General features: G+C 72.8%; 52 protein-coding genes and 1 pseudogene (1 of these 53 running past the window's edge). 31 read left to right on the top strand and 22 right to left on the bottom strand.

What is annotated here, in order from left to right:
- The 4 genes from rsmG to ACIGXM_RS04780 all read left to right on the top strand — a co-directional run.
- A protein-coding gene (rsmG, locus tag ACIGXM_RS04795; RefSeq protein WP_396556798.1) for a 16S rRNA (guanine(527)-N(7))-methyltransferase RsmG crosses the window boundary here: on the top strand, nt 1-84 show its 3' portion. It extends 687 nt beyond the left edge of the window; only the last 84 of its 771 coding nucleotides appear in the window; its start codon lies beyond the left edge, outside the window; its stop codon occupies nt 82-84.
- 241 nt (nt 85-325) lie between these two features.
- Nucleotides 326-1,309 (top strand): ParA family protein, encoded by a 984-nt coding sequence (locus ACIGXM_RS04790; protein ID WP_396557388.1) that lies wholly within the window; start codon nt 326-328, stop codon nt 1,307-1,309.
- A complete protein-coding gene (locus ACIGXM_RS04785) occupies nt 1,306-2,421 on the top strand; it encodes a ParB/RepB/Spo0J family partition protein (RefSeq protein ID WP_396556796.1) in 1,116 nt (371 codons plus the stop codon). The genes ACIGXM_RS04790 and ACIGXM_RS04785 overlap by 4 nt, the downstream gene beginning before the upstream one ends.
- A gap of 119 nt (nt 2,422-2,540) precedes the next feature.
- Complete coding sequence (locus ACIGXM_RS04780) at nt 2,541-3,158, top strand: GNAT family N-acetyltransferase (protein ID WP_396556794.1); 618 nt, start codon at nt 2,541-2,543, stop codon at nt 3,156-3,158.
- An 83-nt stretch (nt 3,159-3,241) separates the two neighbouring features.
- On the opposite strand, the gene trxA is transcribed toward ACIGXM_RS04780, so the two are convergent.
- From trxA to ACIGXM_RS04745, 7 genes are all read right to left on the bottom strand, one after another.
- A complete protein-coding gene (gene trxA / locus ACIGXM_RS04775; RefSeq protein WP_396556793.1) occupies nt 3,242-3,574 on the bottom strand; it encodes a thioredoxin in 333 nt (110 codons plus the stop codon).
- 121 nt (nt 3,575-3,695) lie between these two features.
- On the bottom strand, nt 3,696-4,664 hold the full coding sequence (gene trxB, locus ACIGXM_RS04770; RefSeq protein ID WP_396556791.1) for a thioredoxin-disulfide reductase: 969 nt from the start codon (nt 4,662-4,664) through the stop codon (nt 3,696-3,698).
- Nucleotides 4,665-4,814: 150 nt separating this feature from the next.
- Nucleotides 4,815-5,702: a hypothetical protein gene (locus tag ACIGXM_RS04765; RefSeq protein WP_396556789.1), complete on the bottom strand. Its 888-nt coding sequence runs from the start codon at nt 5,700-5,702 to the stop codon at nt 4,815-4,817.
- Nucleotides 5,699-6,418 (bottom strand): RNA polymerase sigma factor SigM, encoded by a 720-nt coding sequence (gene sigM, locus ACIGXM_RS04760; RefSeq protein ID WP_396556787.1) that lies wholly within the window; start codon nt 6,416-6,418, stop codon nt 5,699-5,701. The genes ACIGXM_RS04765 and sigM overlap by 4 nt, the downstream gene beginning before the upstream one ends.
- Before the next feature lie 23 nt (nt 6,419-6,441).
- Nucleotides 6,442-8,271, bottom strand: a complete 1,830-nt coding sequence (locus tag ACIGXM_RS04755; RefSeq protein ID WP_396556785.1) for a protein kinase family protein — start codon at nt 8,269-8,271, stop codon at nt 6,442-6,444.
- 206 nt (nt 8,272-8,477) lie between these two features.
- Entirely contained in the window at nt 8,478-10,808 is a 2,331-nt protein-coding gene (gene murJ, locus ACIGXM_RS04750) for a murein biosynthesis integral membrane protein MurJ (protein ID WP_396556783.1), read from the bottom strand.
- 88 nt (nt 10,809-10,896) lie between these two features.
- Nucleotides 10,897-13,212 carry a DUF6049 family protein gene (locus ACIGXM_RS04745; RefSeq protein ID WP_396556781.1) on the bottom strand — a complete coding sequence of 772 codons (2,316 nt, stop codon included), beginning with the start codon at nt 13,210-13,212 and terminating at the stop codon, nt 10,897-10,899.
- Nucleotides 13,213-13,500: 288 nt separating this feature from the next.
- Between ACIGXM_RS04745 and ACIGXM_RS04740 the strand changes: the two genes are divergently transcribed.
- On the top strand, nt 13,501-14,943 hold the full coding sequence (locus ACIGXM_RS04740) for a CCA tRNA nucleotidyltransferase (protein ID WP_396557386.1): 1,443 nt from the start codon (nt 13,501-13,503) through the stop codon (nt 14,941-14,943).
- Here the strand turns inward: ACIGXM_RS04740 and ACIGXM_RS04735 are convergent.
- From ACIGXM_RS04735 to ACIGXM_RS04720, 4 genes are all read right to left on the bottom strand, one after another.
- Nucleotides 14,940-15,824, bottom strand: coding sequence for a hypothetical protein (locus ACIGXM_RS04735; protein WP_396556779.1), 885 nt, complete (start codon nt 15,822-15,824; stop codon nt 14,940-14,942). The genes ACIGXM_RS04740 and ACIGXM_RS04735 overlap by 4 nt on opposite strands.
- Before the next feature lie 117 nt (nt 15,825-15,941).
- A complete protein-coding gene (locus ACIGXM_RS04730; RefSeq protein WP_396556777.1) occupies nt 15,942-17,276 on the bottom strand; it encodes an MFS transporter in 1,335 nt (444 codons plus the stop codon).
- 202 nt (nt 17,277-17,478) lie between these two features.
- Nucleotides 17,479-18,561, bottom strand: coding sequence for an inositol-3-phosphate synthase (locus tag ACIGXM_RS04725; RefSeq protein WP_396556775.1), 1,083 nt, complete (start codon nt 18,559-18,561; stop codon nt 17,479-17,481).
- Between the two features lie 133 nt (nt 18,562-18,694).
- Nucleotides 18,695-19,285, bottom strand: a complete 591-nt coding sequence (locus tag ACIGXM_RS04720) for a helix-turn-helix transcriptional regulator (protein WP_396556773.1) — start codon at nt 19,283-19,285, stop codon at nt 18,695-18,697.
- A 407-nt stretch (nt 19,286-19,692) separates the two neighbouring features.
- Between ACIGXM_RS04720 and ACIGXM_RS04715 the strand changes: the two genes are divergently transcribed.
- Nucleotides 19,693-22,338: a transglycosylase domain-containing protein gene (locus ACIGXM_RS04715; protein WP_396556771.1), complete on the top strand. Its 2,646-nt coding sequence runs from the start codon at nt 19,693-19,695 to the stop codon at nt 22,336-22,338.
- Nucleotides 22,339-22,431: 93 nt separating this feature from the next.
- The gene (locus ACIGXM_RS04710) at nt 22,432-23,937 is read left to right on the top strand and encodes a glycosyltransferase family 87 protein (RefSeq protein ID WP_396556769.1); all 1,506 of its coding nucleotides are present in this window, start codon (nt 22,432-22,434) and stop codon (nt 23,935-23,937) included.
- Here the strand turns inward: ACIGXM_RS04710 and ACIGXM_RS04705 are convergent.
- From ACIGXM_RS04705 to ACIGXM_RS04695, 3 genes are all read right to left on the bottom strand, one after another.
- Complete coding sequence (locus tag ACIGXM_RS04705; RefSeq protein ID WP_396556767.1) at nt 23,898-24,965, bottom strand: alanine racemase; 1,068 nt, start codon at nt 24,963-24,965, stop codon at nt 23,898-23,900. The genes ACIGXM_RS04710 and ACIGXM_RS04705 overlap by 40 nt on opposite strands.
- A gap of 35 nt (nt 24,966-25,000) precedes the next feature.
- A complete protein-coding gene (locus tag ACIGXM_RS04700; RefSeq protein WP_396556765.1) occupies nt 25,001-26,119 on the bottom strand; it encodes a lipid II:glycine glycyltransferase FemX in 1,119 nt (372 codons plus the stop codon).
- Nucleotides 26,120-26,284: 165 nt separating this feature from the next.
- On the bottom strand, nt 26,285-26,593 hold the full coding sequence (locus ACIGXM_RS04695; RefSeq protein ID WP_396556763.1) for a hypothetical protein: 309 nt from the start codon (nt 26,591-26,593) through the stop codon (nt 26,285-26,287).
- A 315-nt stretch (nt 26,594-26,908) separates the two neighbouring features.
- Here ACIGXM_RS04695 and rpsF point away from each other — a divergent pair, with 315 nt between their 5' ends.
- The 4 genes from rpsF (at nt 26,909) to rplI (ending at nt 28,664) form a co-directional block, all read left to right on the top strand.
- On the top strand, nt 26,909-27,199 hold the full coding sequence (rpsF, locus tag ACIGXM_RS04690; protein WP_396556761.1) for a 30S ribosomal protein S6: 291 nt from the start codon (nt 26,909-26,911) through the stop codon (nt 27,197-27,199).
- 98 nt (nt 27,200-27,297) lie between these two features.
- A complete protein-coding gene (locus ACIGXM_RS04685) occupies nt 27,298-27,888 on the top strand; it encodes a single-stranded DNA-binding protein (protein ID WP_396556759.1) in 591 nt (196 codons plus the stop codon).
- Nucleotides 27,889-27,963: 75 nt separating this feature from the next.
- Entirely contained in the window at nt 27,964-28,200 is a 237-nt protein-coding gene (rpsR, locus tag ACIGXM_RS04680) for a 30S ribosomal protein S18 (RefSeq protein WP_030304537.1), read from the top strand.
- Nucleotides 28,201-28,217: 17 nt separating this feature from the next.
- Nucleotides 28,218-28,664, top strand: coding sequence for a 50S ribosomal protein L9 (rplI, locus tag ACIGXM_RS04675; RefSeq protein WP_396556757.1), 447 nt, complete (start codon nt 28,218-28,220; stop codon nt 28,662-28,664).
- Between the two features lie 74 nt (nt 28,665-28,738).
- Here the strand turns inward: rplI and ACIGXM_RS04670 are convergent, their stop codons facing one another.
- Nucleotides 28,739-30,079: an MATE family efflux transporter gene (locus ACIGXM_RS04670; protein WP_396557384.1), complete on the bottom strand. Its 1,341-nt coding sequence runs from the start codon at nt 30,077-30,079 to the stop codon at nt 28,739-28,741.
- Nucleotides 30,080-30,617: 538 nt separating this feature from the next.
- Between ACIGXM_RS04670 and dnaB the strand changes: the two genes are divergently transcribed.
- On the top strand, nt 30,618-32,150 hold the full coding sequence (gene dnaB / locus ACIGXM_RS04665) for a replicative DNA helicase (protein ID WP_396557382.1): 1,533 nt from the start codon (nt 30,618-30,620) through the stop codon (nt 32,148-32,150).
- 231 nt (nt 32,151-32,381) lie between these two features.
- On the opposite strand, the gene ACIGXM_RS04660 is transcribed toward dnaB, so the two are convergent.
- Nucleotides 32,382-32,732, bottom strand: a complete 351-nt coding sequence (locus tag ACIGXM_RS04660; protein WP_396556755.1) for a winged helix-turn-helix transcriptional regulator — start codon at nt 32,730-32,732, stop codon at nt 32,382-32,384.
- Between the two features lie 88 nt (nt 32,733-32,820).
- On the opposite strand from ACIGXM_RS04660, the gene ACIGXM_RS04655 reads away from it, so the two are divergent.
- Together ACIGXM_RS04655 and ACIGXM_RS04650 are read left to right on the top strand one after the other, a co-directional pair.
- Complete coding sequence (locus tag ACIGXM_RS04655; RefSeq protein ID WP_396556753.1) at nt 32,821-33,645, top strand: polysaccharide deacetylase family protein; 825 nt, start codon at nt 32,821-32,823, stop codon at nt 33,643-33,645.
- Nucleotides 33,642-34,715 carry an NmrA family NAD(P)-binding protein gene (locus tag ACIGXM_RS04650; RefSeq protein ID WP_396556751.1) on the top strand — a complete coding sequence of 358 codons (1,074 nt, stop codon included), beginning with the start codon at nt 33,642-33,644 and terminating at the stop codon, nt 34,713-34,715. Before ACIGXM_RS04655 ends, ACIGXM_RS04650 begins: the two co-directional genes overlap by 4 nt.
- Here the strand turns inward: ACIGXM_RS04650 and ACIGXM_RS04645 are convergent.
- Nucleotides 34,682-35,575: an NADP-dependent oxidoreductase gene (locus tag ACIGXM_RS04645; RefSeq protein WP_396556749.1), complete on the bottom strand. Its 894-nt coding sequence runs from the start codon at nt 35,573-35,575 to the stop codon at nt 34,682-34,684. The two genes, ACIGXM_RS04650 and ACIGXM_RS04645, sit on opposite strands and share 34 nt — an antisense overlap.
- Nucleotides 35,576-35,645: 70 nt before the next feature.
- On the opposite strand from ACIGXM_RS04645, the gene ACIGXM_RS04640 reads away from it, so the two are divergent.
- Nucleotides 35,646-36,233, top strand: coding sequence for a TetR/AcrR family transcriptional regulator (locus ACIGXM_RS04640; protein WP_396556747.1), 588 nt, complete (start codon nt 35,646-35,648; stop codon nt 36,231-36,233).
- A 276-nt stretch (nt 36,234-36,509) separates the two neighbouring features.
- On the opposite strand, the gene ACIGXM_RS04635 is transcribed toward ACIGXM_RS04640, so the two are convergent.
- Together ACIGXM_RS04635 and ACIGXM_RS04630 are read right to left on the bottom strand one after the other, a co-directional pair.
- Entirely contained in the window at nt 36,510-36,701 is a 192-nt protein-coding gene (locus tag ACIGXM_RS04635) for a ferredoxin (protein ID WP_396556745.1), read from the bottom strand.
- A 3-nt stretch (nt 36,702-36,704) separates the two neighbouring features.
- Entirely contained in the window at nt 36,705-37,913 is a 1,209-nt protein-coding gene (locus tag ACIGXM_RS04630) for a cytochrome P450 (protein ID WP_396556743.1), read from the bottom strand.
- A 261-nt stretch (nt 37,914-38,174) separates the two neighbouring features.
- On the opposite strand from ACIGXM_RS04630, the gene ACIGXM_RS04625 reads away from it, so the two are divergent.
- Nucleotides 38,175-38,909 (top strand): helix-turn-helix domain-containing protein, encoded by a 735-nt coding sequence (locus tag ACIGXM_RS04625; RefSeq protein ID WP_396556741.1) that lies wholly within the window; start codon nt 38,175-38,177, stop codon nt 38,907-38,909.
- A 72-nt stretch (nt 38,910-38,981) separates the two neighbouring features.
- Here the strand turns inward: ACIGXM_RS04625 and ACIGXM_RS04620 are convergent, their stop codons facing one another.
- A complete protein-coding gene (locus ACIGXM_RS04620; RefSeq protein WP_396556739.1) occupies nt 38,982-39,398 on the bottom strand; it encodes a winged helix-turn-helix transcriptional regulator in 417 nt (138 codons plus the stop codon).
- Nucleotides 39,399-39,506: 108 nt separating this feature from the next.
- Between ACIGXM_RS04620 and ACIGXM_RS04615 the strand changes: the two genes are divergently transcribed.
- From ACIGXM_RS04615 to ACIGXM_RS04595, 5 genes and pseudogenes are all read left to right on the top strand, one after another.
- Nucleotides 39,507-40,139 (top strand): FMN-dependent NADH-azoreductase, encoded by a 633-nt coding sequence (locus ACIGXM_RS04615; RefSeq protein WP_396556737.1) that lies wholly within the window; start codon nt 39,507-39,509, stop codon nt 40,137-40,139.
- Nucleotides 40,140-40,260: 121 nt separating this feature from the next.
- Entirely contained in the window at nt 40,261-41,211 is a 951-nt protein-coding gene (locus ACIGXM_RS04610) for an MBL fold metallo-hydrolase (protein WP_396556736.1), read from the top strand.
- Nucleotides 41,212-41,240: 29 nt separating this feature from the next.
- Nucleotides 41,241-42,202, top strand: a pseudogene (locus ACIGXM_RS04605) (NTP transferase domain-containing protein).
- Nucleotides 42,199-43,497, top strand: coding sequence for a molybdopterin molybdotransferase MoeA (locus ACIGXM_RS04600; protein ID WP_396556734.1), 1,299 nt, complete (start codon nt 42,199-42,201; stop codon nt 43,495-43,497). The pseudogene ACIGXM_RS04605 and the gene ACIGXM_RS04600 overlap by 4 nt, the downstream one beginning before the upstream one ends.
- A 48-nt stretch (nt 43,498-43,545) precedes the next feature.
- Nucleotides 43,546-44,046 (top strand): hypothetical protein, encoded by a 501-nt coding sequence (locus ACIGXM_RS04595; protein ID WP_396556732.1) that lies wholly within the window; start codon nt 43,546-43,548, stop codon nt 44,044-44,046.
- A 10-nt stretch (nt 44,047-44,056) separates the two neighbouring features.
- On the opposite strand, the gene ACIGXM_RS04590 is transcribed toward ACIGXM_RS04595, so the two are convergent.
- Both ACIGXM_RS04590 and ACIGXM_RS04585 read right to left on the bottom strand, forming a co-directional pair.
- Nucleotides 44,057-44,914, bottom strand: coding sequence for a bifunctional 5,10-methylenetetrahydrofolate dehydrogenase/5,10-methenyltetrahydrofolate cyclohydrolase (locus tag ACIGXM_RS04590; RefSeq protein ID WP_396556730.1), 858 nt, complete (start codon nt 44,912-44,914; stop codon nt 44,057-44,059).
- Entirely contained in the window at nt 44,911-45,531 is a 621-nt protein-coding gene (locus ACIGXM_RS04585) for a cyclodeaminase/cyclohydrolase family protein (protein WP_396556728.1), read from the bottom strand. The genes ACIGXM_RS04590 and ACIGXM_RS04585 overlap by 4 nt, the downstream gene beginning before the upstream one ends.
- A 480-nt stretch (nt 45,532-46,011) precedes the next feature.
- Between ACIGXM_RS04585 and ACIGXM_RS04580 the strand changes: the two genes are divergently transcribed.
- The 10 genes from ACIGXM_RS04580 to ACIGXM_RS04535 all read left to right on the top strand — a co-directional run bounded on the left by ACIGXM_RS04580 (nt 46,012) and on the right by ACIGXM_RS04535 (nt 56,206).
- Nucleotides 46,012-46,989, top strand: a complete 978-nt coding sequence (locus ACIGXM_RS04580) for an NAD(P)H-quinone oxidoreductase (RefSeq protein ID WP_396556726.1) — start codon at nt 46,012-46,014, stop codon at nt 46,987-46,989.
- 289 nt (nt 46,990-47,278) lie between these two features.
- The gene (locus tag ACIGXM_RS04575; RefSeq protein ID WP_396556724.1) at nt 47,279-48,436 is read left to right on the top strand and encodes an NADase-type glycan-binding domain-containing protein; all 1,158 of its coding nucleotides are present in this window, start codon (nt 47,279-47,281) and stop codon (nt 48,434-48,436) included.
- 167 nt (nt 48,437-48,603) lie between these two features.
- Nucleotides 48,604-49,233: a LuxR C-terminal-related transcriptional regulator gene (locus ACIGXM_RS04570; RefSeq protein WP_396556722.1), complete on the top strand. Its 630-nt coding sequence runs from the start codon at nt 48,604-48,606 to the stop codon at nt 49,231-49,233.
- 55 nt (nt 49,234-49,288) lie between these two features.
- On the top strand, nt 49,289-49,999 hold the full coding sequence (locus ACIGXM_RS04565; RefSeq protein WP_396556720.1) for a DUF4255 domain-containing protein: 711 nt from the start codon (nt 49,289-49,291) through the stop codon (nt 49,997-49,999).
- Nucleotides 49,996-52,065, top strand: coding sequence for an ATP-binding protein (locus ACIGXM_RS04560; RefSeq protein WP_396556718.1), 2,070 nt, complete (start codon nt 49,996-49,998; stop codon nt 52,063-52,065). Before ACIGXM_RS04565 ends, ACIGXM_RS04560 begins: the two co-directional genes overlap by 4 nt.
- 73 nt (nt 52,066-52,138) lie before the next feature.
- Nucleotides 52,139-53,302, top strand: a complete 1,164-nt coding sequence (locus ACIGXM_RS04555) for a hypothetical protein (protein WP_396556716.1) — start codon at nt 52,139-52,141, stop codon at nt 53,300-53,302.
- Between the two features lie 139 nt (nt 53,303-53,441).
- Nucleotides 53,442-55,007, top strand: coding sequence for a phage tail sheath family protein (locus ACIGXM_RS04550; RefSeq protein ID WP_396556714.1), 1,566 nt, complete (start codon nt 53,442-53,444; stop codon nt 55,005-55,007).
- A gap of 85 nt (nt 55,008-55,092) precedes the next feature.
- Nucleotides 55,093-55,548 (top strand): phage tail protein, encoded by a 456-nt coding sequence (locus tag ACIGXM_RS04545; RefSeq protein WP_396556712.1) that lies wholly within the window; start codon nt 55,093-55,095, stop codon nt 55,546-55,548.
- Between the two features lie 89 nt (nt 55,549-55,637).
- Entirely contained in the window at nt 55,638-56,054 is a 417-nt protein-coding gene (locus tag ACIGXM_RS04540) for a hypothetical protein (RefSeq protein WP_396557380.1), read from the top strand.
- Nucleotides 56,051-56,206, top strand: coding sequence for a DUF6760 family protein (locus ACIGXM_RS04535; protein ID WP_396556710.1), 156 nt, complete (start codon nt 56,051-56,053; stop codon nt 56,204-56,206). The genes ACIGXM_RS04540 and ACIGXM_RS04535 overlap by 4 nt, the downstream gene beginning before the upstream one ends.
- The last annotated feature ends 179 nt before the right edge of the window (nt 56,207-56,385 follow it).

The following is a 56,385-nucleotide window of genomic DNA, read 5'->3' as shown; positions in this document are numbered from 1 at the left end:
ACCCGGCGGGCCAAGGTGGCCCGGGCCGGCCGGGCGGGGCGTCCGGGTGACGGCGGCCGGGGCACGGGGCGTCGTCGGCGCTGAGTGAGGTCGTTCGAGGCCCGGGGCGGCTGCCCCGGGCCTCTGTCGTTCCCTCGGAGTGTCGCACCGTCAGATTCGCGACATTACCGGCATGGTGTTTCACGTGAAACGTCGCTCTCTCCTCTCGTCCGGTTTTGACTTGCGGCTCCGCCGCGGGCTGGGTCTCAGCCGGGCGGCGACTGTTGCCGCTCCGGTTTCACGTGAAACACTGACCCCCATGCAGGACTCGGAGACCATCGACCAGATCGATGACACCCCCATCGGGCGGGCGGCCCAGGCCGCGGTCCAGGCGATGGGGCGGGCGGGTGAGGGGCTTCCCCGGCCGTCGGCGACCCGCGTGATCGTGGTGGCCAACCAGAAGGGCGGGGTGGGGAAGACCACCAGTACCGTCAACATGGCCGCCTCGCTGGCCATGCACGGACTGCGCGTCCTGGTGGTGGACCTCGACCCGCAGGGCAACGCCTCCACCGCGCTGGGGATCGACCACCACGCCGAGGTGCCCTCGATCTACGACGTCCTGGTGGAGGGCAAGCCGCTCGCCGACGTGGTGCAGCCGGTGGTGGACGTCGAGGGCCTGTTCTGCGTCCCCGCCACCATCGACCTGGCCGGCGCGGAGATCGAGCTGGTCTCGCTGGTGGCCCGGGAGAGCCGGCTGCAGCGCGCGATCGCCGCCTATGAGCAGCCGCTGGACTACGTCCTGATCGACTGTCCGCCCTCGCTGGGCCTGTTGACGGTCAACGCCCTGGTGGCCGGCCAGGAGGTGCTTATCCCGATCCAGTGCGAGTACTACGCGCTGGAGGGGCTGGGGCAGCTGCTGCGCAACGTGGATCTGGTGCGGGCGCACCTCAACCCGACGCTGCACGTCTCGACCATCCTGCTCACCATGTACGACGCCCGGACCCGGCTGGCCGCCCAGGTCGCCGAGGAGGTGCGCACCCACTTCACCGCGGAGGTGCTGCGGACCGCCATTCCGCGCTCGGTCCGGATCTCGGAGGCCCCGAGCTACGGGCAGACCGTGCTGACCTACGACCCGGGCTCGGCCGGTGCACTCTCCTACCTGGAGGCCGCCCGTGAGCTGGCGCTGCGCGCCCCCGGGCTGGCGGCGTCGCCCACCGCGGCCGAGCAGACGGCGGCGGACGCGCTCGGCGCGGTGGGGCAGCAGCGGACCACGATCGGCGCGCAGGCGACGCCGACGGCACAGCACAGCACGATGGAGGGCAATCGGTGAGCGGTCGCAGGGGTCTGGGACGAGGGCTCGGGGCGCTGATCCCGCCGACCACGGCGGATGGGGCCGGCGGTGGGGTGGCCACGGAGGCCCCGGAACGGCCCGCGTCGCCGGCCCCATCCGCGCCGTCGGGGGCTCTCGCCGCGGCGGGCAGCGGGGCGGTGTCGCCCAGCGCGGTGCCGCTGCTGCCCTCCGGCCGTGGCACGGTGGCGGCCCGGGCGGCCTCGGCCGTCCGGGAGGAGAGTGCGCGCGGTGCCGAGCTGAGCCCGGTGGACGGCGCCCGGTTCGCCGAGCTGCCGCTGGACGCGATCACGCCGAACCCGCGCCAGCCGCGTGAGGTCTTCGACGAGGACAAGCTGGAGGAGCTGGTCGACTCCATCAAGGCGGTGGGCCTGCTGCAGCCGGTGGTGGTGCGCCAGGTGGGGCCGGAGCGCTTTGAGCTGATCATGGGCGAGCGGCGCTGGCGGGCCTCCCGGGAGGCCGGGTTGGAGCAGATCCCGGCGATCGTCCGTGCCACCGAGGACGACAAGCTGCTGCTGGACGCGCTGCTGGAGAACCTGCACCGGGCCGAGCTCAACCCGTTGGAGGAGGCGAACGCCTACGAGCAGCTGCTGCACGACTTCTCCTGCACCCATGACGAGCTGGCCGACCGGATCGGCCGCTCGCGTTCGCACGTCTCCAACACCCTGCGGCTGCTGAAGCTCTCGCCGACCGTGCAGCGGCGGGTGGCCGCCGGAGTGCTGACCGCCGGTCACGCCAGGGCCCTGGTGGGCGTCCCGGAGCACGAGCGGCAGGAGCAGCTGGCCACCCGGATCGTCGCGGAGGGCCTCTCGGTGCGGACCACCGAGGAGATCGTGCGGCTGATGGACAGCGAGGAGAAGCCGCCGCGCCCGGCCGGCCCGAAGGCCGGCAAGCTGCTCTCCCCGGCCTTCAACGACCTGGCCGGGCGGCTCTCCGACCGCTTCGACACCCGGGTCAAGGTCGAGGTCTCGCAGCGCAACGGCAAGCTCGGCAAGGGCAAGGTGGTGCTGGAGTTCGCCTCGGTGGAGGACCTCAACCGGATCCTCGACAGCCTGGCTCCGGGGGAGGACGGACTGCGGCTCTCGCAGAGCTGATCGGGACCCGCTGATCGTGCGGTGCCACCCTGTGGGTGCATGTTTCACGTGAAACATGCACCCACAGGCGTCTGTGCCGTCCGCGTACCGCGGGTAGGAACCACGAGGAGGTGTGGTGGATGGGACGGAGGATCGCTCCCCTGACACTGGACAATCTGGCGGACCTGCCCGGGCCCTGCCGGTCCTGTGTCTTCTGGGAGCTCGACCCGGTGCGCGGCCGGGAGGCGGTGGAGTCCGGCAAGCCGGAGCTGGAGAAGGAGAGCTGGATCTCCGCGGTGCTGCTGGAGTGGGGGTCCTGCGGTCGGATCGTCTATGTGGACGAGGCTCCGGCCGGCTTCGTGCTCTACGCGCCGCCGGCCTATGTGCCGCGCTCGCAGTCCTTCCCGACCAGTCCGGTCTCGCCGGACGCCGTCCAGCTGATGATCAGCCGGGTGTTGCCGGAGTTCCAGGGGCAGGGGCTGGGGCGGGTGCTGGTGCAGACGGTGGCCAAGGACCTGTTGGGGCGGGGGTTCCGCGCGATCGAGGCGTTCGGCTCGGCCGGGGGCGAGCGGCCGAGCTGTCTGCTGCCGGCCGACCACCTGCTGGCGGTGGGCTTCAAGACGGTCCGCCCGCACCACCGCCATCCGCGGCTGCGCCTGGAGGCCCGCTCCACGCTCTCCTGGAAGGGTGATGTCGAGGGGGCGCTGGAGCGCCTGCTCGGCGGCGCGCGGAAGGAGCCCGTGCTGCGACCGTTCTGACCTCGGGTCGCGTTCTGACCCCGGGTCGGAGGACGGCGAAGGGGGCGTGGTCCGATCCGGGCCACGCCCCCTTCGCAGTTTGATCAGGCCTGGATGAAGTCGGCCAGCTCGCGCAGCAGCGCCGCCTTGGGACGGGCGCCGACGATGCTCTTCACGAGCTCGCCGTTCTGGTAGACGTTCAGGGTCGGGATCGAGATGACGCCGTACTGCGCGGCCACCGCGGAGTTCTTGTCCACGTCGACCTTGGCGACGGTGATCTGGTCACCGTGCTCCTTGGCGATCTCCTCCAGGACGGGGGCGACCTGCTTGCACGGGCCGCACCAGGTGGCCCAGAAGTCCACCAGGACGGGCTTGTCGCTCTTGAGGACCTCGGCGTCGAAGGTCGCGTCGGTCACGGTGATGGTGGCGCCGGCCACGGGATCTCCTAAGGTCTGTTACGGGGTTTCTACAGGCAGAACAACGGGGGAGCGGAATCTGTTTCTCCGCCCGCACTGTTTCACGTGAAACGCGGCGGGCGGAACCGGGGCCGGGGGTGACTCAGACCGCGACCGTGGCGGCGGCCTTGGCCTCCTGGTCGGCCAGGTGGGCCAGGAACCGCTCGGCGTCCAGCGCGGCGGAGCAGCCGGTGCCGGCGGCGGTGATGGCCTGGCGGTAGGTGTGGTCGACCACGTCGCCGGCGCCGAAGACGCCGGTGAGGTTGGTCCGGGTGGAGGGGGCCTCCACCTTGAGGTAGCCCTCGGCGTCCAGCTCCAGCTGGCCCTTGAAGAGTTCGGTGCGCGGGTCGTGGCCGATCGCGATGAACAGGCCGGTGACCGGCAGCTCGCGCAGCTCGCCGGTGGTGGTGTCGCGCAGGGTCACCCCGGTGAGCTTGGGGTCGCCGTGGATGGCCTCGACCGCGCTGTCCCAGGCGAAGGTGATCTTCGGGTCGGCGAAGGCGCGCTCCTGCATGGCCTTGGAGGCGCGCAGGGTGTCCCGGCGGTGGATGACCGTGACGCTCTTGGCGAAGCGGGAGAGGAAGGTCGCCTCCTCCAGGGCCGTGTCGCCGCCGCCGACCACCGCGATGTCCTGGTCGCGGAAGAAGAAGCCGTCGCAGGTCGCGCACCAGGAGACGCCGCGGCCGGACAGGTCGTCCTCCCGGGGCAGACCGAGCTTGCGGTGCTGCGAACCGGTGGTGACGATCACGGCGCGGGCCCGGTGCACGGTGCCCTCGGAGTCCGTGACGGTCTTGATCTCACCGGTGAGGTCGACCGCGACGATGTCGTCCGGCACCAGCTCGGCGCCGAAGCGCTCGGCCTGGGCCCGCATGTTGTCCATCAGCTCGGGGCCCATGATGCCGTCCCGGAAGCCGGGGAAGTTCTCGACCTCGGTGGTGTTCATCAGCGCGCCGCCGGCGGTGACCGCGCCCTCGAAGACGAGCGGCTCGAGGGAGGCCCGCGCGGTGTAGAGCGCGGCCGTGTAGCCGGCCGGGCCGGAGCCGATGATGATCACGTTACGGACGTCGCTCACTGCATCTCCTGGTTCGCATCGCGACCCGCCCAGGGCGGGGAGGGGTGGCGGTCCTGCTCCGCCGCCCGGGACAACGAGTCCCCAGTGTCCCGCATTCCCCCGGACGCCGGTACCAGCCGCCCACCGCGCGGACGAGTGAGCGGGACCGGCTCAGCCAGCCGGGACGACCTGGTGCAGCGCCACCGAGGCCGTCGTCCCCGGGTGTTGGGCGCAGTCCGGGCTGAGCAGGTAGACGTCCAGGTGGCTCGGGTCGCCCGCGATCCGGAACACGTAGAGGTCGACCGGCGAGCCGTCGTACGAGCCGTGCGTGCTCGCCAGCGGTTGCTCGGCCCGGTGGACGCCGACGGCCTGCTGGACGCAGGGCGCCAGGGCGGCGCTGCTGGCGCTCGGAACCTGTTCGGTGGCGAGGTGCGGAACGTTGCCGGGGGGCTGGGCGGCGGCCGACTCGCCGCCGGCGAGCAGGTGCTGGACCTCGGCCGGGAGCTGGGCCGCGGTGAAGGCCGGGCCGGCCGCGACGGCGGGGGTTGGTCGGGCGGGGGCACCGGCCGTGGTGCTCGGCTGCTGCTGCCCGAGCACACCGGAGAGCAGCAGGCCGGCGCCGAGGCCGAGCGCCGCGAAGGTGCCGGCGGCCGCTGCCAGCAGCCGGCGGCGGCGCGGGCTCCGGGCCGGGCCGGCGGACCGGTCGGCGCGACCGGGCGGGCGGGCGTGGCCGGCCGGTCCGGCGGGGGCGTGCGGGCGGGTGGGCGTGGCCGCCGACGGACGGGCGGGAGCGGTCGCGGCTTCGGCGGCCAGGGCGGCGTCGATCCGATCGGCCACCTCGGCCGGCAGCGCGGGCGCCGGCTCGGCGGCGAGCAGCTCGCTGACGCCGGCCAGCGCGGTCAGCGTCTCCGCGCACTCGGGGCAGCCGGCGACGTGGGCGCGGACCGACCGCTCCTCGGCGGCCGTCAGCAACTCCTCCTGGAGGTCCGCCAGCTGGTCGAGGGAGGGATGGGAGGCGGACCGGGCCGACTCGACCGGTTCGGGTGTCTGGTGTGTCATCGGGCCGTCGCATCTCCTTCCAGGCGCAACTCGGAGCGGACGCCAGGGGCCTCCGGTGGGACGGGGCCGGGGCCCTCCGGGTTCCCCCCGGGCCCGCCCGGCGGTGTTCCACGTGAAACGCCGGTCTCCCGCAGGTGTCGGACCAGCGGCAGCAGCCTGGCCCGGCCGCGGGCGCAGCGGCTCTTGACCGTGCCGACCGCGACCCCGAGCACCTCGGCGGCCTCGGCGACCGGGTAGCCCTGCATGTCCACCAGGACCAGGGCGGCCCGCTGCTCGGCGGGGAGGGCGGCGAGCGCGGTGGCCAACTCGCGGCGCAGCTCGTGCCGGACCACCTGGACGTCGGTGGGCTCGGCGCTGCCGACCAGGGCGTCCAGCTTCTGCGGATCGTCGTCCAGCGGCGTGGTCCGCCGCACCGCGGCCCGGCGGGCCCGGTCCAGACAGGCGTTGACCACGATCCGGTGCAGCCAGGTGGTCACGGCGGAGCGGCCCTGGAAGCCGCCGGCCGAGCGGAACGCCGAGACCAGGGCGTCCTGCAGGGCGTCGGCCGCCTCCTCGCGGTCGCCGAGGGTACGCACGGCGACCGCCCAGAGCCGCTCGCGGTGCCGCTCGACCAGCCGGCCGAAGGCCGTAGGGTCCCCGGCGACGTGCCGGGCGAGCAGCTCGGCGTCGCTGCACTCCTCGGCCGCCGTCGCGCGCGGCTCGGTCGGCTCCGCCATCCGCCCCCCATCGAGGCTCGTACTCAGCCGGTGACCGTGATCTCGGCGACCTGGCCCCGGTAACTTCCATCCACATCCTTGGGGAGGCTGGTCAGCCAGATCAAGAGGTAACGGCTGTTGACCGGCGAGGAGGGCTGGAAGTTCACGGTGGTGCCGCTGCCCTGGGCGACCGGGTTGCCGAAGTCGCCGAAGGCGGTGGGCATGGCGCCGCCGGTCGCGTTGGGCACCCGGAGCTCGGCGGTGGTGCTGCCGCCGGCGAACTGCACGGTGACCGAGCTGACCGGCTTGGCCGAGCCGAGGTCCACCAGCAGGCCGGTGCCGTGCCCGAGCCTGGGTAGGTCGTCGTAGTAGCCCTCGGTGGTCCAGACGGTGTTCGGGTTGCCGTCGTAGGTGTTGTGCAGCTGGTCGGCGTGCACGTTCGGGTCGCCGTACGGGTTGAACGAGGTGACGTTGGCGATCTGCAGCTGGACCGGGGCGGCGGTGCCGCTGCCGGCGGACGGCCGGCCGGGCGCGCTGGCGGCGCCCGAGGGGCCCAGCGCCTGGTGCTGGGTGCCGGGGCTGCCGGTGTCGCCGAGTCGGCCGACCAGCTCCCAGGAGCCGTAGCCGATCGCGGCCAGCAGGACGGCGGAGACCGTCCAGGTGAGCAGCCGCCTGCCCCGGCCCCGGTTGGCCCGGGCGGCGGAGCGGGGTCCGGCCGGCGGAGCGGGGTGCGCGGGTGCCGGCTGGACCGGGCGCGGTTCGCGGCCGACCCGGCCGGCCACCGGCTGCGGGGCCGAGTAGCGCGGCGCGGCCAGCCCGGGCTGCGCCGGATCGGGCTCGGGCTGGCGGATCCTGGGCAGCAGCGCGACGGCCTTGGCCAGCTCCTCCGGGGTGCGGATGGGTGCCAGGTGGTGCGGGGGCGGGTCGCAGAGCGCCCGGGCGGCCAGCTCGGCCAGACCGCGGTGCACCCCGGCCCGGACCTGGTCCGGCGGGAGGCAGCCGAGGCCCTTGGGCAGCCCCTGGAGGTCGTAGCGGTCCTCCGGGTAGGGCCAGCGGTGGGTGAGCGCGGCGTAGAGCAGGGTGCCGATCGCGCGGGTGTCGGTCAGCTCGGCGTCGTCCTCGGGCAGGCCGCGCAGCGCGGCGTCGACCGCCAGGCCGTTGATCCGGTACTGGCCGGTCTCGGTGCGCAGCACGCAGCGCGGGGTGAGCCGCAGGTGCGCCCGGCCACTGCGGTGGGCGGCCGCGATCGCGTCGCTGACCTGCTTGACCAGCTGGTAGGAGTCGTAGGGCTCCAGCGGGCCGGCCGCGAGCAGGGTGGCCAGGTCGGTGGCGCCGGGAAGCCACTCGCGGATCACGTAGACCAGCTCGCCGTCCCGCACCGCGTCGAGCACCTGGACGAAACGCGGATCGTTGAGCAGCGCGGCGGAGCGGGCGGCGGCCAGCACGGTGTCGGCCCGGCTGTGCCCGGCGGCCAGCAGGTGGACGCCGACCGCGCGGCGCAGCTTCTCGTCCACCGCGCGCCAGCTGCTGAAGTACTCCGCCTGGGAGATGCACTCCTCCAGCCGGTAGCGCTCGGCGATCATGTCACCGCTGTGCCGGACCGGCGCCGGCGGCTCGGCGACCGCCCCGGTGGGGGGCACGGTGCCGAGCGGCGTGCTGGCCGGGTCGGCCGAGGCCGGCAGGAGCGCGGTGGCGTCGTCGGGCAGGGCACGGAGCGGGACGGTCTCCCCGGACCCCGCCGGCGGTTCGCCGCTCGGGCCGGCCGGTGCGGCGGCGATCTCGGCCGCGATCTCCTCGGCCGAGAGCGGTGCGGTGACCTCGGCCCCCTCCTCGGCCGCTGACGTGTCGACGACTGCCTTGGTGCGATCAGTCACCGTCGTCCTGCCTCCCCTTGTATCGCCCGGTTGGGTGCCCTCGGCGGGGTGCCCCGGGAGGGGCGGGCGCGCGAGAACCCGGGTCCGCAGAGCCCGTCGTTCGAAGACAATTGTGCCTACTCTTCTCACCGGAGTACGACCGGTGAGGGGGCCAACTGGTTGCGGCCTGGTTACTCCATTCGGTTGGTGGACAAACTGAGCCGGGGTCAGCGGCCCAGTCGACTACGGACCATACCGATCATCGCGTTCAGCTCCTCGATCCGCATCCGGCGGGCGAGCGCCAGGAAGGCGGACAGCTGGACGGCGGCCGCGACGGCAACCGCGACCACGCTGCCGAACCAGCCGCCGAGCAGGTCGCCGAGGCCGAACGCGACCAGGAACCCGAGCAGGCCGGCCGGCAGGCAGGCGATGCTGAGCCGGGCGTACGTCCGGGCGATCCGCCCGGTGTCCAGGCCGCCGATCCGTGCCTTGAGCTTGGGCAGCGCCACCGCGACCCCGAGCGCGTAGGAGGCGCCGTAGCCGAGCGCCATCCCGGTGACCGCCCACCGGGCGGGGAGCACAAGGTAGCAGAGGACCGCGGCGCCGGCCTGGGCGGCGGCCACCCAGACGGTGTTGGAGAACGGGGTCCGGGTGTCCTCGTAGGCGTAGAAGCCGCGCAGCAGGACGTACTGCACGGAGTAGGGGATCAGGCCGAGGGCGAAGGCGGAGAGCATGTACCCGACCGCGGTGGTGGCGTGCGCGACGCCGCCGCCGTTGCCCAGCCCGTAGATCGCGGTGCCGATCTGCGGGCCGAGGGCCAGGAAGAGGAAGGCGGCCGGCACGATCGCCACCGCGGAGGTGCGCAGCCCGTACGAGAGGTCGTCGCGGACCGCGCCGGCGTCGCCGTCGGCGGCCGAGCGGGAGAGCCGGGGCAGCACCGCGCTCATCACCGAGACGGTGATCACGGCCATCGGCAGCTGCCAGATCAGCAGCGCGTTGGAGTAGGCCGCCAGGCCCACGCCGAGGACGCCGGTCTGCGCGGCCCGGGCGCCGGCCGCGGTGGCGAGCTGGGTGACCACCAGGTAGCCGGCCTGGTTGGCGAGCACGAAGAGGAAGGTCCACTTGGCCAGCCGGGCCGCCTTGCCCAGGCCGTGCCCGCGCCAGTCGAAGCGGGGCCGGAACCGGAAGCCGGCGGCGTGCAGGTACGGGATCATCGACAGCGCCTGGACCGCGAGCCCGAGCAGGGTGCCGATCCCCAGCAGTCGCAGGCCCTCGGGAGAGACGCTCTCCGGGGTGACCCGGCTGTGCTGGAAGGTGCCGAAGACCCAGAGGTACATCCCGAAGCTGAAGATCACCACGATGTTGTTGAGGACCGGGGTCCACATCATCGCGCCGAACCGGCCACGGGCGTTGAGGATCTGACCCATCACCACGTGAACGCCCATGAAGAAGATGGTCGGCAGGCAGTAACGGGCCAGGGTCACCGTGGTGTCGGCGCCGACCGGGTCGCGCATCAGCGAGTGCGAGATCAGCTGGACCAGCAGTGGGGCGGCCAGCACCGCCACGAAGGCGACCCCGGCCAGGCCGGTGATCACCACGGTGAGCAGCCGGTTGGCGTAGGCGGTGCCGCCGTCCTCGTCCTGCTTCATGCTGCGGACCAGCTGCGGGACGAAGACCGCGTTGAGCGCGCCGCCGCCGATCAGGATGTAGAGCAGGGTGGGCAGGGTGTTCGCGGCGGAGTAGGAGTCGCCCATGGTGCCGACGCCGATCGCGGCGGCGATCACCATGGTGCGCAGGAAGCCGGTGGCGCGGGAGACCAGGGTGCCGGCGGCCATCACGGCGCTGGAGTTGACCAGGTTGACCACCCGGCCGCCGACCGAGGGGGTCGTGGCGGCGGGGGACGGCTCGAGCGGCTCGGCGGGTTCGCCCGGCTCGTCCGGTTCGCCCGGGGTCTCCGGCGGTTCTCCGACGGTGCCCCCCGGGCCCCGGTCCGGTTCCCCGCGCTCGGCGGGCTCCTCGGGCCGGTGGCCGGGCGGGGCCGGCGGCGCGCTGGCGGCCCGCCCCCCGGTCTCCTCGGTGGTGAGCGGCGGGTCGAACTCGATCACCGGGACGAACGGCTTCTCCGCGGCGGCCGTCGCGGTGCCGAGCAGGTCGTCCACCCCGATGTACTCGTCGGGCTCGCCGTCCCCCGCGGTGCCGGCGGCCACCGGGACCTGCACCGGGGCCGGGCGGGCCCAGCGGGAGGCCGGGATCACCGCCTCCAGGCCGTCCGCCGTCGGGGTGGCCGCCTCGACGGGCTCCTCGACCGGCTCCTCGGCGGATTCCTCGACGGGCTCCGGGGCCGGTTCCGGGGCTGGCCCCGGGTCGTCCGTGGCGCGGTGGTACGGCCCGGGCTGGTCGGCGCCGGCGTACGGATCGGCGGCGTACGGGTCCCGAGCGTAGGTGTCGGCCAGGTACCAGTCCGGTTCCTCCGCCGTGGCCTCCGGTGCGGGCGCACTCCCGGTCCGGTTCCGGTCGCGCTCCTGGCCCTGCACTCGGTCGTCACGCGGCGCGTTCATGCCACCTCTTAGGCGTCCTGGTCCGGCTGGTCTCGGAGACCTACTGTCTCATCACGGCTCGGCCGAACCCGGCTTTCGACGCCGACCGCTACGCCTGCGCCGTGGCGGTCCCCTGATCGGTGACCCGGTCCGCCGCATCCGGCACCAGGGGCGCGTCCGGGTCCTCGGGCTCCCCGTCCTGCTTCTTGCGCTGGAGGTAGATCCGCGCCCCGGCCAGCAGCACCAGCACGCCGCCGGCGCCGACCACCCACCAGACCCCGCTGGGCACCTTGGTGACCTCGACGTTGAACTGCACCGCGGGCCCGTACGGCTGCGCGTCCGGCCCGACCGTCCACAGCTGGGCGGTCATCGGGACCAGCCCGTTCTGCTTGGCCTGCGCGGTGAAGCGCAGCGAGTTGCTGTGCGCGGCGCCCAGCACCACCGGCACCGGCACGCTGACCTTGAGCCGGTTCGGCTGCCCGGAGGTGAGCCGCAGCTGCAGGTTCTCCACGGTCTGGTTGAGGTCGTTCTTGACGCTGACCTGCAACAGGCCGGAGTCACCCGGAAGAGTGATGATCTTACTCTTGGCCGGGATGCTCACCGCGGAGGTCAGCTGGTCCAGGTACTTCCGCACGTTGAGGCGGTAGCCCGTGCCGGCCGACTGCTGGTCGCGCCAGCCGGTGGAGACCGAGCGGACCATGGCGGCACCGAACGGGCTGCTCACCCGCTGCGGCACGGTCAGGATCCGGAGCAGCTGGTCGACCCCCTGCTGCATGGTCGAGACGGCCGCGAAGTCCGAGCTGGTCAGCTCGGAGGAGCGCAGGTCGCCCGGGTAGGAGTCGGCGCCCGGCACGGTGGTGGTGGCGCCGGGGTCGGCCGGCGCGCTCGCCACCGCGTCCAGCGTGGCCGGCGTGGTCCACTTGCCGTTCTGCGCGTCCTTCAGCGAGTCGGCCAGCGCCTGCGCGGTGTTGGCGGTCAGCTCGCGCGGCGGCATCACCAGCAGGCTGCGCTGGTTGTTCGGCTGCTCCTGGGTGATGGCCAGGCTCTGGGCCAGGAAGCGTTGCTCGGCCAGGGTGCGCTCGGCCTGGGTGCTGAGGTCGGACTGGAACGGCGCGGACAGTCCGCTGTCGGCCACCACCGCGGTCAGGTTGTCGCCGATCGGCCGGGCCGCGTTCGGGGTGTGCGCCAGCGAGGGGGAGTCCGGCAGGCTGGTGCCGTTCACCAGCACCAGCGAGTCGCCCAGCTTCTGCGCGGTGCCGGCGATCTCCTGGTCCAGCTCGCCCTGGTACGGCCAGGCGACGTCGTTGCGGACGTCCACCGACAGCCGGCCCTCGACGGTGACCTTGCCCGCCGTGCTCGCCTTGCCCAGCGCGGTGTCCAGGCCGGCCAGGCCCTGGCCGTTGTGCGCGATCGAGGCGAGGTCCGGGTCGGCGTACGGCAGTGCGACCACCTCGTCGCCGTTCTTGGTCACCGCGGCGCGCAGCTCGTTCAGCCAGGCGGTGGCCACCGCCTGGCCCTTGCCCGGGGTGGTGTTGTCGTCCTTGGCCGGCTCGCCGCCGTGGCCGGGCTGCTGCACCCGGTACGCCTGGGTCATCGCGTACACGGTGTCCAGCAGGTCAGGGTCGATCACCCAGGTCAACGACGGGACGGTGGCCCCGATCCTGACCAGCTGGTCCAGCCGGCCGCCCGGCGCCAGCTCGGTGGCCAGCGAGTCGTCCCGCAGCACCGGGGTCTGGTCGGTGTCGTTACCGGCCACGGTCTGGGCCACCAGCTCGGGTGCGTGGGTGAGCGGCCAGAGCGTGCCGATCTGGGTGGGCTTGGTGTCCTTGGGGTCCGGGAAGTACGGCAGCAGGCTGCGGGCGATGCCCACCTGGTGGGTGCTGTCGTCGTCCTGGGTGCCGCCCTGGACGTCCACCGCGAGTTCGTAGACCCCCTGGTCCAGCTTCAGGTCGCCCATCGAGACCTGGAGCGTGAAGGGCGCCGAGGCGCCCGGCGCGAGGTCGTTCAGCTGCTGGGTCGGGTTGTCCAGCTCGCGGCCGTCGGCAGCGGTCGGGGTGGTCCTGGCCAGCATGGTGTCGATGTCGCTGCGGGTGCTCAGCGGGTCCTTGGTCCGGCCGCCGACCAGCAGGCCCGCGTGGGCGTTCCTGACCGGGGCGGTGCCGCCGTTGGTGACCTGGCCGCTGACGACCAGGGTGCCGTTCGCGCCGGGCGCGGTCGGCTCGACGCTGTTGATGCTGACCGCGACCGGGAAGTCCGGGGTCACGCCGGCCAGCGTCGGCGCGGCCAGCGCCTGCGGGGCCACCACCGCGCCCAGCAGCGCCAGCGCGCAGCCACCGGCCAGGGCGGCGAGTCCGGTCCGGCCCGCGCGTCGGGGCCCCCGGACCAGCCCGCGAGGACCTCCCGTGTGCCGTGCTGGCTCACTCACGCCGTTCGCCCTCACCGTTCTGGTCCGCTGCCGTCAACATCCTGCGGTGCCGCTCCGCGCCGACCGCTGTCGCGGCACTGCCCGGGACGACGCGCCGCGCCGGACCGGAGGTTCCCCACCGGCATGGTAACGACGCCGCCCGGTCGGCAGTGTTGCGGGCCGGGCGATGCGGACCGGCCGGAAAACCCACGGGCCACCGGTGGTCGGGGCCACGTACCCTTGTGTGCCGTGTCCACCACCAATGATTCCAGCTCCGCGCCGCTCGCCCCGCCCGCCGCCGGCTCCGTCCTGCCAGGCCTGAGCGAGGCGCAGACCCTCGGCCTGCAGGAGCTGCTCCGGGTCTCGCCGGTCGCGGACGAGATCGCCCGGCGTTTCCAGGACGCCGGCTTCCGGCTGGCGCTGGTCGGCGGTTCGGTGCGGGACGCGCTGCTCGGCCGGCTCGGCAACGACCTGGACTTCACCACCGACGCCCGCCCCCGGCAGGTGCTCAAGCTGGTCAAGGGCTGGGCGGACGCGGTCTGGGACGTGGGCATCGCCTTCGGCACGGTCGGTGCCCGCAAGGACACCGCGGACGGGTCCTACCTGATCGAGATCACCACCTACCGCTCCGAGGCGTACGACCGCACCTCCCGCAAGCCCGAGGTGACCTTCGGCGACACCATCGAGGAGGACCTGGTCCGCCGGGACTTCACGGTCAACTCGATGGCCGTCGACCTTCCCGGTCGCGGCTTCGTCGACCCGCACCACGGTCTGGAGGACCTGGAGGTCCGGGTGCTGCGCACCCCGGCCACGCCCGAGGAGTCGTTCTCCGACGACCCGCTGCGGATGATGCGGGCCGCCCGCTTCGCCGCCCAGCTCGACTTCGCCCCCGCACCCGAGGTGCTCGCGGCGATGACCGCGATGGCCGAGCGGATCACCATCGTGTCGGCCGAGCGGGTGCAGGCCGAGCTGAACAAGCTGCTGCTGGCGGACCACCCGATCAAGGGGCTGCGGCTGCTGGTCGACACCGGGCTGGCGGACCACGTGCTGCCCGAGCTGCCGGCGCTGCGCCTGGAGCGGGACGAGCACCACCGGCACAAGGACGTCTACGAGCACTCGCTGACCGTCCTGGAGCAGGCCATCGCGCTGGAGACGGACGGCCCGGACCTGACGCTGCGGCTGGCCGCGCTGCTGCACGACATCGGCAAGCCGCGCACCCGCCGCTTCGAGTCGGACGGCCGGGTCTCCTTCCACCACCACGAGATGGTCGGCGCGAAGATGACCCGCAAGCGGATGCGGGAGCTGAAGTACTCCAAGGAGCTGATCGACGACGTCGCCCGGCTGGTCGAGCTGCACCTGCGCTTCCACGGCTACGGCGCCGGCGAGTGGACCGACTCCGCCGTCCGCCGCTACGTCACGGACGCCGGTCCGCTGCTGGAGCGCCTGCACAAGCTGACCCGCTCCGACTGCACCACCCGCAACCGCAAGAAGGCGCTCACGCTCTCGCGCACCTACGACAGCCTGGAGGAGCGGATCGAGCAGCTCAAGGAGCAGGAGGAGCTGGACTCCATCCGCCCGGCGCTGGACGGCAACCAGATCATGGAGCTGCTCGGACTGCGGCCCGGCCCGTTGGTCGGCAAGGCCTACAAGCACCTGCTGGAGCTGCGGCTGGAGCACGGCCCGATGGACGAGGAGACCGCGGTGGCCGCGCTCAAGCAGTGGTGGGAGGCCGAGCAGTCGGCGGCCGACTAGCGGGTGGCGGTCAGGCAGAGCACGAGCCGCCGCGACCCCTGCTCGCGGCTGTACCAGCTGTCCGCGCCGGGCACCGCCCGGCAGGCGCCCGGCCCGTCGCTGCTGCCGGGAACCCGCTCGACCACCCGGTACTCGGCCCGGTGGTCGGTGCAGGAGAGCAGCTCGATGACCGGCGCGGGGTCGTCCGCGCCGGCGCCCGGGTGGTCGTCGCGCAGGCAGTCGCCGACCGCGGCGCCGGTCGGGTCGGCGGCCGGACCGGCCGGTGAAGCGGTGACGGCCCGGGGGCTCGGCGCGACACCCGCCTCGGAGGGACGGTCCGCGAGCGGCCGGTCACCCGGGCCGACGGTCAGCAGCACGGCCAGCGCCAGCACCGGCAGGGCCGGCACCACCAGCATCCCGATCGCCGGGCGCCTGGTCAGCGGCACCCCGGGGTCGAGCTGCGGTCCGTGGCTGCCGGCCGGCGGCGGGGGCAGCTCGCGCAGCCGTCGGTGCACCGCGCGGTTGCGCAACAGGGCGGCCGGCGCGAGGACCGGCGACAGGTAACCCCACCAACCGCGCAGCAGGGTCTGCTGGGAGAGGTCGCGGATCGTCGCGGTGCCGCAGACCACGCAGTACGGGCCCGGGCGACGGAGCGGCCGGGCCAGCAGGCCCCGGCCGCGGTGACCGCGCACAGTGGCCGCCAACGCCGGGCGCCCGCCGCAGAACCGGCAGGCCGGTCCGTCCGGTACGGACGTGGGACGACGCTCGGGGATCGCCGGCGGTGGGGCCGGGTGGCCCTGGCCGGGCAGCGGCGGGCCGCCGGTCGGCGGGGGAGGTGGCCCGTACGAGGCTGGCGGCGGGCCGAAGCCGGGGTACGGATGGGGGTTCGGTGGCGTGCTCACAGGCTCCCCCTGCGACGACGGACTGTCCTCACCCGGTGACGGAGTGAGGCGGGCGGCAGGTACCCTAGCGAGTCCGCGCCGGCCGGACGCCGTGCGCCGTGGCTCGGTTGACGCCGCTCAGTTGACGGGCGGCGGCGTCCGCCGGGCGGCGCGGACGTAGAGCGCCGCACTGCCCGCGTACACCAGCGCGACCCCCGCCACCACACCCACCGATCGTCCGTTCAGCGGCAGCACCAGCGCGGTCACCCCGGCAGCCGCCACGAAGGCCACGTTGAAGAGCACGTCGTAGAGCGCGAAGACCCGGCCGCGGTAGGCGTCCTCCACCGAGTTCTGCACGATCGTGTCGGCGCAGATCTTGCTGCCCTGGGTGACCACGCCGAGCAGCAGCGCGGCGGCCATCGCGGGCGCGACCCGGAACGGCAGACCGAGCGCCGGCACGAAGACGGCGGCCGAGCCGAGACAGCCGGCCATCCAACCGGCCAGCCCGAGCCGCCGGGTGAACCAGGGGCTGACCACCGCGGCGAGGAAGAAGCCCACCGCGGAGAAGCCCAGCGCGGTGCCCAGGGTGGCCAGGCCGGCCTGGCTGTCCTCGGGGTCGTTGAAGGTGTAGCGGGAGAGCATCAGGACGGTGACGATCAGCACGCCGTAGCAGAACCGGGCAGCGGTGACCGCGGCGAGCGCGTGCACGGCGGGTCGGCAGTCCCGGAGCAGGTGGCGCAGGCCGGCGGCGAACTCGTGCCCGGCCTGGCCGAGCGCCTGCCGCAGATCGGGCCGGTCCGGGTGGTGCTCGGGGCCGAGCAGCTCGGGGGCCATCCGGTGCGCGGCCAGCGCGGCGGCGAGGTAGAGCGCGGCGGCGACCGTGACCAGCGCCGCGTCCGCCTCCGGGCCGGGAGCCATCACCTGGTGGAAGAGGAAGCCGATCCCGCCGCCGCAGGCCGCCGCGACGGTGCCGAGAGTGGGGGAGAGGGCGTTGGCGGTGACCAGCTGGGCGGGGGCGACCACCCTGGGCAGCGCGGCGGAGAGGCCGGCCAGGATGAACCGGTTGAGCGCGGTGACCAGCAGGGCGGCGGCGAAGAACAGCCAGTCCGGGGCCTGTCCGAGCAACAGGGCGGCGGTCACCAGGCCGAGCCCGAAGCGGGCCAGGTTGCCCAGGTAGAGCACCTGCCGGCGGCGCCAGCGGTCCAGCAGGACCCCGGCGAACGGGCCGATCACCGAGAACGGCAGCAGCAACACGGCCAGCATCGAGGCGATGTCGGCCGGGCTGGACTGCCGCTCCGGCGAGAAGATCACGTACGAGGCCAGCGAGACCTGGAAGACCCCGTCGGAGAGCTGCGAGAGCAGCCGTGCGGTGAGCAGCCGGCGGAAGTCGCGGGTGCGTACCAGAGCGCCGAGCGTGGCGCGGCCGGTGGACGGGTTGTCGGGAGCCGGAGCCGGCCGTCGGGTGATCGCCACCCGCCCAGGGTGTCATGACGACGGCCGATGTTTCACGTGAAACATCGGCCGTCGTCATGGGCGCGGAGCCCCTACGGTCGCGGACCGCTCAGCGCGAGGCTCCTGCAGTCGCGAACTTCGCTGCGCTCAGCGCGAAGCTCCCACAGTCGCGAACTTCGCTGCGCTCAGCGCGAGGCTCCTGCAGTCGCGAACTTCGCTGCGCTCAGCGCTCGACCTCGCCGCGGATGAACTTCTCGACGTTCTCGCGGGCCTCGTCGTCGAAGTACTGGACCGGCGGGGACTTCATGAAGTACGAGGACGCGGAGAGGATCGGGCCACCGATGCCGCGGTCCTTGGCGATCTTCGCGGCGCGCACCGCGTCGATGATCACACCGGCCGAGTTCGGGGAGTCCCAGACCTCGAGCTTGTACTCCAGGTTCAGCGGAACGTCACCGAAGGCGCGGCCCTCGAGGCGGACGTAGGCCCACTTGCGGTCGTCGAGCCAGGCGACGTAGTCGGACGGACCGATGTGGACGTTCTTGGCGCCCAGCTCACGGTCGCGGATCTGCGAGGTGACGGCCTGGGTCTTGGAGATCTTCTTGGACTCCAGGCGCTCACGCTCGAGCATGTTCTTGAAGTCCATGTTGCCGCCGACGTTCAGCTGCATGGTGCGCTCCAGGATGACCCCGCGGTCCTCGAAGAGCTTCGCCATCACGCGGTGCGTGATGGTGGCACCGACCTGCGACTTGATGTCGTCACCGACGATCGGCACGCCGGCCTCGGTGAACTTGTCGGCCCACTCCTTGGTGCCGGCGATGAACACCGGAAGGGCGTTCACGAAGGCGACCTTGGCGTCGATGGCGCACTGCGCGTAGAACTTGGCGGCGTTCTCGGAGCCCACCGGCAGGTAGCAGACCAGAACGTCGACCTGCTTGTCCTTGAGGATCTGCACGACGTCGACCGGGGCCTCGTCGGACTCCTCGATGGTCTGCAGGTAGTACTTGCCGAGGCCGTCCAGGGTGTGGCCGCGCTGCACGGTCACGCCGGTCGGCGGCACGTCGCAGATCTTGATGGTGTTGTTCTCGCTGGCGCTGATGGCGTGCGCCAGGTCCTCGCCGACCTTCTTGGCGTCGACGTCGAACGCGGCGACGAACTCCACGTCACGGACGTGGTAGTCGCCGAACTGCACGTGCATCAGCCCGGGGACCTTGCCGGCCGGGTCGGCGTCCTTGTAGTACTCGACACCCTGCACCAGCGACGCGGCGCAGTTGCCCACGCCCACGATGGCTACGCGAACCGAACCCATTCCGGTTGCTCCCTGTGATCTCGTGAGACTCGCCGGAGATCGACGGGCCTCTTTGCTACTCATCTGACAATCTGAATGGCGCGCTGCGCCCACTCCCGCCACGTGGCACCGGGGCCGGTGGCGCGGGCTGCTCCTAGCCGGAGCGCCCGGGGCGGTCCCGGCCGGTTCGGTTGGCCCGCTCGGTCTCGATCAGCTCGTTGAGCCACCGGACCTCGCGTTCCACCGATTCCAGCCCGTGCCGCTGCAGTTCGAGCGTGTAGTCGTCGAACCGCTCGCGGGTGCGGGCGATCGAGCTGCGCATCCGCTCCAGCCGCTCTTCCAGGCGGCTACGGCGTCCCTCCAGGACCCGCATCCGCACCGCCCGGTCGGTCTGGCCGAAGAAGGCGAAGTGCACCCCGAAGTGCTCGTCCTCCCAGGCGTCCGGACCGGAGTCCGCGAGCAGCTCCTCGAAGCGCTGCTTGCCCTCGGCGGAGAGCCGGTAGACGATCTTCGATCGCTTGCCGTTGAGCGCGGTCGCCGGGACGTACTCGGTGTCGGGGTTGTCCTCCACCAGGAAGCCCTGCGCGACCAGGCCCTTCAAACACGGGTAGAGCGTCCCGTAGGAGAAGGCGCGGAACGAGCCCAGCAGCACGTTGAGGCGCTTGCGCAGTTCGTACCCGTGCATCGGGGCGTCGTGCAGCAGGCCGAGGACGGCGAACTCCAGCACTCCAGAGCGCCTGCTCACCCTCTCCGGCCTCCTCTCCTGCGGTGTCTCCGCGGACACATCGCACGCGGTATGCCGCTGCGATGTATCGACTCGATATATCGAGAACGATAGGCCGGGGTCACGATTCGGGCAAGGGGGGCACGGGTGAATGTGATCACAGGACTTCTGAGGGGGCTCGGGCACCCTCACGTCAAGGCCAACTCGGGGGTTATTGGCAACGGCCATGTAATGATCTGCTGGCGTTTCGTAACTCTTGTGGGGATATGCCCGATTAGCTCGTATTTCTGGATGCGTACGCTGTCGCGTGTGCACGAGGACCACCACCGGGGCAACGGGCCGCACGACCACAGGCCTAGGGCGGTTGCGGGCATCGGAAGTGGAATCCGTCTCCAGGCGCCTGTGCCTGGCCTAGGAGTTACTGGACTATGAGCGAACGACGGCGAAGGTCGCCGAATGGTGACGGCAATCAGCAACCGCCTGGTTATGGCGGCGGGCGTCCGTACGCCTACGGCACGCCGCCGGAGGGTGCGCCGTCCTACGGCGCCTCCGGCCGGGCCGGCGCGCGCGGTCCGCAGAACCTGCGGGAGACCGCCCAGCAGCCCCGGATGACCCGGGCCGAGATGCGCAAGGCCGCCCAGAAGGGGGGCCGCAACGCGGCGCCCGCGGGCGGTGGCGGCCGGGGTGGCCGCGGCGGCGGTGCCAAGCCGCCCGGCAAGAAGCGGTTCATCGACTACCCGCGCTGGGGCAAGAGCGGCATCCGCCGCTGGCTGCCCTCGTGGAAGCTGATCCTGTCGCTGTTCCTGATCTTCTTCGGCGGCACCACCGCGGCCGTCGGCGTGGCCTACGCCGAGACGACGGTTCCGGACCTCAACAGCATCGTCAGCGACCAGAACAACATCTACTACTGGGCCGACGGCTCGGAGATGGTCCGCACCGGCAGCACCAACCGGCAGATCGTCCCGCTGAGCAACATCAGCGTCAACGTGCAGAACGCGGTGATCGCCGCCGAGAACGAGACCTTCCGCACCGACAGCGGCATCGACCCCCAGGGCATGGCCCGAGCCATCGTCAACATGGCGGAGGGCCAGTCGACCCAGGGTGGTTCGACGATCACCCAGCAGTACGTGAAGAACGCCTACCTGAACCAGGATCAGACGGTCTCCCGCAAGCTCAAGGAGATCTTCATCACCCTGAAGATCAACCAGAAGATGTCCAAGGACGACATCCTCGACGGTTACCTGAACACCAGCTGGTTCGGCCGCAACGCCAACGGCATCCAGGCCGCCGCCCGCGCCTACTACGGCATCGACGCCAGCAACCTGAGCCCCTGCCAGTCCGCGATGCTGGCCGGCCTGCTCAAGGGCGCCGGCCTCTACGACCCCAGCCTGAGCGCGGGCAACCACGCCCGGATGTTCGGCACCCCGAGCGACCCGGCCAGCGGCCGCTGGGAGTGGATCCTGGGCAAGATGGTGAGCACCAAGGCCATCACCCAGGACCAGATGAACCAGTGCGTCTCCGCGGGGCTGCCGGAGCCGATCAAGCTCCAGCCGCAGGCCGGCCTGACCGGCGAGATCGGCTACCTGGTCGACACCGCCAACCAGTACATCGAGAGCAAGGATCCGACGATCACCGACGCCACCCTGACCAGGGGCGGCTACCGGATCTACACGACCTTCCAGAAGGACAAGGTCGACGAGCTGAAGCAGGCCGTCGACGACGCCGATGCGAAGCTGAGCCCCACCAAGCGCCCCGACACGGACACCAACGTCCAGGTCGGTGCCGCCTCGGTGGTGCCGGGTGACGGCGCTCTGGTCGCGATCTACGGCGGTCCGGGGTACGACCAGAAGTACTTCACCAACAACGCCAACGCCTCCGGTGTCCCGGTCGGCTCGACCTTCAAGCCGTTCGTGCTGGCCACCGCGATGCAGGTCGGCGTGCAGACGCCGAGCGGTACCAAGAAGATCAACCAGGACAGCCGGTACCTGGCCGACGACATGAGCGTCATCTACAAGCCGGACGGCACGCCGGTGCTGGACAGCAACAACCAGCCGTTCCGGCAGAAGAACGACGAGCCCGGCCCGCAGGGGTACGTCACGCTGGCCAAGGCGATGGCGCAGTCCTTCAACGTGCCGTACGTGCAGCTCGGCGAGAACGTCGGCGGCACCAACGTCGAGGCGCTGGCCCAGCAGATGGGGTTGAGCAAGGCGAGCTTCGCCGACCCCAACACGGCCTCCTTCGCCCTCGGCACCTCCACCCCGAACGCGATCCAGATGGCCTCCGCCTACTCGGTCTTCGCCGCCCGCGGCCAGCAGACCGACGTGTACTCGGTGACCAAGGTCGAGTTCAGCGGCCAGTCCCGGCCGGGCTTCGGCAAGCCGACCCCCAAGCCGGTGCTGGACCAGGCGGTCGCCGACAACATCACCCAGGTGCTGCAGGGCGTGGTGCAGAACGGCACCGGTACCAAGGCCCAGGCCGTGGGCCGGCCGGTGGCTGGCAAGACCGGTACCACCGACGACTACAAGTCCGCCTGGTTCGACGGGTACACCCCGCAGCTGGCCACCGCGGTCAGCATCTTCCGCGAGGACCCGAACAAGGGTGTGCTGATGTCGCTGAACGGCACCGGCGGCTCGACCGACGGTTTCTACGGCGGTGACGTCCCGACCGAGATCTGGGCCCAGTACATGAAGGCCGCGCTGGGCAACTCCCAGGTCCAGGACTTCCCGACGCCGCAGCCGGTCAACACCGAGGTCGACGAGTCGGGTGCGCCGAGCACCGCCTCGCCGTCCCCCTCGGCCTCCGCCTCGGTCTCCGCCTCGCCGACGGTCTCCGCGCCGGCCACCACGGCGGCACCGTCGCCGTCGCTGACCTCGGTGGCCCCGGCGCCGACCACCGAGGAGCCGACCACCGGGCCGACCTCGACCTCGACCGGCCCGCCGAACGGCGGCGGCTGCGGCTTCTTCGGCTGCCCGCCCACGTCGACGCCGACCAGGGGCCACGGTCACTCGCCGAGCCCGACGGACACCGCGACAGCCGGTCCCACCGACGGTGGGGGCGGACTCGTCGGAGGATGACCGCCCGCGGCGGCCCTGCACCTCGCAGGGCCGCCGCGGCCGTTTCCGGGGTGGTCCTCGTGGCGGCCCGGGAGGTACGGCAGTATGTCCGCCATGACCTCGATCGCGCGTGACGAATCCGCCGAGCCCGGGCCGACCATGGTCGAGGGCCCCCCGGCCAACACCGTGGTCGTTCCCGCGGACGAGGATCCGGTCGCGGCGGCCGGCAGCGAACTGCTCGGCGGGCCGCCCGGTCGCAGGGCCCTGCTGGGCGTCTCCTGGTGGATCCCGGCCCGGGTGCTGGCCCTGCTGACCATCGTGTCCTACCTGGCCGGCATGGTGCAGAAGCTGCCCTGCTACACCAGCGGCTGGTTCTTCGGCCTCACCGCGCAGTACACCCACGCCTGCTACAGCGACATCCCGCACCTCTACACGGCGCGCGGCTTCTCGGTCGGGCTGCACCCCTACCTCGACCAGATCCCCTCGGCCACCCCGGACATGAAGTTCCTGGAGTACCCGGTGCTGACCGGGTTCTTCATGCAGATCGCCAGCTGGCTCACCCCCACCGCCGGGGTCATCCAGGACCGCGAGCGCTGGTTCTGGATGGTCAACGCCGGGATGCTGCTGATCTGCGCGGTGGTCACCGTGATCGCGCTCTCCCGCACCCACCGCCGCCGGCCGTGGGACGCCCTGCTGTTCGCCCTGGCGCCCTGCCTGGCGCTGGACGCCACGATCAACTGGGACCTGCTGGCGATCGCGCTGACCGCGGTCGCGATGGCTTACTGGTCCGGCCGGCGCCCGGTCTGGGCCGGTGTCTTCATCGGCCTGGCCACCGCCGCCAAGCTCTACCCGGTGCTGCTGCTCTTCCCGCTGTTCGTGCTCTGCTGGCGGGCCGGCCGCTGGCGGGAGTTCTGGCGGGCCGCCGGCGCGGCGGTGGTGGCCTGGCTGGTGGTCAACCTGCCGATCATGCTGGCCAACTTCGACGGCTGGGCGACCTTCTACACCTTCAGCCAGACCCGCAAGGAGGACTACGGGTCCTTCTGGATGATCCTGATGCAGGACCGCAACCAGTCCCTGGACGGCCTGAACACCTGGATCGGCGTGCTGCTGGTGCTCTGCTTCCTGGCCATCGGCTGGCTGGCCCTGTCGGCCCCGCGCCGGCCGCGCTACGCCCAGCTGGTCTTCCTGGCGGTGGCCGCCTTCGTGGTGACCAACAAGGTCTACTCGCCGCAGTACGTGCTCTGGCTGATCCCGCTGGCCGCGCTGGCCCGGCCGCGCTGGCGCGACTTCCTGATCTGGCAGGCCTGCGAGGTGCTGTACTTCCTCGGCATCTGGTCCTACCTGGCCTACCTCGGGGACACCAAGCAGCACGGCATCGGCCAGGACTGGTACCACTTCGCGGTCCTGCTGCACCTGCTGGGCACGCTCTACCTGTGCGGCATGGTGATCCGCGACATCCTCCGCCCGGAGCTCGACCCGGTCCGCTGGGACGGCAGCGACGACCCGTCGGGCGGGGTGCTGGACCTCGCCACGGACGTCTTCGTGCTGGGCCAGGCCCGCCGGCTGCGCGCGGAGGAGTCCTACCGCGCGGAGGAGCCCGTCGTCGCCCCCGTCCCCTGACGATCGGCCACCCGGTCGAAGTGCGTGGTGGTGTGCCGGACGTTGACGCTCAGCTCGTCACCGATGGCCGGCGGCTTGCCGGGGCCGGGCAGGAACAGGATGCTCACCTGCATGTGCGGCGGCTCGGCGAACCAGAGCTGCCGCCCGTTCCACTGGTACGGCGACAGCACCCGGTTGAGCGTGGCCAGCCCGGCCCGGGCGATGCCCTTGAACCGCGGCAGCACGCCGTGCACGTACTTCGGCGACTCCAGGCCGACGCCGTGCGCGGTACCGCCGGAGACCACCAGCAGGTGGCCGTCCGAGGGCGCCCGGTGCTGGCGGTAGCCGTACCGCTCGCCGCGCGCCACCGGCGTCACGTCCAGCACGGTGGCGCGGGCCTCCAGCGCGCCGACGTCGCCCAGCCAGAGCCGGGTGCCGATCCGGGACCGGAACTCGGTGCCCGGGTGCCGCTCGGCCAACCGGGCGATCCCGGCCGAGCCGAGGTGGCTCAGGAACACCGTGCGGACCGGCAGTCCGACCGCCGCGATCGCCCGGATCCAGTCGGAGACCTCGAGCGCCGGGTCGGAGTCGTCCGGCCGGTCCAGCGGCAGGTGCAGCGCGAAGCCCTCGAAGCTCACCACGTCCAGCGATGCGGCCAGGTGCGGGAGTTCGGCGCGCGAGATGCCGTGCCGGCGCATGCTGGTCATGCACTCCACCACCACCCGCGCCCCCGGCAGCGCCCGCAGCGCCTCCACGCTCGCCACCGTCCGCACCACCCGGGACGGTAGCGGCCCGCCCTCCTCGCCGATCCGGTACGGGGTCAGCACCAGCAGCTCGCCCGGGTAGCCCGGCAGCGCCTCGGCGGCCTCCGCCGCGGTGCCCACCGCCAGTATCGGGCGGCCCAGTCGGCCGGCCTCGGTGGCCAGCCGCCGGTTGCCCAGGCCGTAGCCGTTGCCCTTGGCCACCGGGACCAGCCCCGGGAACTCCGCGAGCAGCGCGTGCTGATGGGCCCGCCAGCGTTCGGTGTCCACGTACAGCGAGAGGGTCATCGGACTCTCCGAGGTGGTGCCGGATGGTTCCTGTTTCAGCGGCGGGACATGTAGAGGTCCAGCGCCCGGTGCAGCAGCTTGTTGAGCGGGAAGTCCCACTCGCCGAGGTACTCGGCGGCCTGGCCGCCGGTGCCCACCTTGAACTGGATCAGCCCGAAGAGGTGGTCGTCCTCCTCCAGCGTGTCGCTGATCCCGCGCAGGTCGTAGACGCTCGCGCCGAGCGCGTAGGCGTCCCGCATCATCCGCCACTGGACCGCGTTGGACGGCTTGACCTCGCGGCGGTGGTTGGCGGAGGCGCCGTAGGAGTACCAGACGTGGTCGCCGACCGTCAGCATGGTGGTGGCGGCCAGCGGTTCGCCGTCCAGGTAGGCGAGGTAGAGGCGCATCCGGTTGGGGTCCTCGGAGGTGAGCGCCTGCCACATCCGCTGGAAGTACGCGAGCGGGCGCGGGGTGAACCGGTCCCGCTCGGCGGTCACCTGGTAGAGCTGGTGGAAGACCGCCAGGTCCTGGTAGCCGCCCTGGACCACCTCGACGCCGCTCTTCTCGGCCTTCTTGATGTTGCGCCGCCACAGCTGGTTGAAGCCGCGCTGGATGTCGTCCAGCGAGCGGTTGGCCAGCGGTACCTGGAAGACGTAGCGCGGCTGGACGTCGCCGAAGCCGGCCCCGCCGTCCTCGCCCTGCAGCCAGCCGGACCGGCGCAGCCGTTCGGCCAGGTCGAAGGCGCGCGGCTCGTACCAGTCCGGTTCCAGGTCGCGCAGCCGCTTGGCGTCCTTGTTGGCCATCGCCTCCTTGATGGTGGCGGCGTCCCAGCGCCTGATCACCACCGGCGGGCCCATCTTCACCGAGAACGCGCCCTGCGCCTTGAGGTGCGCCAGCAGCGGCTGCAGCCAGCGGTCGAGGTCCGGGTCGAACCAGTCGATCACCGGTCCCTCGGGCAGGTAGGCCAGGTAGCGCTTGACCTTCGGCAGTTGCCGGTAGAGCACCAGGCCGGCTCCGACGACCGCGTCGGAGGCGTCGGTCCAGCCGATCGACTCGGTGCGCCACTCCGCCTTCACATCACCCCAGGAGGGCACCTGCATGTGGCTCGCGGAGGGCCGGCTGCGCACGAAGGCCAGGTGCTCCTCGCGGGTGATCGTCCTCAGACGCAGGCTCATGCTCGGGGTGCTCCTTGGCTTCGGGAGGGCTAATTGCACCTTAATGCCCGAATAGTCCGATTCGGGTGGGTCCCACTGCGGCGCGTTGACGGAACCCTAGAACCTGTCCTGGACGGCGAACGGCGCTCCCCGTGCGGAGAGCGCCGTCCCGGGGTGCGCGGCCTGTTACCAGGCCCCGCCGAAGAGCCCGCCGTGGGCCAGGGCGATCCCGAAGCCCACCGCTGACGCGCCCAGTGCGATCACCACCACGAACCGCTCGGCCGTGGTCGCCGAGATGAACTGACCCCACAGGCCGGTGACGATCCCGGCCAGCCCGGTCCACGAGCCGAGGATGTGCAGATGGGCGAAGAAGGCCGAGACGATGGCCACCAGGCCGAAGGCCACGGTCAGCCCGACCAGGGTGTTCTCCTTGGGGTGGGGGTGGCCGTCGGTGTTGAGGGTGAGTACGGGGATTCGGCGGAGCGTCTGTGCCATGAAACCCACCTCCTGCGGGGGCGAGGACTGCGCGTGAACCCGTTCTGCCCAGATTGCTCCGGTTGACCCCCTGATCTCAACCCGTACGCGTTTTGTTCGGCCGGATGGGTGCGGGTAGGCTGTGCGGTCTGCACTGGTGTAGTTGTGCCGCCTTGTGCCCGTTCGCGGGTCACCCCTTCGTGGGAGGGCGGCCGACCGATGTCCGACCCGGCCGCTACGGTGAGCCGGTGTCGTCGCCGAACCGGTGCCGACGCTGTACAACCCTCCTGCCACGGAGAGACCGTGGCCGCTGAGTCCAAAGGAGGTGGGTTACCCATGCGTCACTACGAGGTGATGGTCATCCTCGACCCCTCGGTCGAGGAGCGCGCTGTCTCCCCCATGATCGAGAACTTCCTCAACGTCGTCCGCACCGGTGGCGGCAACGTGGAGAAGATCGACACCTGGGGCCGGCGTCGCCTGTCGTACGAGATCAACAAGCAGTCCGAGGGCATCTACACGGTCATCGACCTGAAGGCCACCCCCGAGGTCGTCAAGGAGCTCGACCGCCAGCTGTCGCTGAGCGAGTCGGTTCTGCGCACCAAGGTCCTGCGCCCGGACACCCACTGAGCCACCGCTGAGGCCCCCGGGCCTCCGGTAGCTCGCGTCCGATGTTTCACGTGAAACATCGCTGAACGGAACTCCTCCTCCCGAGAGGTCAGCACACCATGGCAGGCGAGACCGTCATCACACTCGTCGGCAATCTCGTCGACGACCCCGAGCTGCGTTTCACCCCCTCGGGTGCGGCGGTCGCGAAGTTCCGCATCGCGTCCACTCCCCGCACCTTCGACCGCCAGACCAACGAGTGGAAGGACGGCGAGAGCCTCTTCCTCACGTGCAACGTCTGGCGTCAGCCGGCGGAGAACGTGGCCGAGTCGCTGCAGCGCGGCATGCGCGTCATCGTGCAGGGCCGACTGCGCCAGCGGTCTTACGAGACCAAGGAAGGCGAGAAGCGGACCGTCTTCGAGGTCGAGGTCGACGAGGTCGGGCCGAGCCTGCGCTCGGCGACCGCCAAGGTGACCCGGGCCAACCGGTCCGGCGGTCCTGGCGGTGGCGGCTTCGGCGGCCAGCAGGGCGGCGGCGGTTACGGCGGTGGCGGCCAGCAGGGTGGCGGCGGCTGGGGTGGAAACTCCGGCGGCGGCCAGTCCGGCCCCTCCGACGACCCGTGGGCGTCCAGCGCTCCCTCTGGTGGCAACCAGGGTGGCGGCGGCTGGGGAGCCCCGGCCGGTGGTGGCTACTCGGAAGAGCCTCCGTTCTAGAGCTGACAGATTTCGTGCGACCCGGCCCGGTGCCCCGGCACCGGTCCGGATCGTGAACCCCTTTTGGAGCACATGATGGCGAAGCCGCCTGCTCGCAAGCCGAAGAAGAAGGTTTGCGTCTTCTGCAAGGACAAGGTCAACTACGTTGACTACAAGGACACGAACCTGCTGCGGAAGTTCATCTCCGACCGTGGCAAGATCCGTGCCCGCCGGGTCACCGGCAACTGCACCCAGCACCAGCGTGACGTCGCCACGGCCGTGAAGAACAGCCGTGAGATGGCGCTGCTGCCCTACACCAGCACCGCGCGCTAAGAGAGGGTGACCGAAGAATGAAGATCATCCTCACCCACGAGGTCTCCGGCCTCGGTGGCGCCGGCGACATCGTCGACGTCAAGGACGGCTACGCCCGTAACTTCCTGGTTCCGCGTGGCTTCGCCATCCGCTGGACCAAGGGCGGCCAGAAGGACGTGGACGCGATCCGTCGCGCCCGCAAGATCCACGAGATCCAGACCATCGAGGCGGCCAACGAGTTCAAGGCCAAGCTCGAGGGTCTGCAGGTCAAGCTGGCCGTTCGCTCCGGCGACGCCGGCCGCCTGTTCGGCTCGGTGACCCAGGCCGACGTCGTCGAGGCCGTCAAGGCCGCCGGCGGCCCGGCGGTGGACAAGCGCGCCGTCACGATCGCCTCGCCGATCAAGACCGTGGGCACCCACAAGGTCTCGGTCAAGCTGCACGCCGACGTCCAGGCCGACCTCGACGTCGCCGTCGTCTCCGCCTGAGCGCAGCACCCGCAGTGACCGGTCGAGGGCCGGGGCTCCTCGCGAGCCCCGGCCCTCAGCCGTGCTTCCGCGTTTCAGCCACGGACCGCACCGGCCACCAGCCAGCGGCCGGTGCGGGCCCGGGCGACCAGGAAGGCGCCACGGACCAGCATGAACAGGTTCATCGCCGACCAGAGGCCGACCAGCCCCCAGCCCCATGCCGGCACCGCCAGCGCGACCGGGGTGAAGGCGGCCAGCGTGCCGAGCATCGCCCAGGCCAGGTACCGGCCGTCGCCGGCGCCCATCAGCACCCCGTCCAGGACGAAGACCAGGCCGGCGGTCGGCTGGGTCAGCGCCACCAGCAGCAGCACGGTGGCGAGCTGGTGCCGGACCGCCGGATCCGGGGTGAAGAGCGGCACGTAGAGCGGCCCGCAGAGCACCACCAGCAGGCCGAGCAGGACGCCGGAGCCGACGCCCCACTCGACCATCCGCCGGGTGGCCGCGCGGGCGCCCGGCAGGTCGCCGGCGCCCAGCGAGCGGCCGATGATCGCCTGCCCGGCGATCGCGATCGCGTCCAGCGCGAAGGCCAGGAAGCTCCACAGGGTCATCGCGATCTGGTGGGCGGCCACCTCACGGTCGCCCAGCCGGGCGGCCACCGCGGTGGCCAGCACCAGCACCGCGCGCAGGCTGAGGGTGCGGACCAGCAGCGGGCCGCCGGCCCGGGCGCAGGCCCGGATGCCGGTCCGGTCGGGGCGCAGCCCGGCCCGTTCGCGGCGGGCGCCGCGGACCACCACGGTGAGGTAGCAGGCGGCCATCCCGGTCTGCGCCAGCACCGTTCCCCAGGCGGAGCCGGCCACGCCGAGGCCGGCGCCGTAGACCAGGCCGAGGTTCAGGCCCAGGTTGGCGGTGAAGCCGGCCAGCGCCACCAGCAGCGGGGTGCGGGTGTCCTGCAGCCCGCGCAGCACCCCGGTGGCGGCCAGCACCATCAGCATCGCCGGGATGCCCAGCGCGCTGATCCGCAGGTACTCGACCGCGTACGGGGCGGCGGTGGGCGAGGCCCCCAGGGCGGCGACCACCAGGGGCGCGCCGACCAGGGTGAGCAGCACCAGCGGGACGGCGAGCAGCAGGGCCAGCCAGACGCCGTCGACGCCCTGCTGGACGGCGGCCCGGCGGTCCCCGGCGCCGATCCGGCGGGCGACCGCGGCGGTGGTGGCGTAGGCGAGGAAGACGAAGACACCGGTCAGGGTGGAGAGCACGGTGCCCGCGACGCCGAGGCCCGCCAGTTCGGCGGTGCCGAGGTGGCCGACGATCGCCGAGTCGCCCATCAGGAAGAGCGGCTCGGCGACCAGTGCGCCGAAGGCCGGCACGGCGAGCGCGAGGATCTCCCGGTCCTGGCGGCGCCGCTCGGTCCGGTCGGGTCGGTCCGGCCTTGGCATTCGGAGCGGCAGGGCGCTCCGGACGGCGGGCGGAGGTGTCATGGGGACACCGTAACCATCCACAGGTAAGTGGCGCAATGGCTGATTGGTCGTTACTTCCTGCGGGGGGCGGTGAGGTCTATCGGTGCTCGGTCGGGCACTGTCCCCAACTGTGTGAAGTATTTCTCATGCACAGCCGGTGGATTAAGTCCCTGCAGGTCAGCGAGTTGACACCGAGTGGATGGTCTGGTTATCCACAGGGTCGTCCACATGCTTGTGCACAGCTTTCGGGCAGTTGTCCACAGTGATGGGACCATCATCCACACGCCCTGTGGATAACCGTCTTGGTCGAAAGCCCGCCGGCCCCTTAGCGTGGTCGCTCGTCCGACGCGCCACGCTCGTACCCGGCGTCCGTTTCGTCGGCCGAGTGGCGTAAGAAAGAGGTGGCCACGGCCATGACCGCACCCACCCGTCTCGGCCCCCAGGCTCCCGCACCACACTCGCACCGCTCGCTGATCGGGGAACACGCGTGACCGGCCCCCAGTACGACGCCCACGACGTGCCTCCGCCCCCGGAGGACGACTGGCAGCCGTCCGACGACGCCTTCGCCGGCCCTTACCAGCCCGACGGTCCGAGTGACCGGTTGCCGGTCTCCCGCAACCGCTCCGGCGCTCCCTCCGGCCAGCAGGGCGGCGAGTTCCGCAAGCGGGACCGTGACCGTGACCAGGACCGCGGCCGGGACGGCGACCGCTCCGGCGGTGTCGAGGGCTTCGAGCGGGTCCCCCCGCAGGACCTCGCGGCCGAGCAGTCCGTCCTCGGCGGCATGATGCTCTCCAAGGACGCCATCGCCGACGTGGTCGAGGTGCTCAAGCCGCTCGACTACTACCGGCCGGCCCACGAGCTGATCCACAGCGCGATCCTCGACCTCTACGCCCGCGGCGAGCCGGCCGACCCGATCACCGTGGCCAGCGAGCTCACCAAGCGCGGCGAGCTCAGCCGGGTCGGCGGCCCGGGCTACCTGCACACCCTGGTCAACTCCGTCCCGACCGCCGCCAACGCCGAGTACTACGCCGAGATCGTCCACGAGCGCGCGGTGCTGCGCCGGCTGGTCGAGGCGGGCACCCGGATCGCTGGCATGGGCTACGCCGCCGAGGGCGACGTGGACGAGATCGTCAACGCCGCGCAGGCCGAGATCTACGCCGTCACCGAGCAGCGCACCAGCGAGGACTACGCGCCGCTCTCCGAGATCATGGAGGGCGCGCTCGACGAGATCGAGGCGATCGGCTCCCGGGCCGGCCAGATGTCCGGCGTCCCGACCGGCTTCGCCGACCTGGACCAGCTCACCAACGGCCTGCACCCCGGTCAGATGATCGTCATCGCGGCCCGTCCGGCGATGGGTAAGTCCACCCTGGCGCTCGACTTCTCGCGGGCCTGCTCGATCACCAACGGCCTGCCCAGCGTGATCTTCTCGCTCGAGATGGGGCGCAACGAGATCGCCATGCGCCTGCTCTCCGCCGAGGCCCGGGTCGCCCTGCACCACATGCGCTCGGGCAACATGACGGACGACGACTGGACCCGGGTCGCCCGCCGGATGCCCGAGGTCACCGCGGCCCCGCTCTACATCGACGACTCGCCGAACCTGTCGATGATGGAGATCCGCGCCAAGTGCCGCCGGCTGAAGCAGCGCAACGACCTGAAGCTGGTGGTCATCGACTACCTCCAGCTGATGCAGTCCGGCGGCTCCCGGCGGGCCGAGAGCCGGCAGCAGGAGGTCTCCGACATGTCGCGAAACCTCAAGCTGCTGGCCAAGGAGCTGGAGGTGCCGGTGATCGCGCTCTCCCAGCTGAACCGTGGTCCCGAACAGCGCACCGACAAGAAGCCGATGGTCTCCGACCTGCGCGAGTCGGGCTCGATCGAGCAGGACGCCGACATGGTCATCCTGCTGCACCGCGAGGACGCCTACGAGAAGGAGTCACCCCGCGCCGGCGAGGCCGACCTGATCGTCGCCAAGCACCGAAACGGCCCCACCGCCACCATCACCGTGGCCTTCCAGGGCCACTACTCGCGCTTCGTCGACATGACCCGGGACTGATCCGGGCCGGTAGGGCCTCAGATCTCGTGGCACGGTGGCACACCGGTGGCACGTGTGCCGGCGTTGTGAGACTCCCTGGTCGGAGATTTCACCTTTCCGGGTGACGGTGATTCTGGTCCAGCCCCGCGCCGATCAGCCAGTCACTCGTCGCCGACCCTCGCCCGCATCCCAGGCCGGGCACCGTCCGAGCGCGAACGGCGGTGGCGGACGTGAGGGGGAGGCCGAGTGGACCTAGTCCGCTTTGGACTCCTGGAATTCCACCACGGCCGCGCCGTGCTCGTGAGCCCACTCGGTCAGCACCGCGATCGGCTTCACCAGCGTCCGGCCCAAGTCCGTCAGCACGTACTCGACCTTCCCGGCCTCGGCGTGGCGGTCGACCAGGCCGTACCCCTGCAACCGACGCAGCGTCTGGGTCAGCACTTTGCGCGAGATTCCGCCGATCAGGTCGACCAGCTCGCCGTGCCTGCACGGTTCCCGGCTCAACGCGAACAGCACTGCCACCGCCCACTTGTCGGCGATGATCTCGATCGCCAGCCGAGCCGGGCAGTCGGCGAGGAAGACGCTGCCGGAGTACTCACGCATGCCCCGACGGTAGCCCGCTGCCGGGAACCCGGAGGTACCTACCGCCTCACTAGCGTCCTCGACGGAAGCTACCGAGCGGGGGAACCGAATGAGGGCAGTAACCGACTGGCCGGGCGGGCGGAAGGTCGTCGCGCTGGTCACCGTCGCGTTGGAGCTGTGGTCACCGGGGCACTGGCCCGCCTACGCGCCGATGGCCGCGGCGTGGCCGCTGTCCGGCATCGACGACACGCACAGCACCTCCTGGGCGGACTACGGCGTCACCACCGGCATCTGGCGGCTGCTCGACGTCCTCGGCGACCTGCCCGCCACCGTCGGCGTCAACGGACTGGTGGCCGAGCGGCACCCCGAGACCGTCATGGCCGTGCACGAGGCGGGTCACGAGATCGCCGCCCACTCCTGGGCCCAGGACGTGGTGCCCGCGCTGCTCGACGTCGATGCCGAGCGGACCAACATCCGTCGCTGCACCGACATCCTTCGCCGCGTCACCGGCGTTCGCCCGACGGGGTGGATGAGCCCACGCGCCACCGGTTCGAGGCACACTGCCGACCTGCTCGCCGAGGCCGGCTACCGCTGGACCGGCGACCACGGAGACCACGACCTCCCGCAGGTCCTGTCCACCGCTCACGGTCCTCTGGTCTCCCTCATGCACAGCGACCACTCCGACGTCCGCGACGCCGCGGCCGGCCCGCACGCCTACCGCGATCTGCACCGTGAGCTGCTGAACCAGCTGCTCGCCGCCCCCGGCCCGGGCGTCTTCCACCTGACCGTCCACGCCCACGTCGGAGGCCGACCGCTCCTCGCGGGCATGGTCGGCCAGATCCTCGACCACCTCCGTGAGTCCGGCGACGTCTGGGTCGCCACCCACGCCCAGGTGGCCGAACACGTCCTGACACACCAGGGAAGAACGCCATGACCCACGTCCTCGTCGTCGGCGGCACCGGAGCCATGGGCAGCCACGTGATCCACCGGCTGCTGGCCACCACCGACGCCACCATCACCGTCCCCACCCGCCACCCGGAGTCCGCCCACGCCACCGGACTCGCCGCCACCGCGCCCGAGCGCGTGCGACTGGTCCGCTCCGACTCGGCGGCCCTCGAGGTCCTGCTCGGGCAGGCCGACCGGGTGTTCGCCAACACCGACTTCTTCGCGACGGGCAGCGCCGTGGGTGAGTACCGGCAAGGGCTGCACCTGCTGGCCGCCGCGGAGCGGGCCGGCGTGGAGCGTCTCATCTGGTCCTCGTTGGACAGCGCGGTGTCCCTGACCGGCCACCCCGTCCCGCACTTCGACGGCAAAGCCGCCGTCGCCGCCCACATCGACCTGATGCGGTCGGAGGAGATGCTCCGCAAGGAGACCGACGGCTGGTACACGGACCACGTCTCGGTACTGACCACGGCGCCGTACTTCGAGAACCTGCGGGACCGACTCACGCCCCGACCGGACGGCCGGGGCGGCCTGACCTTCAGGCTCCCCCTCGGCGCCGCCCGCTATCCGCTCGTCGCCCTCGACGACATCGCCTGGTTCGCCTGCCACATGTTCGACAACTGGCAGTCCTGGGGCGCCCGCGACCTCGCGGTGATCGGCGACAGCCTCACCGGCGACGAGATCGCCGCCACCTTCGCTCGGGTCACGGGCACCCCCAGCACCTACCTCCCGATGCCGCATGACGAACTGCGCGCCGCCGTCCCCGACTTCGGCCACGACTACGCGGCGATGTTCCAGTTCTTCGCCGACCGTGATCTGCACGCCCGAGACCGGGACGTCAACCTCCTGCGCCGCCTGCACCCCGACCTGATGACCTTCGAGGACTGGCTGCACCACACCGGATGGACGGAACGACCACCCACCACGTCAGGTCCGAACGCGGGCACGCACGACAGGGCTCGTCGCTCCGGGCGGGACCTCCGGGAGGGGATCGGCGCGCCGGGCCGTACGACCGCGCGGGAAACGGCTCAGACGACCAGGACCCGGCGCCCGCGCGTGTGACCGGCCTGGCTGTCGATGTGGGCCGCCGCGGCCTCGGCGAGCGGGTACGACTTCTCGACCGGGATGTGGAGCCTTCCCCGCGAGATGAGGCCGACGGCCTCGGCGAGCGCTTCCGGCACGCTCCCGGCCACGCCGGAGAACCGGACACCGAACCGCGGCGCGGCGAGGTCGGCGATGGAGACCACCCTCCGCGGATCCCCGGTCAGTTCGACGAGCTCGCGGATCACGCCCGAGCCGGCCAGGTCGAGAGCCGCGTCGACACGGCCGAGCCGCCGCACCCGCTCGACCCAGCCCTCGCCGTACGTCGTGGCGAGGGCACCCAGGCCGCGCAGGTAGTCCTGGTTCGCGGCCCCGGCCGTGCCGATCACCGTGATGCCGCGGTCGCGGGCGATCTGCAGCACCGCCGATCCGACTCCTCCGGACGCACCGCTGACCAGCAGCGTCTGCCCGGCCCGCACACCGACCTCGCGGATGATCCGCAGCGCGGTCTCCACCACGGAGGGGTACCCGGCCGCCTCTTCGAAGGTCAGTCCCTCGGGCATCCGGGCCCAGGCCGACAGCACGGCGAACTCGGCATAGGTGCTCGAGCCTTCGCCGAACACGTGGTCGCCGACCTCGACCCCTTCGACGCCCCGGCCGACCTCGTCCACCACCCCGGCGGCGTCCAGCCCGACCCCGGAGGGCAACTCGAGCGGATGGGCCTCCAGGGTCTGGCCTTCGCGGATCCTCCAGTCGACGGGGTTCACGCCCGCCGCCCGCACGGCGATGCGTACCTGGCCGGGGCCCGCGTGGGGCTCCTCGGCGTCGACGAGTCGCAGGACGTCCGGACCGCCGAACTCGGCGAAGCTCACTCTCTTCATGCCGCCGACCATAACCCTAACGGTTAGTGTTTAACAACGGTTGTGTCTTTGGATCTGGTAGTGTCAGGGCATGACCGTGCCGTCCGGGCGACGCGAGCGCAAGAAGGCCGCGACCCGCCAGAAGATCGCCGACACCGCCCTGCGACTCTTCCTGGAGCGCGGGTACGACACGGTGGGCATCCGCGACGTGGCCGCCGAGGCCGATGTCGCCGTCACCACGGTCTTCTCCCACTTCGCCTCGAAAGAGGCCCTGGTGTTCGAGCAGGACCAAGACTTCGAGCAACGCCTCACGCGGGCGGTCACCAGCCGGGCACCGCACGAGCCGCTCATCCCCGCGCTGCGCCGGGAGATCCAGGCCCTGGTGCGACACTGCACCGCGGACAGCGCCGCCCCGATCTGGCGCATGATCGACGAATCACCCGCCCTGCGGGAGTACGAGGAGTCGATGAGGCTGCGCCACGCGGAGTCGCTGGCGAGGGCCGTCGCCGCCGATCCCGACCTGTCACGGACCACGACGGTCTGCCGGACGATCGCGAGGTTCGTGATCGACGCCTACTCGCTGGCCCGTGAGGCGGCCGATCCGCAGGCCGCGGTGGACGAGATCTTCCGGATGATCGAGGCGGCCTGGGAGGTCACCGGCCCTTCTCGGGGCGCCTGAGGAGCCGTTCCTCCCGGTCGGACCGGGGCGGTCGCTGACACGGCGTGAGACCGGGCGGGATCGCCCTGGTCACGGCGGTGTCGGAGGGCACGGGAGCCGGGACCGCACACCTGTGTGGGGTCCCGACCCCGGTGTCGTCACCTCACGGCCGACGTCGTACGGCTGTCGCCCACGGCACGGCCGCACGGCCGTCCGGAGATCGACTCCACGTTCGCCGCCCGCCTCACCGGTCGGTGGGCCCCGGCTCGCGACGGCCGGGGCGGGAAGAGGTCGACGTCACTGGTGGCTGATCGCGCCGGCCGGGCAGAGTTCGGCGGCCTGGCGGGCCCGGTCGGCGAGTTCGGGCGGGGGCTCGGGAGCCAGCAGGATCACCGTGCCGTCCTCGGGGGCCTGGTCGAACAGCTCGGGGGCGGTCAGTGCGCACATGCCGGCGCCGCAGCAGAGGCTCCGGTCCACGCTGATCCGCATCGGCTACGCCCCCTCCCAGGTGACCGGGAGCCGGTCGACGCCGGCGATGTCCGCGTTGCCGCGCAGTGGGACGTCCTCGGGCGGGACGGCCAACCGCAGGGTGGGGAAGCGGGTGACCAGGGCGGGGTAGGCGACCCGCATCTCCACCCGGGCCAGCTGTTGGCCCAGGCACTGGTGGATGCCGTGGCCGAGTGCCAGGTGCCCGGTGGCCTGCCGGCGCAGGTCGAGGGTGTCGGGGTCGGCGAACCTGCCCGGGTCCCGGTTGGCGGCCTGGAACGAGAGGGTGACGGTCTCGCCGGCCCGGATCAGCTGGTCGTCCAGCTTGACGTCCTCCAGTGCGGTCCGGGTCCTGGTGTGCGTGATGCTCAGGTAGCGCAGCAGCTCCTCGACGGCCTGGTCGGTGATGGTCGGGTCGGTGCGCAGGGCGGTGAGCTGGTCGGGGTGGCGGAGTAGGGCGAAGGCGCCCAGGCCGAGCATGTCGGCGGTGCTGCCGAGGCCGGCGACCAGCAGCAGCATGGCGATGTTGGTGAGTTCCTCGTCGCTGAGGTCACTGGTGGTCAGGTCGCTGAGCAGGTCGTCGGTGGGCTCGGCGCGCTTGGCCAGGACCAGCTCGTGGAGGAAACCGCCGATCGCGCCGATCGCGGCGCCCTGCTCCTCCTTGGTGGCGGCCTGGTTGATCACCGTCGCCGAGTGCTGCCGGAAGAACTCGCGGTCGGCGTAGGGCACGCCGAGCAGTTCACAGATCATCAACGCGGGGATGGGCTGGGCGTACGCCTGCACCAGGTCCACCGGCGGGCCCTGCCGTTCCATGGCGTCCAGCTGTTCGGCGGTGATCTCCTCGACCCGGGCGGTGAGTTGGCGCATCCGGCGGACGGTGAACCGGCCGGCGAGCAGGCGGCGGTAGCGAGTGTGCTCGGGCGGGTCGACCGCGATGAACATGCCCGGCGGGGCCACCGGGGGGCGTTCCATGGCGGCGGCGCCGGGCGCCGGGGAGTGCATCAGCTCGGATCTGGAGCTGAACCGGGGGTCGGCCAGCACGGCGCGGACCAGCTCGTGGCTGGTCACCAGCCAGCCCAGGTGCCCGTCGGGATAGCTCATCCGGGTCAGTGGCCGCTGCTCGCGCAGCCGGGCCAGCTCCGTGGGGGGATCGAAGGGACAGCCGGTGGGACGGGTCGTCGGCAGGCCGGCCAGGGCGGGGAGGGAGTCGGTCATTTCGGGTTCCGTTCCGGAGCGCGGGAACGGTGCTCGGCGCCGCCCCCGTCGTCCTTGTCGCAAACCTTCAGGACTTGATAAACGCTACGTTGCATTCAATGGACCGTCAATGATGCTGTGGCTATTGGCATTTGGGCAGCTAGGCTGGGCTCTGATCGTTGCAATGAGGAGCGGGCGAAGGTCGGATCGGCTCCGCGTTGCAATGAGATGTCGTTGAACGCACGCCGGACGGAACGGCCGAGCAGCAGGAGGCGAACCCGGATGCCGGGAGGCAGGCTGACCCACCAGGACCGCGGGCGGATCGCCACGGGACTGGCCGACGGACTCACCTACGCCGAGATCGCCAGGAGCCTGGCGCGGCCGACCTCGACGGTCAGCCGGGAGGTCACCCGCAACGGCGGCCCCGAGGGCTACCGGGCGGACGAGGCGCAGCGCGCCACCGAGCAGCGCGCGCACCGGCGCAAGCCCACCCCGCTCCCGCCGGCCCCGGGCGCCGCCGACGTGTACGGGCGGGACCCCGAAGCGGTGCACGGCTTCGAGGAACGGTTCGCGGCGCTGCTGGTCCAGACCGGGTTCCCGCGGATGATGGCCAGGGTGCTGGCCTGCCTCTACACCACCGACACTGGCGGCCTCACCGCCGCCGAGCTGGTCCAGCGCCTGCGGGTCAGCCCGGCCTCGATCTCGCTCGCCATCGGCTTCCTGGAGGAGCGGGAGCTGGTCAGGCGCGAGCGCGGCTCCCGCGGCCGCCGCGAGCGGTACGTCATCGACGACGACGTCTGGTACCGGGCGCTGTTGGCGAGCGCCCGGACCAACGCCGGCCTCGCCGACGCCGCCCGCCACGGCGCCGAGGTCCTCGGCGCCGTCACCCCCGCCGGCGCCCGCCTGGAGGACATGGGCCAGTTCCTCGCCCACGTCTGTCACGACCTGGTCGAGCGGGCCGAGTACTGGCGGCAGGTCTTCGCGGCCCACCGGACGGCGGACCGCCGGCCGGGCTGACCCGCGACGTCCGGGGGCGCGCGGCGCCGCCGGCCCGGGCCGCCGGGGGACCGGAACGGTCGCGGCGGTGGGTCAGCAGGTCCGCGGCGCGTCCGTGAGGTGCCGCGCGGCCCAGTGGCGGAGTTCGTCGAGCGCCGGCCCGAGCGCTTCGCCGGCCTCGGTGAGCCGGTAGCAGACCCGCAGCGGTGGTCCCTCGTCCACCCGGCGGACCACCAGGCCGGCGTCGGCCAGCTCGGTCAGCCGGTCGGAGAGCATCCGCTCGCTGATGCCCGGGATGCCGCGGCGCAGCTCCGAGTAGTGGGCCGGCTGCTGGCTGAGCACCGCGATGATCAGGCCGGACCAGCGCTTGCCCAACAGCTCGAAGACCCTGGTCAGCCCGATGTCCACCCCGGTGCACGGCCCGGCGGCGGCGAGCGCCGCCGGAGGTGCGCCGGTACACGCCGTCGCGTCCGGTTCCACCGCTGTCGTCCGTGCCGCTGGCTCGCCCATGCCCCAAGCCTACTGCCCGTCCGCTAGTGACTGCAGAAAAGTAAGCTGCTACGTTAATAGCAGCTGCCGAGGAAATGGCAGCTCGATGCCGACTACGGAGGACCTGCCATGCCCACGCTGCTGCACATCGACTCGTCCGCCCTGTTCGAGGGCTCCGTCTCCCGCGAGGTCACCGCGACCTTCCGCGCCGAGTGGGAGGCCGCCGGTGGCACCGTGGTCTACCGCGACCTGGCCGCCAACCCCGTCCCGCACCTGAGCGCGGCTGGCGTCACCAGCGCCTTCCTGCCCGCCGAGCAGCGCGACGCCGAGCAGCGGGCCGCCTACGCGCTGCGCGACGAGCTGGTCACCGAGCTGGAGCAGGCCGACGCCGTGGTGATCGGCGCCCCGATGTACAACTTCACCGTGCCGTCCTCGCTGAAGGCCTGGATCGACCAGGTGGTGCTGTTCGGCCGCACCGCCGGGGCCACCAAGTCGGCGGCCGGCACCCCGGTGGTCGTGGTCGCCTCGCGCGGCGGCTCCTACGCGGCGGGCAGCCCCCGCGCGGACTTCGAGTTCGCCACCACCTACCTGGAGAAGACCCTGACCGAGCTGCTCGGTCTGCGGGTCGACCTGGTGGTGCCGGAGTTCACCATGGCCAAGGTCAACCCGGCGATGGCGGAGTTCGTCGACGCCGCCGAGGCCTCCAAGACGAAGGCCCACCAGGACGCCGCGGCCAAGGCGAAGGAACTGGCCAAGGCCTGAGCCACGGCCGGTCCCCGGGCGGACCGGCGGTTCACCCGCCCGGGCGCGGCCACCGGGCGGGCCGCCGGACGTGCCTCCATGCTGGTCCCGACCCGACCCGCCCCGTGGACCAGGAGAGCCCGTGACGACGCCGCCCCCGTCCGAGCAGCCCGCCGACGCGACCGGCGGCGCGGCCGGGCCGGACGGCGGACCAGCCGCGCCGGCGCTGGAGGTCGCGGTCTTCACCGGCCCGGAGTCGGCCCTGTTCGCCACCTCGAGCCTGATCCTCGGCGAGCGCACCGCGATCCTGGTCGACGCCCAGCTCACCCGCAGCGCGGGCCGCGAGCTGGCCGAGTGGATCGCCGGCAAGGGGCGCGAGCTGCTGGCGATCGTGATCAGCCACCCGCGGCCCGACCGCTACTTCGGCGCGCGCGAGGTGCTCCGGCTCTTCCCCCGGGCGCAGGTGCTGGCCGCGCCGGCGGTGGTGGACGAGATCGCCCGGACGGCGGCGGACCAGGTCCAGCGGTGGCGGCGGGTGCTGGGTGACGACATTCCCGAGCACCCGGTGCTGCCGGGACCGTTGCTGCCCAAGCCGCTGATGATCGACCGTCAGCTGATCCGGGTGCTGAACCTCGGCCAGGGTGACTGCGCCGCCTGCACGGTGGTGCACGTGCCCGGCGCGCACACCGTCGTCGCGGGCGGCTTCGCCGACAACGGGACGCACCTGTGGACCGCCGGGACCACGCCGGCCCAGCGGGCGGTCTGGTCGCGCAACCTCGGCGGGATCGCCGACCTCGGGGCGGACCGGGTGATCGCCGGGCACCGGGCGCCCGGCCAGGGGGACGACGCGGTGCGGGTGCTCGCCTTCACCGGGGAGTACCTGCAGGACTTCGACCGGCTGCTGGCCGAGCATCCCGGTGACGCCGAGGGGCTGGTCGCCGCGATGGGCGAGCGGTACGGGGAGTTGACGCTGCCCGCGCTGCTGGAGGAGGGGGCGGTGGTCAACGTCGCGCGTGCGGCTTCCGGAGCGGGCGCCGGCGAGGACGAGGAGCCGTTCGAGGTCGAGGACGAGGAGCTGGGCGGGGAGGGCTGAGCCGCCGGCCCGGGGCGGATACTGGCCCCATGACCACCCCCTTCGACGCGATCGTGCTGGCCGGCGGCGCCGCCCGCCGGCTCGGCGGGGCCGACAAGCCCGGCCTCGCCGTCGGCGACCGCACGCTGCTGGAGCGGGTGCTGGCGGCCTGCGCGAGCGCGGCGGACGTGGTGGTGGTCGGGCCCGAGCGCCCGTTGCCCGGCCCCGGCCCGCGCTGGACCAGGGAGCGGCCGCCCGGCGGGGGTCCGGTGGCGGCGGTGGCGGCCGGGCTCGCGCTGCCCGGACCGGCCGCCGAGGTGGTCCTGCTGCTCGCCGCCGACCTGCCGTTCCTGGACGCGGCCACCGTGCACCGGCTGGCCGGGGCGGTGACCGGCGAGGTGGAGGCCGCCGTCCTGGTGGACGCCGACGACCGCGAGCAGCCGCTGACGGCGGCCTACCGCCGGTCGGCGCTGGCCGCCGCGCTGGCCGCGCTCGGCGACCCGGCGGGCCGGCCGCTGCGCCGGCTCACCGCGGGCCTGCGGACCGTCCGGCTGCCCGACCGCTCCGGCGTGACCTTCGACTGTGACACCTGGGAGCAGCTGGCCGAGGCCCGCCGCCGGAGCGCCGCCGAGCGGCCGGCGTGACCGGACCCCTGAGTGAAAACAGCACGCCGGCCGGCTCCGGAGCACGGCCGGGCGGGCGGGATCCGGCAGCATGGACCACCATGGAACGCACGCTGGACGACTGGATGGCCGCCGCCGCGGCCGAACTGGGCCTCGACCTCACCGTCGACATCCGTGAACTGCTGGACATGACCCGGGTGGTGGCGCACGGGGTGGAGCGGCCCGCCGCGCCGCTGACGGCCTTCCTGGTCGGCTACGCCGCGGCCACCCGCGGTGGCGGGCAGCCGGAGGTGAGCGCGGCCTGCCGCCGGGTCGGCGCGCTGGCCGAGCGCTGGTCCGCCGAGCGGCCGGCCGGTCAGCCGGCCGACCCGGCCGCGGAGCAGGGGTGAGCGCGGCCGCGCCCCCGCTCGGCGCGGAGAGCCCGGGCGGCGCCGATCGGCCCGCCGGGGCGGGGGCCGGCCGCGGCTGCGGCGCCGGGCTTCCCTGGCCGCGGGCCCGGGAGGCGGCTCGGTGGGCGGTCCGGACGCCGCTGCCGGTGGTGCGGGTGGCGCTGGCCGAGGCACTCGGGCAGGCCCTGGCCGAGCCGCTGACCGCGCTGACCGACCTGCCCGGCTTCGACACCTCCGCGATGGACGGCTGGGCGGTCGCCGGCCCCGGCCCGTGGCACCTCTCCGGCCGGGTGCTGGCCGGCCGGACCCCGCCACCGCTGGCCGACGGCCGGGCGACCGGGATCGCCACCGGGGCCCAACTCCCGCCCGGGGCCACGGCGGTGCTGCGCCGCGAGCACGGCCGGGTGGAGCCCGCGGCGGCGGCCGGCGGCGGGACGCTGCACGAGACGACCCCCGGCGGGCTGTCACCGGGCCAGGACGTCCGCCCGCGCGGCCAGGAGTGCCGCAGCGGCGAGGCGCTGCTGCCGGCCGGGACGCCGGTCACCGCGGCCGTACTGGGCCTGGCCGCCGCCTGCGGCTACGACCGGCTGCCGGTGCGTCGCCGGCCGACCGTCGAACTGCTGGTGCTGGGCGACGAGTTGCTGGAGGCCGGACTGCCGCGGCCCGGGCTGGTGCGGGACGCGCTGGGCCCGTTGCTGCAACCGTGGCTGCGGGCCGCCGGCGCCGAGCTGCTCGACCGGCGCGCGGTCCGGGACGACTTCGCGCTGCTCCAGGCGACCATCCGGCACTCGCCGGCCGAGGTGGTGGTGACCACCGGGAGCACCGCCTCCGGACCGGCCGACTTCCTGCACGCGGCGCTGACGGAGACCGGGGCGAAGCTGCTGGTGGACGGGGTGGCGGTCCGGCCGGGGCACCCGATGCTGCTGGCCGAGCTGCCCGAGGTGCGTCCGGGGGCCGGGCCGCGGCACCTGGTGGGGCTGCCCGGCAACCCGCTGGCCGCGGTGGCCGGGACGGTCACCCTGGCGTTGCCCCTGCTGCGCCGGCTGGCGGGCCGGGCGGCCGAACCGTGGCGTTCGGTGCGCACGGGCACCGCGCTGGCCGGCCACCCGTCCGACACCCGGCTGCTGCCGGCGCGGATCACCGAGCACGGTCCGGTGCCGCTGGCCTTCGACGGCCCGGCGATGCTGCGCGGGCTGGCCCTGGCGGACGCGCTGGCGGTGGTCCCGCCGGGCGGCCTGGCGGCGGGGGAGTCGGTCGAGCTGCTGGACGGCCCGGGGCAGGGGGGTTGGGGATGACCGGAGAGAACCGACTTTTCTGATTATCAGTCAAGTAAAGTTCGCCCCATGGGACCTCTGAAGCCGAACCCCGCTGAACTGATCCTCGGACTCGTCTGCTTCTTCCTCGTCTTCGGCCTCCTGGGGGCCGTCGTGCTGCCGCGGATCGAGCGGCTGCTGGCCGCCCGTGACGACGCCGTCAACGGTGGCCAGCGCCGCGCCGAGACGGCCCGGGCGGAGGCCGAGCGGGTCTACGCCGAGTACCGCGCGGAGCTGGAGGCGGCCCGGCTGGAGGCGGCCCGGCTCCGCCAGGAGGCCACCGAACAGGGCGCGGTCGTGCTGGCCGGGATGCGCGCCGAGGGTCAGCGGCAGCGCGACCGGCTGGTGCAGGAGGCCCGGGTCCAGCTGGCGGCCGACCGGATCATCGCCGGGGCCGGGTTGCGCGCGGACCTGGTGGAGCTGGCCGGCGAACTGGCCGGCCGGATCCTCGGCGAACCGGCCGATCCGCGGATCGCCCGGGCCGCCGCCGACCGCTTCTTCGCCGAGCTGGACGCTCGGGACACCGTCTGACGCCAGTGCCTCAGGCCGCCCGGTGCAGCCGGTCGGCGGCCCGCACGGTGTGCCGCAGCAGCAGCGCGGTGGTGACCGGGCCGACCCCGCCCGGCACCGGCGTGAGCGCGCCGGCCACGTCGGCCACCGAGTCGGCGTCCACGTCGCCGGTCAGCCCGCCGTCCGGGGTCGGGTTGGTGCCGACGTCGATCACCACCGAGCCCGGCGCGACGTGCTCGGCGGTGATCAGCCCGGGCCGGCCCACCGCGGCCACCAGCACGTCGGCGGTGCGGGTGACGGCGGCCAGGTCGGCGGTCCGCGAGTGACAGACCGTCACCGTGGCGTCCCGGTCCAGCAGCAGGTGGGCGGCCGGCTTGCCGACCACCGTCGAGCGGCCGACCACCACCGCCCGGCGCCCGGCCAGCGGGATCCGGTGGTGCTCCAGCAGTGCGACCACCGCCTCCGCGGTGGCCGGCGGGAAGGCGGGCAGGCCGCCGGCCAGCCGGCCGAGCGAGAGCGGGTTGGCGCCGTCCACGTCCTTCTCGAAGGCGATCGCCGAGGCCAGTTCCTCCAGCGCGGCCCCGGCGGGCAGCGGGGTCTGCAGGATGATGCCGTGCACCGAGCCGTCCGCGCTGAGCTCCGCCAGCCGCTCGCGGACCGCCGGGGATTCCGCGTCCGGCCCCAACTCGTGGACGTCGCACCGCAGTCCGGTGCGTTCGGCGGCGCGCGCGATCGACCGGACGTACCAGGCGCTGGACTGGTCGGTGGTGGCGCTGACCACGGCGAGCCGCGGCTGGTGGCCGGCCGCGGTGAGTTCGGCGGCCCGGGCGGCGGCCTCGGCGCGGATCGCGGCGGCCGGCTGCTGGCCGGCCAGCGGGGTGGCGGTCACTTGGCGATCTCCTCTCGCACGGCGGCGGTGACCAGGTCGGCGCGGGCGGTGATCTCGTCCACCCGGGCGGTCTCGGCGAGCAGCCCGCTGCGGACCCGCTCGTCCCGGATCCCGGCCAGGTTGATCTCCACGTTGACCCGGGCGGTGACCGCCGCGGCCCGCGCCGCCTCGGCCGCCGCGGCGATGTCGGTGACCACGTTGGGGTTGCCGATCGGCAGCAGCGCCTCGGCCAGTTCGACCGCGTCCAGGGCCGCGGTGATCACGTCGGCGGGCGGCCGGGCCGCGCCGGCCAGCGTCCGCGCGATGGCGGCCGAGCGGGCGGTCCGCTCGTCCTCGCTCTCCCGGGGCATCCGGTAGGCCTCGGTGACGGCGGTGAAGGCCGCCGCGTCCTGCTCGGCCAGGGTCAGCGCCCGGCCGCGCAGGGTGTCGCTCTCCCGGATGATCCGCTGCACCACCTCCTGGTGGACGGCGTACGCGGCGCCGGTGCTGTAGCGGGCCACCATGCCCAGCAGTGCCGCGGCCTGGGCCGCGTGCAGCGCGGCCGTCGCGCCGCCGCCGGGGGCGGGGACGCGGCCGGCCAGCCGGTCGAGGAATTCGCTGATCGTCAGGTCGCGCACGGGAGTTCTTCCTCCGGGAGATCGGTACCGGCATCCTCGCACGTCTGACGGTGCGTCAGTACGTCGGGCCCGGGCCCGTCCGGGCCCGTGCCGGCCGCCGGCGCGACGGCTCCGCGCTACCGGCGCGCTACGCGGCCCGGGGCAGGATGGATCTCGTGGTGAGGCGGCCGGGCAGTGAACGGGGGAGCCCGGCCGCCGCATCGCCTCCCGCGCCACCGGGGTCACTGACCCGCCCCGGTGCCGCGCCCTCCTCGCGGCCTTCGCCCCGAGCACTGGTCCTCCGCCCCGGAGTGCCGGTTCCCGGGGCGGGGGCCGTTCTCGTGCCCACCGGTTGACGTCGTGACGCGCACCGGGCGTGCCGCGGGCGCCCGCCTCCACCACCTCGGCCACCCGTCCGCGGCGTCGGGGTGACGGCCCGGCTCCCCGTTGTTCGCCCCCGGGTTCCGCCGCGCGGCCCGCGGCACCCGATAGCTTCGGACCATGCATGCGATGACGATTCCCGAGCCCGGCGGCCCCGAGGCGCTGTCCTGGACCGAACTCGACGACCCGGTACCGGCCGAGGGCGAGGTGCTGGTCGAGGTGGCGGCCACCGCCGTCAACCGGGCCGACCTGTTGCAGCGCCAGGGCCACTACGACCCGCCGCCGGGCGCCTCCGCCGTCCCGGGGCTCGAGTGCGCCGGGACGATCGCCGCCCTCGGTCCAGGGGTGGCCGGCTGGGCGGTGGGCGACGAGGTGTGCGCGCTGCTCGCCGGCGGCGGGTACGCGGAGAAGGTCGTGGTGCCGGCCGGCCAGTTGTTGCCGGTGCCCAGGGGCCTCGGTCTGATCGCGGCGGCCGCGCTGCCCGAGGTCGCCGCCACGGTCTGGTCGAACGTCTTCATGGTGGCCCATCTGCGGCCGGGTGAGACGGTGTTGCTGCACGGTGGCGGCAGCGGTATCGGGACGATGGCGATCCAGCTGGCGAAGGCGGTCGGCGCTCGGGTGGCGGTCACCGCGGGGAGCGCGGCGAAGCTGGCGCGCTGCGCGGAGCTGGGTGCGGAGATCCTGATCAACTACCGCGAGCGGGACTTCGTCGAGGCGCTGCGGGAGGCCACCGGCGGAGCCGGGGCGGACGTGATCCTGGACATCATGGGGGCCAAGTACCTGCAGCGGAACGTGGACGCCCTGGCGGTCAGCGGACGGTTGGTGATCATCGGTCTGCAGGGCGGGGCGAAGGGCGAGTTGGACCTCTCCACCCTGCTCGCCAAGCGCGCCGCGGTGGCGGCCACCTCACTTCGGCCGCGCCCGCTGGCGGAGAAGGCGGCGATCGTGGCGGCGGTGCGTGAGCACGTCTGGCCGCTGGTGGAGTCGGGGGTGGTGCGGCCGGTGATCGACCGGGTGCTGCCGCTGACGGACGCGGCCGAGGCGCACCGCGCGGTGGAGGCGGGGGAGCAGACGGGCAAGGTCGTGCTGCGGCTCTGAGTGCCGGACGGGCTGGGCGGGTCCCGGGCCGGGTGGGGATCCGCCCGGCCCGCCGGCTTCCCGTTCGGGCAGTGCTGGTTGCGCGAACGGCCGGTCCCGGGTGCCTGGGTGCCGGGGCGCGTGGACCTACGTCCGAGGGGCGCGATGCTCCAGGATGAGGGCCGGATCAGCTCGTGGCCCAGGCCCGGCCGAAGGGGAACCAGCGTTGAGTGTCAGTGCATCCCGGGATCGACAAGGTCGGGCCGGGGAGGGCGAATGTGCTGAGTGCGGGGCACCAGGCGACGCGGGGATGGACTTCTGCGGCTCCTGTGGCGCGTTCCAGGGGTGGGCGAAGGGCGAGGACCGCTCGAAGGAGTCGGTCGAGGTCGCTGGGGAGCCCGAGCGGTCCGAGAAGCCCGGCAAGCCCGCGGAGGCCGAGAAGCCCGGCAAGCCCGCGGAGGCCGGGAAGCCCGAAGAGCCCGGCAAGCCCGTGGATGCCGGCGAGCCCGCGGAGGCCGGGAAGAGCGGGGAGTCCGAGCAGGCCGAGCCGCAGCCGGAGACCATCGAACTCCCGGTCGACGAAAGGGCGCACGCCCTGATCGTCCCGGTGCCCGACTCCGCGCCCGTGGAGTCGCCCGTGGCGCCGGTGCTGCCGGGCCTGCCCGCCCAGTCCGGGCCCCGGGTGCGCTCGGTCGTCGAGGGCGAGCCGATCGACGGCATCGCCTGCTCGTGGTGCTCGACGGTCAACCCGCCGGACCGCCACTTCTGCCGCCGCTGCGCGACCCCCTTCCAGTCCGCGGAGCCGCAGCGGGCCCGACGGCCGTGGTGGCGCCGGCTGCTGGACTTCCGTGGCCGGGAGCAGCCCTGGGCGGGTCAGCGTCCCCGGTTGCGCCAGGGGCCGTGGCAGCTGGTGCGCTGGGTGGTCACGGCGGTGCTGGTGATCACCCTGGTGATCTGCGTCTCGGTCTGGTCCGGCCCGGCGTACCAGGCGGTCAGCGACCACTTCGCGCACCGGGTGTCGATCCCCCCGGTGGGCGTGACCGCCGACTACTCCGACCAGAACCACCCGGCGAAGAACGTGCTGGACGGCTACAACAACACCTGGTGGGGCGACGGTTACTCGGGTGTGCCGAACGACCTGCACCTGGACTTCACCTTCGGCCAGGCCTCGCACCTGCTCGACGTGGTCATCACGCCGGGCGTCTCCCCGGACTCCTCCGACGAGCAGGCCGAGGCGACGCCGCACCAGATCGACCTGGTGGCCACCCAGGCCGACGGGAAGACCGTCACGACACCGATCACGATGGCCCAGTTCGGCCCGCAGACCTTCGCCCTGCACCTCACGCAGGTGGTGAAGGTGCGGTTGGAGATCAAGAGCGCGTACAACACCATGCCGGACAAGGAGATCGCGGTGGCCGAGGTCGAGTTCTTCGGCACCACGCCGGCTGGCAGCGGCAACGGATCCTGACCGTGGTCGGGAGCCGGCCGGAGTTCACCGGGGAGTCGTTCGGGCAACGCCGTTAGGTGCTTGTTAGGCAACCGGCTCGACACTAAAGGGCAGCCCGGAATCCCCTGTCGGGACCGCTGGCCGTACCCCGACCGATCCGTTGCCCGAACAGAGCGGAGGCCACGCCGGTGTCAGCCGAGCGCATCGCCGTCCACGTCCACGCCGACGACCCGATCCTGCACTCCGGCATGGTGGCCCAGCTGCGCGCCAGGCCCGAACTCCGCCTGGTGGACGCGGGCGAGCAGGCGCAGGCCACCGCCGTGCTCGTGGTGGCCGACACCCTGGACGCCGCGACGGTCGTCCGGCTGCGCAGCCTGCGCCGGACCCTGAGCGGTGCGCTGGTCCTGGTCGTCTCCTCGGTGGACGACGCCGCCCTGGCCACGGCGGTGGAGTGCGGCGTGGTGGGCCTGGTCCGTCGCTCCGAGGCCACCGCCGAGCACCTGGTGCGGGTCCTCCGGTCGGCCGTGCGCGGCGAGGGCGCGTTGCCGGCCGACCTGCTCGGCCGGCTGATGGAGCAGATGGGACGGCTCCAGCGCCAGGTCCTCGAACCGAACGGCATCTCCTTCGCCGGCCTGCACACCCGGGAGGTCGAGGTGCTGCGGTTGCTGTCGGAGGGACACGACACCCGTGAGATCGCGAAGGAGCTGGCGTACTCGGAACGGACCGTCAAGAACGTCCTCTACAACGTCACGGCCCGCCTGCAACTGCGCAACCGCTCGCACGCGGTCGCCTACGCGTTGCGCCACGGCCTGATCTGACGGCGGCACCGCAAGAGGCGGTGCTCCCGCAACCGAGCGGCACGAACGGAACGCGATGATCCACGAAGTCGACGAGGCCCTGCACGCCCTGCTGGCCCGGGAGATCCTGGACGGTACCGACGTCGAGGTGGTCTTCGACGCCCCGACCCGGGACTGGGCCGCCCGGCGCAACGCCCCCACCATCAACCTGTTCCTCTACGACCTCCGCGAGGACCTCAGCCGCCGCTCGGCCGGTGCCCACCGGGTGCTCGGCGAGGACGGCGAGGTGGTGGCCGAGGTCGACCCGCCGAACTGGTTCGCGCTGTCCTACCTGGTGACGGCCTGGACCAAGCGCCCGCAGGACGAGCACCGGCTGCTGTCGGTCCTGCTCGCCGGCCTGCTGCGGCAGTCGTCGCTGGAGCCGGAGCGGCTGACCGGATCCCTCGCCGAGTTCGGCGTCGCCCTGCCCTACACCGCGGCCGTGCCGCCCACCGAGGGCCGCGGGCTCGCCGACCTCTGGTCCGCGCTCGGCGGGGAGCTCAAGCCGTCCATCGACCTGGTGGTCACCGCGCCGATCGGCACCGCCCGGCGGCAGAGCGCACCGCTGGTCACCGACGCCCTGCTGCTGCGGCTCACCGACGACACCGGCGCCGCGGACGAGAACCGCCGCCCGCGCTTCGAGGACGAGCCGGCGCACTCCGCACTGCCCGGCGCCGCACCGGTGGGTGTGCGGCGAGTGCGCGGCGCCGCCGCGCTGGAGGGCAAGCAGGGACGGATCCGCCGATGACCAGCACCTTCGCACCGCCGGTCGCCGCCGAACCGGATGACCTGCTCGCCGGGTTGGCCCGGATCGAACGGCGGGTGCGGGCGGCCGTCGAGCACCGCCGGGCCACCGACCCGCAGCCGGACGACCCGCTGCGCGGACTGCACCTCTCCGCGGAGGCCGCCCACCACCTGATCGACAAGCGGTCGAGCTCGGGCGCGGACCCCGGCCTCCCCACCCCCGCCGAGCCCGCGGCGACCGCTCCCGACCCGCGGTCGCCGCTGCACCGCCTCGCCCGGGACTTCGCGCTCGCCCCGCTCGACCTCGAGCTCCTGCTGACCGCGCTGCTGCCGGACGCCGACGCCCGCTTCGAGCGGCTCTACGGCTACCTCAACGACGACCTGACCCGGCGCCGGCCCACCCTCGACCTGGCCTGCCTGCTGCTCGGCTGCGACCCGCTCACCGGTCCGGTCCGCGGCCGGCTCGCGCCGTCCGCGCCGCTGGTCGCCGGCGGGCTGCTGGTGGTCGAGGAGGGTGACCGGCCGGTGCTCACCCGCACGCTGCGGGTGCCGGACCGGATCACCGCCCACCTGCTCGGCGACGACGCCCCGGACCCCGCGCTGCGCGGGCTGCTCGCCACCCCGACCCACACGCCCACGGCGACCGCCCGGTCGCTCGCGCAGGCCGTGGAGTCCGGCGTGCACCTCGCCTACCTGCGGGAACAGCCCGGTGGCAGCGCCGCGGCGACGGCGGCCACCGCCCTGGAGCTGGCCCAGCGGCCGGCCGTCTGCCTGGATCTGGCCGCGCTCGTCGCCAGGCCACACCCGGAGGATCTGCTGCCGACGGCCGCCCGGGAGGCCCGGCTGCACGGCGGCGGCCTGGTGGCTGGTCCGGTCGACGCGCTCGACGGGATCGACCCCGCCGCGCGGGCCCGCCTGCTCCGGGAGCTCGCGCTGCTGCCCGTGCCGGTCCTGCTGCACGGCCGGACCGCGTGGGACCCGCGCTGGGCCGACGACAGCCCGCTGCTGCTGGCGGCGCCCCAACTCACCGTCCCGGAGCGGGCCGCCCTCTGGCACGCCGCGCTCGGCGAGGCGCCGGCTGACCCGTCCCTGGACGCCGAGGTCCTGCTCGCTCCCTACGTGCTGACGCCGGACCAGATCGGCCGCGCCGCCCGGGCCGCAGGCCGCCAGGCCCTGCTGGACGGCGGCCGGCCGGTCGCGCCCGGCCACCTGCGGGCGGGCGTGCGGGCGCAGAACGCGGCCGGCCTGGAGCGGCTGACCCGCCGGATCGAGCCCGCGGTCGGCTGGGACGACCTGGTCCTGCCACCGGCCGTCGCCGAGCAGCTGGGCGACCTGGCGCTGCGCGCCCGGCACCGGGACCAGGTGCTGGGCGAGTGGCGGATGCGCCCCGGCGGCGGGCGCGGCCGGGGCGTGATGGCGCTGTTCGCCGGCGACTCGGGCACCGGGAAGACGATGTCCGCCGAGGTCATCGCCGCCGACCTGGGCCTGGACCTGTACGTGGTCGACCTCTCCACGGTGGTGGACAAGTACGTCGGCGAGACCGAGAAGAACCTGGAGCGGATCTTCACCGAGGCCGCCGGCATCAACGGCATCCTGCTCTTCGACGAGGCCGACGCCGTCTTCGGCAAGCGCTCGGAGGTCAAGGACGCGCACGACCGCTACGCCAACATGGAGAGCGCCTACCTGTTGCAGCGGATGGAGTCCTTCGACGGCATCGCCATCCTCACCACCAACCTGCGCGCCAACCTGGACGAGGCGTTCACCCGGCGGTTGGACCTGATCGTGGACTTCCCGATGCCCGACCCCGAACACCGGCGCGCCCTCTGGGACCGCTGCCTGGGCCCGGCCGTCCCCCGCGCGGCCGACCTCGACCTCGACTTCTGCGCCCGGTTCGACCTGGCCGGCGGCTCCATCCGCGCCTGTACCGTCACCGCCGGCTACCTCGCCGCCGCCGCCGGCCGCCCGCTCGGCACCGGCGACCTGGTCGCCGCCGTCCAGCGCGAGTACCGCAAGCTGGGGCGGCTCGTCCTGCCGAGCGAGTTCGGGCGATGGGCCACCACCCCGGGCTGACGCCGGAGTTCACCGTGAGATCAGTGGCCGTGGGCGGTCCCGTCGCCCGGCCGAGGAGCCCGAGGAGTCAGCAGTGCAGGCACACGACGAACAACACCACGGTGTCCAGGGCCGGTCGCCGGTCCGGACCGCGGCGGTGGACGGCGCGGCGGGGGGCTCGATCGCCTACCTGCAGCGGACCGTGGGCAACGCCGCGGTGGGGCGGCTGCTGGGGCAGGACCGGCCCGCGCGGGACCACGCGGTTCCGGTGCAGCGCTACGCCGAGCAGGTCCCGGACGCCACCGGTGGGCAGTTCGCCGCCGTCTCCGACAACGGCGGGATCGTGCTCAAGGACCGGAGCACGGCGTACGCGACACCCGAGCTGGTCGGCCGGGCGGCGGAGCAACTCGACCGCCTGGAACGGGTGGCCGTGACCCTGGACCCCGCCGCGCCGACGGCGATGGTGGACGGACGGCAGATGCAGCTCGTCCGGGTGGTCTACAAGAGCGCCGACAAGGTCCGGGCGCCGCTCCGGGCCGCGCACGAGCCGGTCCTGGGCGACAGCGACGAGAGCCGCCGGGACAAGCTGAAGGCGTACCAGCAGGCCCGGGTGGACGACTGGGTGCGCAACAACGCGGAAGTGACCGTCCTGTACCAGGAGTTGTCCAGGAAGGGCCCGACGGCGAGGCTGACGCTCCCGGAGGTCGGCCGGACCACCGGGCTGATCTCGAAGACGGTGGGCCTGGCCTGGGGCGGGACGGGCGGCCGGGAAGAGCGGCTCAGGGCGCTCAACGCGCCCGGGGCCACCGTGCAGGCCGCGCTCGACCTCCTCCAGGAGCTGGCGCGGGCCTGCGCGAACCGGCTCATCGAGATCTCCGGTGACGCCGAGTCGGCGCTGCGGCAGCTGGTGATCACCGTGCCGAACGACTGCAAGCAGACGGCGATGCGGCTGACCGGTCTCAGCCCGGAGAGCCTGAGCAGGGAGGTCGACCGGCCGGAGCCGGGCGACCAGCACTACGTCGACTTCGAGCACAAGGACGGCTGGGAGAACCACTTCGCCTGCGTGGTGGTGCGCGACGGCGACGACACGCTGACGTACGAGGCGGCGGCGGACTTCGCGGCCGAGGAGTTCGGCAAGGCACTGGGCTACTTCGCCATGTACGGGGCGAGTTCGGACGGGGCACAGTCCTTCAAGGCGGTGATGCACGGCAAGAACGAGGAGTACGCCGACCGCAAGCGGGAAGCCTTCGGTCCCTGAGGGGCCCGGCCCACGACCGCGTTGCCCGAACGGGCAGGTAGCGCTGCCCCCCGCCGGAGTCGGTGGTCGTTTCCGCCGGCCGGATCGTCCCGCGAGCCTTGGTGCTGTCGTGCAATCCGGTCGAAGAGGAGCGCCAAGGATGCCGCAGTACTTGTCTCCAGGTGTCTACGTGGAGGAGGTCGCCAGCGGCCCCCGCCCGATCCAGGGTGTCGGGACCTCCGTTGCCGCCTTTGTGGGCTTCGCCGAGAAGGGGCCGTTCCACACGCCGACCCTGGTGACGACGTGGAGCCAGTTCGTGGACGCCTTCGGCGGCTTCGTCGACGGTTCCTACCTGGCCCACTCGGTGTACGGGTACTTCGCCAACGGCGGTGGCATCGCCTACGTGGTGCGGGTCGGCGCCGAGGTGGGCGCGGCGGCGAAGGCGAAGCAGACGGGGGCGACCGCCCGGCCGAAGGCCCTGGTGGCCGGTGAGTCGGTGGCGCTGGGCGCCTTCCAGGTGGCCGCGCTGGGCGGCGTCGAGGGCGAGATCGCCGTCGAGGTGGCCGACGCCGATGGGGAGAACCCGGCGGAGGACCGCTTCAAGCTGGTGGTCAAGCAGGGCGGCAAGCCGGTCGAGACGTTCGACGTCTCGGCGAAGAAGAGCGCCCGCAACTACGTGGTCACCCAGGTCAGGGAGCGCTCGGCGCTGATCGTGGTGGAGGAGGCGGCGTCCGCCACCGGCGCGCTGGCCCGGCCGCAGAAGCAGACCGTGTCGCTGGTCGTGCCGCCGGCCGCCGCCGAGCTGGTGCCGGCCGGGATCTCGGTCTCCGAGTACGTGGGTGACGCCGACGCCCGCAGCGGATTCACCGGCCTGGAGTCGATCGACGAGATCACCATGGTCGCCGTGCCCGACCTGATGGCCGCCTACCAGCAGGGCCTGCTGGACGAGGAGGGCGTCAAGGCGGTGCAGCTCGCGATGATCACGCACTGCGAGCTGATGGGCGACCGGGTCGCGGTGCTGGACCCGCTGCCCGACCTGAGCCCCCGCCAGGTCAAGGAGTGGCGCCAGGAGGGTGCCGGCTACGACTCCAAGTACGCGGCGCTGTACTACCCGTGGATCAAGGTCTTCGACCCGAGCAGCGGCCAGAACCGCTTCGTCCCGCCGAGCGGGCACATGCTCGGCGTCTGGGCCCGGAACGACAGCGAGCGCGGGGTGCACAAGGCGCCGGCCAACGAGGTCGTCCGCGGTGCCATCGACCTCCAGATCAACGTGACCAAGGGTGAGCAGGACCTGCTCAACCCGATCGGCGTCAACTGCATCCGGGCCTTCCCCGGCCGCGGCATCCGGGTCTGGGGCGCCCGCACCCTCGCCTCCGACCCGGCCTGGCGCTACATCAACGTGCGGCGGCTCTTCAACTACCTGGAGGAGTCGATCCTGCTGGGTACCCAGTGGACCGTCTTCGAGCCGAACGACGAGCTGCTGTGGATCAGCATCCGCCGCGACATCTCGGCCTTCCTGCGGGAGGAGTGGCGGCGCGGCGCGCTGTTCGGGGCGACCGCGGAGCAGGCCTTCTACGTCAAGTGCGACGCCGAGACCAACCCGCCGGCCTCCGTCGACCTCGGCCAGGTGGTCTGCGAGATCGGCATCTGCCCGGTGAAGCCCGCGGAGTTCGTGGTGTTCCGGCTGTCGCAGTTCTCGGACAACAGCAGCCTCGTCAACGAGTAGCGGCGAGCCGCGGCGACGAGCGGCGCGCAGTCGTGAGTAGTCCTGTCATTTCCCTCCCAGTTCCAGGAAAGGCGGTGTGGTCCGGATGACGACCCCGAGCAACGGGTTGGCTTTGGCCATTGCCACCCACAGGTTCACCGTCCAGCTCGGTGGCTACCAGGTCGAGACCGTGCAGGAAGTCAGCGGTCTGAGCTTCGAGATGGACGCGATCGACCACTACGAGGTGACCTCGACGGGCCAGATGGTGGTCCGCAAGCTGGCCGGTGCCCGGAAGGGCGGCGAGATCACCATCAGCCGGGGGCTCGGTCAGAGCCCGGTCTTCACCCAGTGGCTGGACAAGTCGTTCCTGCAGGGCGACGTGGCCTCGGCCCGTCAGTCGATCACCATCCTGGTGAGCGACTCGCAGGGCAACCCGGTGCGCCACATCACCCTGGAGAACGCCTGGGTGAAGAAGTGGGAGGGGCCCTCGCTGAAGGCCGGTGACTCCCAGCCGGCGATCGAGAAGGTCACCATCGTGTTCGAGGACGTGACCCTCAAGTGAGGCGTCGCACGGTCAGCGGCACCGCCCTCGGCCAGCCGGCCGAGGGCGGTGCCGGGCCGGTCCCGGACGGCTTCGACCCGGACCCGGTCATGCAGCAACCTCCGTACCAGGCACCACCGTCGGTCAGCCCGCAGCCGCTGCGCACCGAGTTCGAGTTCGAGCTGCCGCGCGGCTACGTGGACCCCACCGGCGTCGTGCACCGGCACGGCGCGATGCGGCTCGCGACCGCCCGCGACGAGCTGATGCCGCTGATCGACCTGCGGGTGAAGAACAACCCCGCCTACCTCACCGTGGTGCTGCTCGGCACGGTGGTCACCCGGCTGGGCACGCTGGTCAACCCGGGGGCGGAGGTGGTCGAGGAGCTGTTCGCCTCGGACCTCGCCTTCCTCCAGGACTTCTACCGGCGGATCAACGCGGAGGGTCACACCCGGGCCGCGGTCAACTGCCCCTCCTGCGACGCGGCCTTCGAGGTCGATCTGGCCGGGGGGCGCCTGGGGGAATCGTGACGTACGCGGTCGACCGTCTGTACGAGGAGATCGCGTACATCGCCTACCACTTCCACTGGCAGCAGGACCCGATCCTCGACCTCACCCACGCGGAGCGGGGGCGGTGGGTCGAGGAGATCGCCAGGATCAACACCCGGATCAACGAAGGATGAGTGAGCGGACGTGGCACTGCGAGATCGGCTGGGCCGGGGCCGCCGCACGCCCGTGGAGCCGGTCGTCGCAGCGGAGCCGGTCGCCGCGGCGGAGGCGGCGGCGTCCGAGGTGGCCCCGACCGGTGCTCGGTCGCGGCCGGAGCCGGCTTGGCTGAGCGTGCCGGTGCTGCGGCGGGCGG

It is taken from the genome of Kitasatospora sp. NPDC052896, from assembly GCF_044547075.1.
In the GTDB taxonomy this organism is placed as follows: domain Bacteria; phylum Actinomycetota; class Actinomycetes; order Streptomycetales; family Streptomycetaceae; genus Kitasatospora.
This window is presented reverse-complemented; position numbering and strand designations above follow the sequence as displayed.

Bases quoted from the DNA above. Each gene is read 5' to 3' on its own strand.
- ACIGXM_RS04780 (WP_396556794.1), top strand. From the start codon at position 2,541: ATGGGACGGAGGATCGCTCCCCTGACACTGGACAATCTGGCGGACCTG.
- ACIGXM_RS04765 (WP_396556789.1), bottom strand. From the start codon at position 5,702: ATGACACACCAGACACCCGAACCGGTCGAGTCGGCCCGGTCCGCCTCC.
- sigM (WP_396556787.1), bottom strand. From the start codon at position 6,418: ATGGCGGAGCCGACCGAGCCGCGCGCGACGGCGGCCGAGGAGTGCAGC.
- murJ (WP_396556783.1), bottom strand. From the start codon at position 10,808: ATGAACGCGCCGCGTGACGACCGAGTGCAGGGCCAGGAGCGCGACCGG.
- ACIGXM_RS04725 (WP_396556775.1), bottom strand. From the start codon at position 18,561: ATGGGTTCGGTTCGCGTAGCCATCGTGGGCGTGGGCAACTGCGCCGCG.
- ACIGXM_RS04715 (WP_396556771.1), top strand. From the start codon at position 19,693: ATGAGCGAACGACGGCGAAGGTCGCCGAATGGTGACGGCAATCAGCAA.
- ACIGXM_RS04710 (WP_396556769.1), top strand. From the start codon at position 22,432: ATGACCTCGATCGCGCGTGACGAATCCGCCGAGCCCGGGCCGACCATG.
- ACIGXM_RS04705 (WP_396556767.1), bottom strand. From the start codon at position 24,965: ATGACCCTCTCGCTGTACGTGGACACCGAACGCTGGCGGGCCCATCAG.
- ACIGXM_RS04700 (WP_396556765.1), bottom strand. From the start codon at position 26,119: ATGAGCCTGCGTCTGAGGACGATCACCCGCGAGGAGCACCTGGCCTTC.
- ACIGXM_RS04695 (WP_396556763.1), bottom strand. From the start codon at position 26,593: ATGGCACAGACGCTCCGCCGAATCCCCGTACTCACCCTCAACACCGAC.
- rpsF (WP_396556761.1), top strand. From the start codon at position 26,909: ATGCGTCACTACGAGGTGATGGTCATCCTCGACCCCTCGGTCGAGGAG.
- ACIGXM_RS04685 (WP_396556759.1), top strand. From the start codon at position 27,298: ATGGCAGGCGAGACCGTCATCACACTCGTCGGCAATCTCGTCGACGAC.
- rpsR (WP_030304537.1), top strand. From the start codon at position 27,964: ATGGCGAAGCCGCCTGCTCGCAAGCCGAAGAAGAAGGTTTGCGTCTTC.
- rplI (WP_396556757.1), top strand. From the start codon at position 28,218: ATGAAGATCATCCTCACCCACGAGGTCTCCGGCCTCGGTGGCGCCGGC.
- ACIGXM_RS04670 (WP_396557384.1), bottom strand. From the start codon at position 30,079: ATGCCAAGGCCGGACCGACCCGACCGGACCGAGCGGCGCCGCCAGGAC.
- ACIGXM_RS04660 (WP_396556755.1), bottom strand. From the start codon at position 32,732: ATGCGTGAGTACTCCGGCAGCGTCTTCCTCGCCGACTGCCCGGCTCGG.
- ACIGXM_RS04655 (WP_396556753.1), top strand. From the start codon at position 32,821: ATGAGGGCAGTAACCGACTGGCCGGGCGGGCGGAAGGTCGTCGCGCTG.
- ACIGXM_RS04650 (WP_396556751.1), top strand. From the start codon at position 33,642: ATGACCCACGTCCTCGTCGTCGGCGGCACCGGAGCCATGGGCAGCCAC.
- ACIGXM_RS04645 (WP_396556749.1), bottom strand. From the start codon at position 35,575: ATGAAGAGAGTGAGCTTCGCCGAGTTCGGCGGTCCGGACGTCCTGCGA.
- ACIGXM_RS04640 (WP_396556747.1), top strand. From the start codon at position 35,646: ATGACCGTGCCGTCCGGGCGACGCGAGCGCAAGAAGGCCGCGACCCGC.
- ACIGXM_RS04635 (WP_396556745.1), bottom strand. From the start codon at position 36,701: ATGCGGATCAGCGTGGACCGGAGCCTCTGCTGCGGCGCCGGCATGTGC.
- ACIGXM_RS04630 (WP_396556743.1), bottom strand. From the start codon at position 37,913: ATGACCGACTCCCTCCCCGCCCTGGCCGGCCTGCCGACGACCCGTCCC.
- ACIGXM_RS04625 (WP_396556741.1), top strand. From the start codon at position 38,175: ATGCCGGGAGGCAGGCTGACCCACCAGGACCGCGGGCGGATCGCCACG.
- ACIGXM_RS04620 (WP_396556739.1), bottom strand. From the start codon at position 39,398: ATGGGCGAGCCAGCGGCACGGACGACAGCGGTGGAACCGGACGCGACG.
- ACIGXM_RS04615 (WP_396556737.1), top strand. From the start codon at position 39,507: ATGCCCACGCTGCTGCACATCGACTCGTCCGCCCTGTTCGAGGGCTCC.
- ACIGXM_RS04595 (WP_396556732.1), top strand. From the start codon at position 43,546: ATGGGACCTCTGAAGCCGAACCCCGCTGAACTGATCCTCGGACTCGTC.
- ACIGXM_RS04580 (WP_396556726.1), top strand. From the start codon at position 46,012: ATGCATGCGATGACGATTCCCGAGCCCGGCGGCCCCGAGGCGCTGTCC.
- ACIGXM_RS04575 (WP_396556724.1), top strand. From the start codon at position 47,279: ATGGACTTCTGCGGCTCCTGTGGCGCGTTCCAGGGGTGGGCGAAGGGC.
- ACIGXM_RS04565 (WP_396556720.1), top strand. From the start codon at position 49,289: ATGATCCACGAAGTCGACGAGGCCCTGCACGCCCTGCTGGCCCGGGAG.
- ACIGXM_RS04560 (WP_396556718.1), top strand. From the start codon at position 49,996: ATGACCAGCACCTTCGCACCGCCGGTCGCCGCCGAACCGGATGACCTG.
- ACIGXM_RS04550 (WP_396556714.1), top strand. From the start codon at position 53,442: ATGCCGCAGTACTTGTCTCCAGGTGTCTACGTGGAGGAGGTCGCCAGC.
- ACIGXM_RS04545 (WP_396556712.1), top strand. From the start codon at position 55,093: ATGACGACCCCGAGCAACGGGTTGGCTTTGGCCATTGCCACCCACAGG.
- ACIGXM_RS04540 (WP_396557380.1), top strand. From the start codon at position 55,638: ATGCAGCAACCTCCGTACCAGGCACCACCGTCGGTCAGCCCGCAGCCG.